The organism is Pantanalinema sp. (assembly GCA_036704125.1).
Lineage (GTDB): Bacteria > Cyanobacteriota > Sericytochromatia > S15B-MN24 > UBA4093 > JAGIBK01.
The window spans coordinates 1-57191 of record DATNQI010000090.1; the positions used below are offsets into that span (position 1 = coordinate 1).

51 protein-coding genes (1 of these 51 running past the window's edge) are annotated in these 57191 nt (G+C 67.4%); 27 read left to right on the plus strand and 24 right to left on the minus strand.

All coding sequences use genetic code 11. The annotated features are described in order from the left end of the window. From V6D00_14165 to V6D00_14175, 3 genes are all read right to left on the minus strand, one after another. Positions 1-1070 (minus strand): putative glycoside hydrolase (locus tag V6D00_14165; protein ID HEY9900315.1); only part of this gene is annotated, 1070 nt, incomplete at its 3' end. A 176-nt stretch (positions 1071-1246) separates the two neighbouring features. Beyond that, positions 1247-2833 (minus strand): DEAD/DEAH box helicase, encoded by a 1587-nt coding sequence (locus V6D00_14170; protein ID HEY9900316.1) that lies wholly within the window; start codon positions 2831-2833, stop codon positions 1247-1249. Between the two features lie 173 nt (positions 2834-3006). Then, positions 3007-3300, minus strand: a complete 294-nt coding sequence (locus V6D00_14175; GenBank protein ID HEY9900317.1) for a Dabb family protein — start codon at positions 3298-3300, stop codon at positions 3007-3009. Between the two features lie 161 nt (positions 3301-3461). On the opposite strand from V6D00_14175, the gene V6D00_14180 reads away from it, so the two are divergent. Both V6D00_14180 and V6D00_14185 read left to right on the plus strand, forming a co-directional pair. After that, complete coding sequence (locus tag V6D00_14180; GenBank protein ID HEY9900318.1) at positions 3462-4034, plus strand: tRNA-(ms[2]io[6]A)-hydroxylase; 573 nt, start codon at positions 3462-3464, stop codon at positions 4032-4034. Between the two features lie 22 nt (positions 4035-4056). Further along, positions 4057-4464 (plus strand): hypothetical protein, encoded by a 408-nt coding sequence (locus V6D00_14185; protein HEY9900319.1) that lies wholly within the window; start codon positions 4057-4059, stop codon positions 4462-4464. A 60-nt stretch (positions 4465-4524) separates the two neighbouring features. Here V6D00_14185 and V6D00_14190 read toward each other — a convergent pair whose 3' ends face one another. Continuing rightward, positions 4525-4899, minus strand: coding sequence for a hypothetical protein (locus V6D00_14190; protein ID HEY9900320.1), 375 nt, complete (start codon positions 4897-4899; stop codon positions 4525-4527). 633 nt (positions 4900-5532) lie between these two features. On the opposite strand from V6D00_14190, the gene V6D00_14195 reads away from it, so the two are divergent. Continuing rightward, the gene (locus V6D00_14195) at positions 5533-6195 is read left to right on the plus strand and encodes a hypothetical protein (GenBank protein ID HEY9900321.1); all 663 of its coding nucleotides are present in this window, start codon (positions 5533-5535) and stop codon (positions 6193-6195) included. A 110-nt stretch (positions 6196-6305) separates the two neighbouring features. On the opposite strand, the gene V6D00_14200 is transcribed toward V6D00_14195, so the two are convergent. The 3 genes from V6D00_14200 to V6D00_14210 all read right to left on the minus strand — a co-directional run bounded on the left by V6D00_14200 (position 6306) and on the right by V6D00_14210 (position 11646). Continuing rightward, the gene (locus V6D00_14200; protein ID HEY9900322.1) at positions 6306-9761 is read right to left on the minus strand and encodes a DNA polymerase III subunit alpha; all 3456 of its coding nucleotides are present in this window, start codon (positions 9759-9761) and stop codon (positions 6306-6308) included. A 180-nt stretch (positions 9762-9941) separates the two neighbouring features. Beyond that, positions 9942-10904, minus strand: coding sequence for a cation diffusion facilitator family transporter (locus V6D00_14205; GenBank protein HEY9900323.1), 963 nt, complete (start codon positions 10902-10904; stop codon positions 9942-9944). Positions 10905-11013: 109 nt separating this feature from the next. Beyond that, positions 11014-11646, minus strand: coding sequence for a flavin reductase family protein (locus V6D00_14210; protein ID HEY9900324.1), 633 nt, complete (start codon positions 11644-11646; stop codon positions 11014-11016). 192 nt (positions 11647-11838) lie between these two features. On the opposite strand from V6D00_14210, the gene V6D00_14215 reads away from it, so the two are divergent. The 3 genes from V6D00_14215 to V6D00_14225 all read left to right on the plus strand — a co-directional run bounded on the left by V6D00_14215 (position 11839) and on the right by V6D00_14225 (position 15043). After that, positions 11839-13668, plus strand: coding sequence for a tetratricopeptide repeat protein (locus tag V6D00_14215; GenBank protein ID HEY9900325.1), 1830 nt, complete (start codon positions 11839-11841; stop codon positions 13666-13668). 106 nt (positions 13669-13774) lie between these two features. After that, on the plus strand, positions 13775-14074 hold the full coding sequence (rpsT, locus tag V6D00_14220; protein ID HEY9900326.1) for a 30S ribosomal protein S20: 300 nt from the start codon (positions 13775-13777) through the stop codon (positions 14072-14074). Between the two features lie 192 nt (positions 14075-14266). Then, a complete protein-coding gene (locus tag V6D00_14225; GenBank protein HEY9900327.1) occupies positions 14267-15043 on the plus strand; it encodes a carboxypeptidase-like regulatory domain-containing protein in 777 nt (258 codons plus the stop codon). An 89-nt stretch (positions 15044-15132) separates the two neighbouring features. Here the strand turns inward: V6D00_14225 and holA are convergent, their stop codons facing one another. The 5 genes from holA to lysA are packed head-to-tail and all read right to left on the minus strand — an operon-like array spanning position 15133 to position 19500. Beyond that, a complete protein-coding gene (holA, locus tag V6D00_14230; GenBank protein ID HEY9900328.1) occupies positions 15133-16125 on the minus strand; it encodes a DNA polymerase III subunit delta in 993 nt (330 codons plus the stop codon). A gap of 4 nt (positions 16126-16129) precedes the next feature. After that, a complete protein-coding gene (uppS, locus tag V6D00_14235; GenBank protein ID HEY9900329.1) occupies positions 16130-16888 on the minus strand; it encodes a polyprenyl diphosphate synthase in 759 nt (252 codons plus the stop codon). Between the two features lie 46 nt (positions 16889-16934). Then, on the minus strand, positions 16935-17312 hold the full coding sequence (locus V6D00_14240; GenBank protein HEY9900330.1) for a CdaR family protein: 378 nt from the start codon (positions 17310-17312) through the stop codon (positions 16935-16937). Next, positions 17312-18154 carry a diadenylate cyclase CdaA gene (cdaA, locus tag V6D00_14245; GenBank protein ID HEY9900331.1) on the minus strand — a complete coding sequence of 281 codons (843 nt, stop codon included), beginning with the start codon at positions 18152-18154 and terminating at the stop codon, positions 17312-17314. The genes V6D00_14240 and cdaA overlap by 1 nt, the downstream gene beginning before the upstream one ends. Continuing rightward, positions 18154-19500, minus strand: coding sequence for a diaminopimelate decarboxylase (gene lysA, locus V6D00_14250; protein ID HEY9900332.1), 1347 nt, complete (start codon positions 19498-19500; stop codon positions 18154-18156). Before lysA ends, cdaA begins: the two co-directional genes overlap by 1 nt. A gap of 155 nt (positions 19501-19655) precedes the next feature. On the opposite strand from lysA, the gene V6D00_14255 reads away from it, so the two are divergent. Genes V6D00_14255 through rsmA form a run of 4 tightly spaced genes read left to right on the plus strand, consistent with a single transcriptional unit; the run spans position 19656 to position 23525 of the window. Beyond that, on the plus strand, positions 19656-20756 hold the full coding sequence (locus V6D00_14255; GenBank protein HEY9900333.1) for a Nif3-like dinuclear metal center hexameric protein: 1101 nt from the start codon (positions 19656-19658) through the stop codon (positions 20754-20756). After that, positions 20753-22078 (plus strand): ribosome biogenesis GTPase Der, encoded by a 1326-nt coding sequence (gene der / locus V6D00_14260; protein ID HEY9900334.1) that lies wholly within the window; start codon positions 20753-20755, stop codon positions 22076-22078. Before V6D00_14255 ends, der begins: the two co-directional genes overlap by 4 nt. Then, positions 22078-22686, plus strand: coding sequence for a glycerol-3-phosphate 1-O-acyltransferase PlsY (plsY, locus tag V6D00_14265; GenBank protein HEY9900335.1), 609 nt, complete (start codon positions 22078-22080; stop codon positions 22684-22686). Before der ends, plsY begins: the two co-directional genes overlap by 1 nt. Then, entirely contained in the window at positions 22683-23525 is an 843-nt protein-coding gene (rsmA, locus tag V6D00_14270; GenBank protein HEY9900336.1) for a 16S rRNA (adenine(1518)-N(6)/adenine(1519)-N(6))-dimethyltransferase RsmA, read from the plus strand. The genes plsY and rsmA overlap by 4 nt, the downstream gene beginning before the upstream one ends. A gap of 9 nt (positions 23526-23534) precedes the next feature. On the opposite strand, the gene V6D00_14275 is transcribed toward rsmA, so the two are convergent. Next, positions 23535-24329: a biotin transporter BioY gene (locus V6D00_14275; GenBank protein HEY9900337.1), complete on the minus strand. Its 795-nt coding sequence runs from the start codon at positions 24327-24329 to the stop codon at positions 23535-23537. Positions 24330-24397: 68 nt separating this feature from the next. On the opposite strand from V6D00_14275, the gene V6D00_14280 reads away from it, so the two are divergent. From V6D00_14280 to V6D00_14315, 8 genes are all read left to right on the plus strand, one after another. Then, positions 24398-24919, plus strand: coding sequence for a metal-binding protein (locus tag V6D00_14280; GenBank protein HEY9900338.1), 522 nt, complete (start codon positions 24398-24400; stop codon positions 24917-24919). 184 nt (positions 24920-25103) lie between these two features. Beyond that, positions 25104-26393 carry a protein translocase subunit SecD gene (gene secD, locus V6D00_14285; protein HEY9900339.1) on the plus strand — a complete coding sequence of 430 codons (1290 nt, stop codon included), beginning with the start codon at positions 25104-25106 and terminating at the stop codon, positions 26391-26393. A gap of 8 nt (positions 26394-26401) precedes the next feature. Next, positions 26402-27361, plus strand: coding sequence for a protein translocase subunit SecF (gene secF, locus V6D00_14290; GenBank protein HEY9900340.1), 960 nt, complete (start codon positions 26402-26404; stop codon positions 27359-27361). Positions 27362-27478: 117 nt separating this feature from the next. Beyond that, positions 27479-28549 (plus strand): Mrp/NBP35 family ATP-binding protein, encoded by a 1071-nt coding sequence (locus V6D00_14295; GenBank protein ID HEY9900341.1) that lies wholly within the window; start codon positions 27479-27481, stop codon positions 28547-28549. 18 nt (positions 28550-28567) lie between these two features. After that, a complete protein-coding gene (locus tag V6D00_14300; GenBank protein ID HEY9900342.1) occupies positions 28568-29122 on the plus strand; it encodes a MarR family transcriptional regulator in 555 nt (184 codons plus the stop codon). Between the two features lie 93 nt (positions 29123-29215). After that, positions 29216-30526, plus strand: a complete 1311-nt coding sequence (locus tag V6D00_14305) for a hypothetical protein (protein ID HEY9900343.1) — start codon at positions 29216-29218, stop codon at positions 30524-30526. Beyond that, positions 30523-32262, plus strand: a complete 1740-nt coding sequence (locus V6D00_14310; GenBank protein HEY9900344.1) for an ABC transporter ATP-binding protein — start codon at positions 30523-30525, stop codon at positions 32260-32262. Before V6D00_14305 ends, V6D00_14310 begins: the two co-directional genes overlap by 4 nt. After that, complete coding sequence (locus V6D00_14315; GenBank protein HEY9900345.1) at positions 32237-33079, plus strand: CPBP family intramembrane glutamic endopeptidase; 843 nt, start codon at positions 32237-32239, stop codon at positions 33077-33079. The genes V6D00_14310 and V6D00_14315 overlap by 26 nt, the downstream gene beginning before the upstream one ends. 18 nt (positions 33080-33097) lie before the next feature. Here V6D00_14315 and V6D00_14320 read toward each other — a convergent pair whose 3' ends face one another. Beyond that, positions 33098-34483, minus strand: coding sequence for a DUF2079 domain-containing protein (locus V6D00_14320; protein ID HEY9900346.1), 1386 nt, complete (start codon positions 34481-34483; stop codon positions 33098-33100). Positions 34484-34607: 124 nt separating this feature from the next. After that, positions 34608-34808, minus strand: a complete 201-nt coding sequence (locus V6D00_14325; GenBank protein ID HEY9900347.1) for a hypothetical protein — start codon at positions 34806-34808, stop codon at positions 34608-34610. A gap of 147 nt (positions 34809-34955) precedes the next feature. Between V6D00_14325 and V6D00_14330 the strand changes: the two genes are divergently transcribed. Further along, complete coding sequence (locus tag V6D00_14330; GenBank protein HEY9900348.1) at positions 34956-36515, plus strand: glycosyltransferase family 39 protein; 1560 nt, start codon at positions 34956-34958, stop codon at positions 36513-36515. Here V6D00_14330 and V6D00_14335 read toward each other — a convergent pair. Next, entirely contained in the window at positions 36512-38905 is a 2394-nt protein-coding gene (locus V6D00_14335; GenBank protein HEY9900349.1) for a lipid-A-disaccharide synthase-related protein, read from the minus strand. The genes V6D00_14330 and V6D00_14335 overlap by 4 nt on opposite strands. Further along, entirely contained in the window at positions 38902-39756 is an 855-nt protein-coding gene (locus tag V6D00_14340; protein ID HEY9900350.1) for a glycosyltransferase family 2 protein, read from the minus strand. Before V6D00_14340 ends, V6D00_14335 begins: the two co-directional genes overlap by 4 nt. A gap of 108 nt (positions 39757-39864) precedes the next feature. On the opposite strand from V6D00_14340, the gene dnaX reads away from it, so the two are divergent. The 6 genes from dnaX to V6D00_14370 all read left to right on the plus strand — a co-directional run bounded on the left by dnaX (position 39865) and on the right by V6D00_14370 (position 47431). Further along, positions 39865-41802 (plus strand): DNA polymerase III subunit gamma/tau, encoded by a 1938-nt coding sequence (gene dnaX / locus V6D00_14345; protein ID HEY9900351.1) that lies wholly within the window; start codon positions 39865-39867, stop codon positions 41800-41802. A 9-nt stretch (positions 41803-41811) separates the two neighbouring features. After that, a complete protein-coding gene (gene mltG, locus V6D00_14350) occupies positions 41812-42846 on the plus strand; it encodes an endolytic transglycosylase MltG (GenBank protein HEY9900352.1) in 1035 nt (344 codons plus the stop codon). A gap of 65 nt (positions 42847-42911) precedes the next feature. Next, a complete protein-coding gene (locus tag V6D00_14355) occupies positions 42912-43454 on the plus strand; it encodes a YqeG family HAD IIIA-type phosphatase (protein ID HEY9900353.1) in 543 nt (180 codons plus the stop codon). After that, on the plus strand, positions 43451-44257 hold the full coding sequence (locus V6D00_14360) for a purine-nucleoside phosphorylase (GenBank protein ID HEY9900354.1): 807 nt from the start codon (positions 43451-43453) through the stop codon (positions 44255-44257). The genes V6D00_14355 and V6D00_14360 overlap by 4 nt, the downstream gene beginning before the upstream one ends. Positions 44258-44377: 120 nt before the next feature. Beyond that, positions 44378-46399: a penicillin-binding protein 1A gene (locus tag V6D00_14365; protein ID HEY9900355.1), complete on the plus strand. Its 2022-nt coding sequence runs from the start codon at positions 44378-44380 to the stop codon at positions 46397-46399. 24 nt (positions 46400-46423) lie between these two features. After that, on the plus strand, positions 46424-47431 hold the full coding sequence (locus V6D00_14370; GenBank protein ID HEY9900356.1) for an aromatic ring-hydroxylating dioxygenase subunit alpha: 1008 nt from the start codon (positions 46424-46426) through the stop codon (positions 47429-47431). Here V6D00_14370 and V6D00_14375 read toward each other — a convergent pair. The 7 genes from V6D00_14375 to typA all read right to left on the minus strand — a co-directional run bounded on the left by V6D00_14375 (position 47426) and on the right by typA (position 53420). After that, positions 47426-48409, minus strand: coding sequence for an amidohydrolase family protein (locus V6D00_14375; GenBank protein HEY9900357.1), 984 nt, complete (start codon positions 48407-48409; stop codon positions 47426-47428). The two genes, V6D00_14370 and V6D00_14375, sit on opposite strands and share 6 nt — an antisense overlap. A gap of 66 nt (positions 48410-48475) precedes the next feature. Then, positions 48476-48880 carry a hypothetical protein gene (locus V6D00_14380; GenBank protein HEY9900358.1) on the minus strand — a complete coding sequence of 135 codons (405 nt, stop codon included), beginning with the start codon at positions 48878-48880 and terminating at the stop codon, positions 48476-48478. Positions 48881-48980: 100 nt separating this feature from the next. Further along, a complete protein-coding gene (locus V6D00_14385) occupies positions 48981-49664 on the minus strand; it encodes a hypothetical protein (GenBank protein ID HEY9900359.1) in 684 nt (227 codons plus the stop codon). Then, positions 49661-50521 carry a nitrilase-related carbon-nitrogen hydrolase gene (locus tag V6D00_14390; GenBank protein HEY9900360.1) on the minus strand — a complete coding sequence of 287 codons (861 nt, stop codon included), beginning with the start codon at positions 50519-50521 and terminating at the stop codon, positions 49661-49663. The genes V6D00_14385 and V6D00_14390 overlap by 4 nt, the downstream gene beginning before the upstream one ends. 2 nt (positions 50522-50523) lie before the next feature. Next, on the minus strand, positions 50524-51027 hold the full coding sequence (locus V6D00_14395; protein HEY9900361.1) for a hypothetical protein: 504 nt from the start codon (positions 51025-51027) through the stop codon (positions 50524-50526). Then, a complete protein-coding gene (coaD, locus tag V6D00_14400) occupies positions 50958-51479 on the minus strand; it encodes a pantetheine-phosphate adenylyltransferase (GenBank protein HEY9900362.1) in 522 nt (173 codons plus the stop codon). Before coaD ends, V6D00_14395 begins: the two co-directional genes overlap by 70 nt. A gap of 162 nt (positions 51480-51641) precedes the next feature. Further along, positions 51642-53420 carry a translational GTPase TypA gene (typA, locus tag V6D00_14405; protein ID HEY9900363.1) on the minus strand — a complete coding sequence of 593 codons (1779 nt, stop codon included), beginning with the start codon at positions 53418-53420 and terminating at the stop codon, positions 51642-51644. Between the two features lie 179 nt (positions 53421-53599). Here typA and V6D00_14410 point away from each other — a divergent pair, with 179 nt between their 5' ends. Next, entirely contained in the window at positions 53600-56866 is a 3267-nt protein-coding gene (locus tag V6D00_14410) for a diguanylate cyclase (GenBank protein HEY9900364.1), read from the plus strand. 68 nt (positions 56867-56934) lie between these two features. Then, on the plus strand, positions 56935-57191 hold the start of the coding sequence (locus tag V6D00_14415) for a hypothetical protein (protein ID HEY9900365.1). It continues 289 nt past the right edge of the window; only the first 257 of its 546 coding nucleotides appear in the window; its start codon is at positions 56935-56937; the stop codon falls past the right edge of the window.

Here is a 57191-nt window from a genome sequence, read left to right on the forward strand (position 1 = left end):
ATGCCGGAGTAGGCAGCATCGTACTTGTTGCCGGCGTTCCACATCAGCCAGCCGACGGCTTTCTCGTCGCGCGCCGCCTTGAGCTGGGTGGTGACGTAGGCGGGGCCGAAGCTCGAGACGCGCCAGGGGAAGGCCTGGAGCCAGGGGCGGATGGTCACGCCGGTCCCCTCGGTGAGCTTGGCGAGCTTGGAGACGCCCTTGCTCACGAAGTAGTAGGGCTGATCACCCGGCTTGCTGTACTTGTCGAAGCCGGGGCCGAAGTGGGAGGGATAGACCATGGGGCAGATGGCGTCGGTGTACTTCGCCAGGTCCTGCACGCGCTGGCCGGTGATCCGCTCGTCGATGCTCTGCTGCCAGGCGATCACGCCGTACACGTCGATGCTGACGAGCTTGCCCGCGCGCTGCATCTCGTCGTGGGCCTTCTTGAGGAAGCCCGTGATGACGGTGTGCTTGGGCGTCTTGGCGGGATCGAAGCCGTAGTTGATCTCCTTGATCTTGCCCTGAGCCGGATAGCGGATGTAGTCGAACTGGACCTCGTCCACTCCCTGAGCGACGAGCTCCTTGGCCAGGTCGAGGTTGTACTGCTGGACTGCGGGCAGGTAGGGATCCGACCACGCGGGCTTGCCCTTCTCGGGAAAGGCCTTGCCGGCGAAAGTCTTGAGCGCCAGATCGGGGCGCTTCTTGGCGAGGATGGGGTCGTGGAAGAGGCAGATGCGCCCCACGACGTGGATACCCTTGGAGTGCAGGTAGTCCACGCGCTTCTTGAGGTCGCGGATGGGGCCCTCGTTGGAGGCGCCGATCTCCTTGGCGAGCGGCACGTTCGACTTGTAGGAGACGATGCCGTCCTCGTCCTTGGCGTCGAAGACGACGGTGTTGCCGCCGGCCTTCTGCAGGCCGTCGATCAGCTTGTAGAAGCGATCGATCTGCATGGAGGTCGCGGTCATGTAGATGCCCCTGGCCTCGAAGTTCTTGGGCTTGACCGTCTGGGTGGCGTTCGCGGCCAGCGGCGTGGCGACCACGGAAGCGGCGACGAGCAGTGCGGCGAAGGCGGCGTGAATCTTGGGTTTCATCGGGCTCCTCTTCAAGAAGGGGGATGTGAGCTGGAACCAAAGCATCCCTTATACCGCATGGGGAACAGGGCTTCAAGCGTGTGGAGCGACCGTACCACAGGAAGATTGCATGAAGATGAAGTGGTTCCGAAAAACCTCTCGCCCCCCGAGGACGGGGGGCGAGAGGGGGCGTTGGGTTACTCGCCGTAGACGACCTGGGATGGCTTGCGGGTGAGGCGCCCGCCGCTGTGGGAGGTCGAGCGCGACCTGCGGCGCGAGGGCTCGCGGTTCGAGTCCTGCTTCTCCTCGCGCGGGACGCTCTTCTCGAGCATTCGCTTGCCGGCGCTGGTCTGGCTGAGCAGGGCGGCCACGAGGCGCTCGGCGTCGGTCTGACGGAGCAGCTCCTGGGCGATGGTCCGGTAGGCCTCCGCCTGGCCGTTCACTTCCCGGTAGATGGTCTCCACCGAGAAGCGCGGCCGGGCAGGCTCGATCGCTCGGCTCTCGACCCGGCTCTCGACCCGGCGCTCCGCCTCGCGAGCGGGGCGAGCGGGCTCGATCTCCTGGCGTACCGTCTGCCGCTCGCGAGGGGCCGCGGGCGCGAGCTCCTGGGCTCGGGGCTCGGGCGCAGGCCTGCGGGCGGGGGCCGCCTGAGCGGGCACCGCCGCCTCGGCCGCGGCCATCTGCTTGCGGGCGGTCTCGGTCAGGTCCTGCTGGATCTTGGTGAAGTTTCGCTCGTCCTCGGGGGTCACCAGGGTGATGCAGGTGCCCTTCTTCCCGGCGCGGCCGGTGCGGCCCGACCGGTGGACGTAGGTCTCGGTGTCCTGGGGGACCGAGATGTTGTAGACGTGGGTGATGCCGTTGATGTCGAGACCGCGGGCGGCCACGTCGGTGGCGACCAGGATGTTGATCTCGCCGCGCTTGAACTGGGCCAGGGTGGCCTCGCGCTGAGACTGGTCCATGTCCCCGTTGAGGTAGCCCGAGGGGATCCCGGCGGCGCGCAGCTTGCGCGAGACCTGGGTGGTCTCGCTCTTGCGCTTGCAGAAGACGATCCCGAGGTTCGGGGGCTCCTTGCGGATCAGGGTCGCCAGGGCCTGGACCCGGTTCGACTCCGTCACCTTGAGGAAGCGGTGGGTGATGTCCGTCGGGGTGGTGAGGCCCGAGCTCACCGCGATCTTCTCGATGTTGGTCATGTACTTGCGGGCGATCGCCTCGATGGCCTTGGCGAACGTCGCGGAGAAGAGCAGGGTGGTCCGGGGCTTGGGAAGGCTCGAAAGGATGAACTCGAGGTCGTCCTTGAAGCCCATGTCGAGCATCTCGTCGGCCTCGTCGAGGATGACGGTGGTGCACTTGGTGAGGTTCATGTTGCCGCGGGTCAGATGGTCCCGCAGGCGGCCGGGGGTCCCCACGATGATGGACGCCCAGGCCAGGTCGGTCATTTGCTTGTCCATCCGGGTGCCGCCGTAGATGGCGGCGACCAGGACGCCCAGGTGCCCGCCGACCTTGTTCAGCTCTTCGGCCACCTGGATGGCCAGCTCGCGGGTCGGGGTGATCACCAGCACCTGGGTGTTGGGGCTGGTGGGATCGAGGCGGGCGAGGACGGGGAGGCCGAAGGCGAGGGTCTTTCCGGAACCGGTCTTGGCCTGGACCACCAGGTCCTTGCCCTTCATGACTTCAGGGATCGCCGCTGCTTGAACCGGGGTCGCGTAGGTGAAGCCCATCTGGCTGAGGCCCCGGAGAATCTCAGGCGGCAGGCCGAGATCCTCGAAACGGATGTTGTCTGGCAAAAGTCGCTGCCACTCCTTTGTGTTGGCTCTGGTGAAGGCTTGAAACGGTCACCAGGGTGGGCATGGCGGGGAAAGGGGGCGCAAATGGCGCACGGCTCCTACTTCCCGATGCCATTACTATATCATGCTCCCCCACATCGGCGAAGCGGCGAGCATCGAGGGGTTCGGCCGAGCTATTCCTCGACGTCCATGATGACCCGCTGCTCGAGGATCGGGGAAAGGTGCTTGGCGAGGGCGTCGACGTGGGCGGGGTGAACCAGGTAGCGGCCCACGGCCTCCATGTCGTCGAAGCTCGCCGACAGGACGTAAGGGCACGTCGCGTCGCGGTCCGTCAGGTTGGGCCCGACGCTCAGGCTGCGAAGCTCGGGGATCTCGCCCAAGAGGGCGCGGAAGGCGGCGAGGAACTGGGTGATCTGGCTGGGAGTGGTGTCCGGCTTGAAGCGGAACCCGACGACGTGACGGATCATGAAGTGCCTCCACAGTAAGGGCCATTTTACGGATGCTACACGCTAGCACGGTTGCGTGAAGATGTGAAGTTTCGCAATCGACGCACAGTCCAGGCCCCGCATGCCCTATAATGAGAGTAGGAGTAGCAACGATGACCCTCGCAGCGCAAACGTGCCCCCCCATGACCTGTCTCAAGGAGGCCTCCGACAAGGCCTGGCTCGAGCTGGTGGTCCGTCACACGGACCTCCTCCTGGCGGATCACGCGCACTGCGAGAAGAAGGCTGCGGCCACGGCCATGAGCCTCATCGCCAAATACCCGAACGACCGGGCGCTCGTCACCAGCATGCTGCACCTCGCCCAGGAAGAACTCGAACACTTCGCCCGACTGTATGCCGTGCTCGTTGAGCGCGGCATTCCTCTTGGGAGGATCGACTCCGATCCCTACGTGAAGGAGCTTCTCAGGCTCAACCGCCCGCACGGTGTCGAGAATCTGGTCGATCGGCTACTCATCATGAGCCTGGTCGAGGCCCGTAGCTGCGAACGCTTCGTGCTGCTCGCCCAACACCTGCCCGATCTCGAGCTGCGATCGCTTTACCATTCGCTTTCGTTCTCGGAGGCCGGACACCATCAACTCTTCGTTTCCCTCGCCGGCCACCACCTTCCGAAGGCGGTGGTGGCACAACGGCTCGAGGAGCTGGCCGTGCAGGAGGCGGAGATTCTCCGTCGCTTGCCGATCAGCCCTCGCATGCACTGACCAACGCCCCCAGGAGGTGCGGATGAATCAACGAGCGCTCGCCAAATTCCAAGACGCCGGCGTCAAGGAGCAATACCTTGAGAAGTACGGAGACCCCCTCGAGGAGGTCTCCCCCCAGGATCTCATCGACCTGATGGAGAACCTGTGGCTCTCCCGTCGCGGCACGTACGCCACGCTGCGCGACTCCTTGACGCGGAAGGGAATGGACCCCTGGACCTGCCGCCAGGAGCTGGCTCAGGCCTACTTCCTTGCCATGTACGTCCGGGAGAACGACCTGGACGAGGAAGCCGACAAGAGCAAGATCGATGATGTCACCGACTTCATCGGCTGCCGGATCATGGACCAGATTCGCGAGTTCCAGGCCCGTGAGGCCGAGCAGGACAAGGGCGCTCGCGACAAGTTCGGCATCCGGATGCCCCGCGGCTACTAAACCCTGCCCCATCAAAAAGCGACAGGCCTCCCGTTTGCGGGAGGCCTGTCGCTTTCGATATCAGTCGGTGACCGCGATGGTCTCTTGGCGGGTGTCCTGGCGTTGCTTGTCGTCGGTGACCCGGACCGACACGGTGACGTAGGTGTCCTGGCCAAAGGCGCTGTCGGGGGCTCGCCACTGGGGGTGAGCCGCTCGAGGGTCCGAGATCATGCCCTGGGTCGTGCTCCAGTAATAGCTGAGCTTGGAGTCGTCTGGGCTCTGCGCCGTCACCAGCAGATCCACGATGCCGCCCCGCGAGACCCGGTTGGTCGAGACCTGGAGCGCCGTGATGCGCGGCCCCTTCGTCGGGTCGGCGGGCTGGTCGCCCGGCTGGGCGCACGCGACGAGCGCGATGCCCGCGATCGCGACAAGACACAAACGACGGATGACGGCCATCGTCTCCTCCTCTGAGATTGGGCACAGCCTTGCTAGCATCCTAACCGCTTCGACTGACCCTCGCAAGGTGATGAGGACGAAATAATCGCCCGCGCTGCGGGCTCGAGGGGATAAGCGGCCAGCCAGGGGGCGGTTCGACCTTCCGGTTCGAGCCGAGAGCCGATGACGGCTCTATCACCCACCAGTAGACATTGTGATGCGTGCGGCGCCAAAAAACACCTCAACCAGGGCCTCTTGGGCGTCGGTCACGTCAACTCAGATGTCTACTGGTGCGTCGTATAATATATCTTATGTAGACCTCGGTTGCCGTGCCCGCCGTTATGTAAGGTGCAGGCCACAGGCGATCGCCGGAGCTCAGCGGGATTTCAGGGGAAAAAGCACCGGTTTACCGGTACGGCATTATCCGACTTGTCGACCATGGTGCAGGCGCGTTCGCTCCGGATTCAGGAGTGAACGACCAAAAGATGCATTATGTAACTCAACGGGTGCGTTCGCTGCAGGTAATAATAGACCCGCCCGGAACTTTGCCATGGGTAACCGTAACAACATTATCCGACATAGCTCAAGGGTGATTCATTGACGAGCGGGGGTATGTTCATTATCAGGCAAGTCGCCACGAACGAGGAAGGCACCTTGAGCAAAATCAACTCTCTTCTGCTGGCTGGAGCGATCGCATCGATGCCTTTGCCGGCATTTGCCCAGCTTCCGCAGATCCCAGGCCTTCCCGCCGAGAGCCTCGGTGCTCTCGCCAGCGGGCAGGGGTTCACCACGAGCATCGAAATGACCGCCACCGGCAAGATGCCGGTATCGCGCATGACCCTCTATTATTCACCTCATCCGGAGCGGGTTCGCATGGAGCTACGCTTGCCCGATCTCGACCGCTCGATGAGCACCATCGCGCTCCTGGATGAGGGCGTCACCTATCAGGAGTTCGGATCCGGCACCTGGATGAGGATGCCCCTGCCCCGGGAAGCCCTGGACAAGATGCGCAGGGCCATGAAGCAAGCCAATTCGGAAGTGAAGCGCGAGATCCTGACGCCGACCACGATCGACGGTCGCCTGTGCGAAGTCACGCGTATCACCCAGGCGGGCGGGGGCCAAACTACGCTGTACAGCTCGAAAGGAATCCCCGTCAGGGTCGTCCAGCAGACTGCTCAAGGCAACGTCACCCTTCGGTTCGTGAACTTCCGGCAAGGCGAGCCGCAGAGCGGGATCTTCGCCCCGCCCCCGACTACATCGGTTCTTGATATGGGTGAAATGATGAAGGGCGAGCTCGGCGACTTGCTGGCGGAATAGGCCGACCCCTTCAGATCCTTGGGTTAACCATAACAACATTATCCGCCAGATCGACTTGCTCCGTGATGGATCGAAGTGGCCCCGAGCGATCGCTCGGGGCCACTTCGATTCTAGACCAGTGAGAGCTGCGGCTCGGGGTCGAGCCACTCGATGCGGTCCTCGCTCAGGAGTCCGCCCAGCGCCGCCTCCAGCTCGGGCGTGCGCTGAACCCAGAACGAGTCGCTCGCCACCACCTGCTGGCTCGTGTGATCGAAGTGGAAGATGACCGGGATGGCTCCCTTCTCCCCCTGGTGATTGCGCAGCAGCTGAGAGATGAGCACCAGCTGCTGGGGAGTCGCGAACTCCGACAGATGCAGGTGCAGGGACGGCATGGCGCCAAGGTTGAAGACCTGGCTGATGATCACCTGCTGCCGATCGTCCTGGTTGGAGTACTTGCCCTTGATGAGCAGCTTGGCATCGTCGTGCAAGAGGGCCGAGCAGGTCTCGTAGGTCTTGGGGAAGGCGACCACGTCGATCTGGTCGGTGAAGTCCTCCAGCTTCCCTGCGAGCATGAAGTCGCCGTTCTTGGTGATCATGCGGCGGGTCTGCATCAGCAAGCCCCCGATGACGACCTGCTTGCCGTCGCCCAGCGTGGGCAGCTGGGAGATGGTGTGGCTGGTGTGCCACTCGATCTTGACCGGCACCGTCTGGAGGGGGTGGCCCGAGACGTAGAAGCCGATGAGCTCCTTCTCCATGGCGAGCTGCTCTTCGGCTTCGAAGGCCGGGACGTCGGGCATGGTCGGGCTCTCGAGGGTCACGGCCGCCTCGTGCCCCCCGCCGAAGAGCGAGATCTGACCGACGGCGGCGTCGCGCTGCTTGCGGCTCGCGCGATCGACGGCGTCGTCGAGGGCCGCGAGGTACTGGGCCCGGTGGCCGCCCAGGGTGTCCAGGGCTCCGCAGCGGATGAGGCTTTCGATGCAGCGCTTGTTGACCTGCTTGAGATCGACCTCGGAGCAGAACTGGTAGAAATCGGTGAAGCGCTGCTCGGGCTGTCGGCTGCGCGCCTCGACGATGGCGTCGATGGCGCCGAAGCCCACGTTCTTGATGGCCCCCAGGCCGAAGCGGATCCCCTCGTCGGTGGGCGTGAAGTCCGCGCCGCTCGAGTTGACGTCCGGGGGCAGGACCGGGATGCCCATGCGTCGGCAGTCGTTGATGCACAGCAGGATCTTGTCCTGGGCGCCCAGGAGGCTGCTCATCAGAGCCGCCATGTACTCGGAGGGATAGTGGGCCTTGAGGTAGGCGGTGTGGTAGGTGACGACGGCGTAGGCGGCCGTGTGGGCGCGGTTGAAGCAGTACTCGGAGAACTTGGTCATCTTGTCGAAGAGGTCGTTCGCGACCTCGTCGGAGACGCCGTGCGTCTGAGTGCCCTGGAGGAAGATCTCGCGCTGCTTGTCCATCTCCTCCTTCTTCTTCTTGCCCATGGCGCGGCGAAGGAGGTCGGCCTGTCCCAGCGAGTAGCCCGCGAGCACCTGCGCGATCTGCATGATCTGCTCCTGGAACACCATGGTGCCGTAGGTGTCCTTGAGGATCGGGACGAGATCGGGGTGGGCGTACTCGACGGGCTTCTTGCCGTGCTTGCGGTCCACGTACTCGTCGACGTAGCCGCTCTGGAGCGGGCCGGGGCGATACAGCGCGAGGATCGCCGAGATGTCTTCGAAGTTGGTCGGCTGGAGGCGCTTGACCAGCTTGGTCATCCCCTCGGACTCGACCTGGAAGATGCCCACGGTGCCGCCTGCCTGCAGCAGCTCGTACACCTTGGGATCGGTGAAGTCCTGGGAGTTGAGGTCGTAATCGACCCCGTGGCGGGCCTTGATGTTGACCAGGGCCTTCGCGATCATCGTGAGGTTGCGAAGCCCCAGGAAGTCCATCTTGAGCAGGCCCATCATCTCGCAGTACTTGTACTCGTACTGGGTCGCGATGCCCTCCTCGTCGTCCTTCCCGACCCGCTGGAGCGGGACCGTCTCGGTGAGGGGATCGCGCGCGATGATGACGCCCGCCGCATGAAGGCTCGTGTTGCGGACGATGCCCTCGAGCTTCTTGCCGAGCTCGAGGATTTCCGCGACCTTGGGGTCCTTCTGGGACTCGGCGAAGAGCTCGGATCCGTCCTTGGAGGCGTCATCGAGGCTGATGCCGAGCTCCTCGGGGACCATCTTGGTCAGGCGGTTGGTGTCGTTGAAGTTGAGCTCGAGCACCCGCCCCACGTCCTTGATGGCGGCCTTGGCGCCGAGGGTGCCGAAGGTGACGATCTGCGCGACCTTGTCGCGGCCGTACTTCTGGGCCACGTACTCGATGACCTCGCCCCGGCGCTCGATGCAGAAGTCGATATCCATATCCGGCATGCTGACTCGCTCGGGGTTGAGGAAGCGCTCGAACAGCAGGAAGTACTTGACCGGGTCGATGTTGGTGATCTTGAGGCAGTAGGCGACGAGGCTGCCTGCCGCCGAGCCGCGTCCGGGCCCCACCTGGATGCCGCTGGTCTTGGCGAAGTTGATGAAGTCCCAGACGATGAGGAAGTAAGCCGAGAAGCCCATCTGCTGGATGATCTGGAGCTCGAAGCGCAGGCGCTCCTCCAGGTCGGGGGTGAGCGTCTCGTAGCGCTCCTTCAGGCCGTCCCAGGCGAGCTTGGTGAGGAAGGTGTCGACGTCGTGGCCCTGCGGCACGTCGTAGCGTGGCAGGAGCGATCGCCCGAAGTCCAGGATCAGGTTGCACTTCTGGGCGATCTCGAGGGTATGGTGGAGCGCCTGGGGCATGTCGTGGAAGACCTGGGCCATCTCCTGGGCGGTCTTGAGGTAGAAGTCGGGACCGTAGTGCATCTTGCGGGTCGGGTCGAGCAGGCTCTTGCCGGTCTGGATGCAGAGCAGCGCCTCGTGCGAGCGCTGGTCGCCCGGGTTGGTGTAGTGGCTGTCGTTGGTGCCCGCGATCTTGATGCCGGTGCGATCCGAGAGCTCGAGCAGGGCCTTGTTGACCCGCTGCTGCTCGGCCAGGCCGTGGTTCTGGACCTCGAGATAGAAGTCGTCGCCGAAGGTCTGCTGGTACCAGCGCGCGCTGGCCTCGGCCTCCTCGAAGCGCCCGTGCATGATGTGCTGCGGGATCTCGCCGCCAAGGCAGGCCGTGAGGGCGATCAGGCCCTCGGAGTGCGCGGCGAGGGCATCCTTGTCGATGCGCGGCTTGTGGTAGAAGCCCTCGAGGTGGCCCAGCGAGTTGAGCTTGACCAGGTTCTTGTAGCCGGTGCGGTTCTTGGCGAGCAGGACCAGGTGGCCGTAGTTCTTGCCGCCGGAGCGGTTCGGAGTCTTGTCGAAGCGCGATCCGGGGGCGATGTAGGCCTCCATGCCGATCAGGGGCTTGATGCCGGCCTCCTTGGCCTTGCGGTAGAACTCGATCGCCCCGTACATGACGCCGTGGTCCGTGAGCGCAAGCGCGGGCATCTCGTACTTCGCCGCGCGCTTGACCAACTCGCCGATGCGGCTGGCGCCGTCCAGCAGGGAATACTCGGAGTGGACGTGGCAGTGGACGAACTTTGCTGGCATCAATCGGACCCTTTCGAACTGAAGGCTTTCATCTTAGCACAGCCAAGGGGGTGGATCGCCCGTGTTGACGTGGGTTTTCAGCGCATGCGCCGGCTACGCCGCTCCCCTCTCGCACGCGCTATTTTAAAACATTTGTTCGAATGAGAGGCAAGAGGCAGATCGTCCGATCGATCCCCCGACTCACCAGTGGAGCTTCTGACAGGCCTCGTAGTCTCTGGCTTCGACCTGGACCGTGGCATGGTCGATGTCGAAGCGCTCGTGGAGCAGCCGCCTCAGCTCGGCGAGCACCTCCATGCTGCGCTGGAGCTCGTCGATGACGATGTGGCACGTCAGGGAGACCATCCCCGAGGTCACCGTCCAGATGTGCAGGTCGTGCGAGGCGACCACCCCGTCGATCCGCTCGATCGTGTGGACCACCTCGGCGGGATCGATGTGCAGCGGGGTGCTCTGGAGCAGGATGTCCACCGAACTGGTGACCAGGCCCCAGGCGCTGCGCAACACCAGCAGGCCCACCAGCCCCGAGATGAGGGGATCCGCCAGGTACCAGCCGAAACGCCACATCAGGAGGCCCGCGGCGATCGCGCCGACCGAGCCCAGCGCGTCCCCGATGACGTGCGCGAGCGCCCCCTTGACGTTGAGGTTCTCCTTGGCGGACTTCATGAGGATCCACGCCCCGACCAGGTTGACCAGCAGGCCGCCCGACGCGATCCCCATCATGGGCAAGGCATTGACGAGCGGAGGATGAGCCACCCGCGTCACCATCTCGTAAAGGATCCCGCCCGCGACGACGATGAGCAGCGCCCCGTTCATCAGCGCGGCGAGAATCTCGAGGCGGTAGTACCCGAAGGAGCGCTTGGGCGTCGGGGGCCGGCTCGCGAACCACATGGCCCCGAAGCTCAGCGCCAGCGCCGCCACGTCGGTGAACATGTGGCCCGCGTCCGCGAGCAGCGCCAGGCTGTTCGTCAGGTAGCCCCCGACAACCTCGACGACAAGATAGCCCAGGGAGAGGACCATGACCACCAGCAGGGCCTGCTTCGAGGCTTCGCGGTGATGGTGGTGGTCGTGGCCATGCCCGTGCCCATCGCACGCGCCGGCGTCGCGCGCGATGGGCGGCTGAGGAAGCGTATGATCGTGATCCTTCATCGGGTGCTCCGTTCTCCGCGCCCCTTGTCACGATCGCACAACGGGCAAATCGGCCTCAATGTTCCCTGGTTAAACAATAACCGCATTAAATAATTACTGCGTTAACAATCTAGCTGCCGACGCTGAAACCCTTCGAGATGTCGATCGTCGGCTTGTACTCCCCCTGGCTGATCATCGGCTGGCCATCCCGGAGCACGCCGCCATCGAGCAGGTCGCCGATGAAGAGGGTGTGATCCCCCGTGTCGAGGGCCGACGAGACGCGGCATTCGAGAAAGGCGAGCGCACCGCGAAGGATCGGGGCCCCGCTCGAGACGCCCTGATCGTATTCTACCCCGGCGAACTGGCTCGCTCCCGCCGGCGGAGGGGCCGTGAAGCACTCCTCGAGCCCCCCTTGCGCGCGCTCCAGCAGGTTCACGGCGAAGAAGCCGCTCTCTTTGATCAGGTCGTGGACCGGGTGCTGCCGCCGGACCGCGACGGAGATGCGCGGCGGATGCTGGCTCGCCGTCGCGATGGTGGCCACGACGATTCCCATTGAACGCCCGTCGTGATGGGCCGTCAGCACGGCGACGCTCGAGACGACGGCATCCAGGGCCTTGTCTGCCCGGTCGAGGCGCGCGGCCTCGCCGATCTCCTTGACGATGTCGACGTACTCGAGGATCCCCCCTCGCTGCGGCATCTCGGCCGAAAACTCGAGCGCCTGCTCGCTGAAAGAGCCGGTCTTCGCCTTGCGATGCTCCGCCATGGTCCCCTCCTTGAATCAAGCCTCACCCGGCGCCATCTTAGGCGCTGAAAACGCTTCGATACAATGCTTGCAGGTTCCTTAGCGGGGCGATAGGTAACGTGATTCTTATTTAACCACTGCAAGCATTGACCAGGAGACTTGGCTGCCGGGTATGATGCCCGGAGTATCGTTCCAGAGAAGGCGCAGCCGTCCATGCCCATCGATTCCTCAGCGCTCGTCGAGGCCCTCGTCAACGCGGGCACCATCTCCACAGCCGATCGCGATCGCGCCGCCGAGGCGCTGCGCGAGCGCGAGACGCTGCTGAACGCGCTGCTGCGCGTGAGCCCCCTGCGCTTCGCGGACCTCGTCACCCTTCACTTCGGTCCGAACGGCTTGCCCAGCCATGGCGAACGCTCCTTGAACGATCGCCTCGGCGCTCGCTTGATCGCAGCCAAGGCGCTCACCCAGTTCCAGCTCAAGCAAGCGCTAATGGCCCAGGTGCACCAGCCTCAGCCCCTGGGACGCCTGCTGCAGGAAGGGCATGGCGTCTCGGCATCTGCCATCCAGGCGGCCCTCGGCAGCCAGGAAGTTCTCAAGCCGCGCCTTTCCGACGCCGATCAGCTCGGGCCTCTCTTGATCCGGTGGGGCATCCTCAGCCCCGAGCAGTGGCGCGCCGTGCTTGCCGCCGGTCGCAACCCGGCGCAGACCCTCCTGGCGCAGCACCTGTGCAACAAAGAGCACCTTCAGCGCGCCCACCTCTACCTTCAGGAGAAGCGAGCGCTCTTTCTGCGTCGCCGTCACAGGCTCGGGGAGGTCCTGGTCGCGACGCGAGTGCTGGATCGCGAGACGCTCGCAAAAGCGCTTGCATGCCAGGTCGATCAACCCTTCATGCTGGGCGAGCTGCTCGTCATGCAGCGCTACTGCAGCCCCGAGGCGGTCCTCGAAGGCCTCGCCGAGCAGCAGCGCCGCTACGACGCCGACGCCGAGGCACTCCTTCCCCCTTTGACGCCGGTGCTGCCGCCCGAGCTCCCGGCCCCCGAGCCCGAACCGGAGGAGGCGCCGAGGCCCGATCGCCGGCGTGCGATCGCCCTCGCGCTCGCCGTCACCGTCATCATCGGATCGGCGACCTGGTACGGCATGCGCTTCCAGAAGGGCGATTTCGGATGGCTCGGGATGTTCGCTCGCCCCGGGCAAGCCGGAAAATCTCCGGGCCGCTCGGCACCGGGCGACGTCCTGAGCGGTAGCGCGAGCGCCCCGCAGGACCAGGGGCCGGCGTCGCGCTACGACGACCTGAGCATCCCGGGCGCCGAGGCGACGCTCCAGGGGAGTTCCGCCAGCCTGCTCGCCGACCTGGGCCTGCGCGACGATCCCTTCGCGAAGGACGGCGCACCCAGCACCCCCAACACGATGCCCCCCATGAGCGAGCTTCCTAGCCAGGGAGTTCGTGGCGAAGGGGTCTTCGCTGCGCCCGAGGGGGCTGGCCCCCCCCGGGCCACCCAGGCCAATCCGATGAGCGGTCCGGCAGGCGCCCCCAGTAGCCGCTACCCGATGAGCCACGACCCCGTCCCCGCCCCGCAGCCAGCTGGGCAGGGCGTGAGCGCCCCGTCCCCGTTCTCCTCGTCGCAGCCCAGCTTGAACGCGCGCCTCACCCTGGATCCCATGCGCGGCCGAGAGGGCGACGCCGCGTTCACTCCTCCCGCCAACGTCCCCCCGCCGCCGGTAGAGCCTTCGCGAAGGAAGCTGACCACCGCCCCCAGCGACCTCGACGAGCGAACCATCAACCGCTCCGGGGCCGTGTTCCACTATCGGCTGGGGCAGGCCAACTTCGCCCAGGGCAGGACCGCTGCAGCACGCCAGGAGTTCCTGGCCGCCCTCGCGACGGACCCCGACAACCCGCTGCCGCTTTACTACCTGGGGCGCCTCGAGGAAGCCGCCGGCCGAGGTGCCGAGGCGCGAAAGGCCTACGAGCGATACCTCGCCCGCCTCCCGAACGGTGAATTTCGCGCAGAGGTGGCGATCCGGATCCAGCGCCTGAAAAACTAATACGGATGAAGAACGGGTAAAAACCTGGCTAAAAGGGCTTTTTTCCCATGCCTGATTCGTGCTAGAATGACGGCTCATGTCGGCGCAGTCCCGAAGGATTGCAATGATGGCCGACGAGAAGGAGGTGAATATCGTGGCTAAGCGAATCAAATCCGGCATCAAGCGTGTGGAGATCGCCGAGCGCAATCGCATGCGCAACGTGGCGGTCAAGTCGGCGGTCAAGACGCGTTTCAAGCGCGTTCACGAGGCGATGAACAATGCCGAAGACCAGGCTCGCACCTCTGAGCTTCTCAAGGTGGCGATCAGCACGATCGATCGTGCGGCTCGCAAGGGGATCATCCATCCCAACACCGCCGCTCGCCGCAAGTCGCGGTTGGTCAAGGCCCTCAACGCCAAGACCGTCTAAACTCCGCGCGAAGCTTTCGACGAACTGAAAAGAACCTGCGTCCTCTCAGGCAGGTTCTTTTTTGTTGTCCGGGCAACCCAGACTTAATGTAATCTTAGAGCAACTTTCAGCTGCGCTTTACCGGCTTCTTGGCCGCGCCCCCGATAACCCTCTCAACAGACGTGTTAGTAAACCGTCACCAAGGAGGCAGGGATGAAGTACAATCAAATCGCGCTGGCGCTGCTGGTCGCAATCGGTCTGACGGGCTGCGGCATGCCCAGCACGGGCACCACCGCTCGCTCCATCGCCGCGAGCTCGCCGAGCGCCGACATCTCCCGCGCCGAGTCGGTCCAGCTCCAGTCGCTCAACGACAACGGCGAGCTCGACGAGCTCGACGACGAGGCCCTCCAGGAGCTCGACGCCGAGGAAGTCGGCGAGGTCCAGGCAAGCGGCCTCTTCTCGCGCGGTTCGAGCAAGATCGGCTACGTTCGCTCGACCGAGGACGGCAAGTTCTACCTTCAGACCAAGCAAGGTATCTGGAAGAAGAAGGACATCAGCATCCCGCTGGTCACCGCGACGGACACCGTCTCCCTCAAGCTCTCGAAGTACCTGAACGCCAAGGTCCTGGTCCGCGGCGCCACCGCCAGCGGTACCATGACGGTCAAGAAGGCTTACCGCGTGCCTGACCTCTCGATCGTGATCGACCTGCTTCGCACCGGCACCGTCAGCGGCAAGCTCTACAACGCCAAGACCCTGGTCGCTCTCGAGGACGCGGCGGTCACCGTCCGCTCGGTCAACACCGGCAACATCTACCGCGCCACCACCTCGTCGAGCGGCAAGTACCGCGTCGGTCGACTGACCGCCGGCGACTACACCGTCGAAGCGACCCTCGGCGGCTTCAGCAAGGGCGTGCTCGCCAAGGTGACCATCGCCAAGCGCAAGACCACTTCGGCCAACCTTCCCCTCGCCCCGATCGAAACGGCCTTCTAACCGGCGAATCCCTTCCTTCCGCACCGCGGGCGGCCTGAACTTCAGGCCGCCCGCGGTGTTTTCGTGGCAGTGAGATCCGAAAGAAGGGGCTACAGGCGCGAGAGCTGAACGAGGAGCTTCTCCAGTTGAAGGGCCTCCAGGCCGCGGCCGGAGCCGGTCTTGAGGGCCACGTCGGCCTCGAGGAGCAGGGCGAGCGCCCCCCGCAGCTGGCCTGACGACCAGGCCCGGCACTGATCCAGGTCCTTCTTGATCTTGTAGCTGGACTTGGCGCCGAGGGCCTGGGCGATCGCGTCCGCGTTCATGCCGCGCTCGGCGAGCAGCTTGGCGCTCAGCCAGCCGCGCATCATGGTGGCCATGGTGGCGAGCAGCTTGAGGGCGGCCTCGGTGACCAGGAGCTTGCGCAGGCGCGCGATCGCAGCGACCGGCTTGCGATCGGCGATGGCCTGAAGCATCGCGAACACGTCGGTCTCGCCGGGCGGCGAGAGAAGCTGCACCATCTCGAGCGAGATGGGGGCGCCCGCGGCATAGGTGGCGAGCTTGGAGAGCTCGCTTCGCAGGCGCCAGCGATCGCTCCCCAGCGCCGAGACCAGGGCCTGGGCAACGTCGTTCCCCAGCTTGACCCCGTCGGTGCGCGCCTCGTTCATCAGCCACTCGATGGCGGGCCGGTCGTCCCAGCTCTTGCCCAGGGAGAACTCACGCACCTCGGCCTTGGCCACGATCGCCTTGGTCTGCGAGAGGCGCTTGTCGATCCCGCGCGGCACCGAGAGGACGAGGTGGCAGCCCGGGGGGAGGCCCCGCTCGACGGCTTCGGCCAGGACCTCGACCTCGTCGTCGCCCGTGAACTTGCCCGCCGAGAAGTAGGGGCAGTCCCGGACGATCACGAGGCGCCCGCCGGGCCCGAAGGGCATGGTCCCCGCCGCCGCCACGGCCTGGCTCGGGGCGGTGTAAGGGCCTTCGAGCAGGTTGAGGTTGAGCGAGGCGAAAGCAGGATCGACGATCCGCGCGATGAGGTCCTCTTCGGCGGCCTTGAGGGCGTAGGTGTCGTCCCCCCACAGGAGGACGACGGGGCTGGGCGAGGCCATGACCCTAGGGCCGCGCCCCGAAGCGGCGATCGCGCGACTGGAAGTCCAGCAGGGCCAGTCGGAAATCATCGCGGCGGAAGTCGGGCCAGAGGGTGTCGGTGATGTAGATCTCGGTGTAAGCCAGCTGCCACAGCAGGTAGTTGCTGATCCGGTACTCGCCGCTGGTGCGGATCAAGAGGTCGGGATCGGGCTGGCCCGCGGTGTAGAAGAAGCCGGAAAGCCGCGCCTCGTCGAGCGCGTCGGCGTCGATCTGGCCGGCCTTGGCCGCGCGCGACACCGCCTTGACCACCTCGAGGATCTCTCGGCGGCCGCCGTAGTTCATGGCGATGTTCAGCGTCAGCTTGGCGTTGGATCCGGTGCGCGACTCGGCCTGCTGGATCGAGGCGCGGATCTTGGGGTTCAGCTCGTCGATCTCGCCGATGAAGCGCATCCGGACGCCGTACTCGTCGAGCCCCTCGACCTCCTTGAGCAGGGACTCCTCGAACAGGGCCCAGAGGTAGCCGACCTCGTCCGAGGACCGGTTCCAGTTCTCGGTGGAGAAGGCATAGACGCTCAGGTAGCTGATGCCGAGGTCGAGGCACGCCTTGACGAGCTCGCGCAGCGTCTCGACCCCCGCCTTGTGGCCGTGCTTGCCGGGCAGCAGACGATTGAGAGCCCAGCGACGGTTCCCGTCCATGATCACGGCGACGTGCTGCGGGAGACGCTTGGGGTCGAGCCCCTCCCATGCCTTCGCCGGATCGATCTTGCTTGCTTTGGATGACATCGTGTTTCCGTCCTCTTGGGGAACCATGCGGCAGATTGGTGGTGGACTAGTGCGGCTGGACGATCCGGACCTCGGGGGGGCTCAGCTCCCAGCTGACCCCGGGGGGCCCCGAGATGTTGAGCGGCACATTCGTCGTGCGGCCCTGCCAGCGATGCTTGAGGTCGACGAAGACCTCCAGGTCCTCGTCGTTCAGCTTGTAGATCGCGGTCTTGGGACCCACGACCGTGACCTCGGCCACGGGAGGATCGGTCCGCAGGGCGAGGGCCTCCGGCGCGTTCCTGACCTTGACCCCGACGGTCATCTTGCGCTTGTCGCTGTCGATCCGGGGGATCAGCCCGACGAACAGCCACAGCGTGATCGCCATCAGGACGGCGATCACCTGCAACCCGCGGTTGCTCTCTTCCTTGGCCCAGAGCGAGAGCATCAGCTTGACTTCCGGAACATGGGCAGCGAGAGGTTCATGGTGCCCGAGCGCGGGGCCTGGTACAGCCCGGAGAGCATCCCGCGCAGGTCGTCCTCGGTCAGGTGCCGCTGCAGCTGGCCCATCTGGGCGACCGAGATGACGCCCGTCTCCTCGGAGACGACCACCGCGAAGGCGTCCGTCGTCTCCGAGAGCCCCAGCGCCGCGCGGTGCCGCGTACCGATGGGGCGCTTCTGGGCGCGCCGGAAGTTCTCGGAAAGGGGCAGCAGGGCGCCCGCCGCGACGATGCGCTCGCCGCGGATGATGACCGCGCCGTCGTGCAGCGGCGAGTTGGGGAAGAAGATCGAGGTCAAGAGGTCCGCCGAGATCAGGCCCTGGATGGTGGTGCCCGTCTCGATGAACTCGTTGAGGCCCGTCTGGCGCTCCAGGATGATGAGGGCGCCGATCTTTCGGGCGCTCAGCATCCGGACCGCCATGACCACCTCATCGACCACCCGGCTGGTGTCGGTCGAGGTCTTGCCGAACAGCTCGGATCGGAAAAGCTCGCCCTGGCCGAGGAGCGACAGGGCGCGGCGCAGCTCGGGCTGGAACACCACCGGGATCGCCACGATGATCATGGTGGCGGCGCTCTGGACGAGCCAGGTGATGGTGTTGAGCTGCAGCGCCCGGCTGAGCAGGTAGGCGACCAAAAGCAGCAAGACGCCGCGCAGCAGCTGGACCGCTCGAGTGCCCTTGATCAGCAGGAAGAGGCGGTACAGGACCGCGCTGACCAGGAGGATGTCGAGCAGGTCCTGCCAGCGGAGGTTGGTGGCGAACTGCTGGAGGATCGCGAGCCAGTAGGCCATCAGCGGCTGCCCCCGAGGCGCGGCGGCAGGCGATCGCGCGCCACCAGGTCTGCGAGCGTCTCGCGCTCGGCCACCACGTCGGCCCGACCGTCGCTGACGAGCACCATGGCGGGCCTGGCCAGGCGGTTGTAGTTGGAGGCCATCGAGTAGCAGTAGGCGCCGGTGCCCCACAGCACGACCAGCTCGCCGGCGGCCATCCTGGGGAGCTTCAGCGAGTCGATCAGGATGTCGCCCGACTCGCAGCACTTGCCCGCGAGGGTGACCGTCTCGTAGCACTCGCCGGTCTGGACGGGATCCGCCGCGTAGCGCGCCCCGTAGGTGATGGGGCGAGGGTTGTCGGGCATGCCGCCGTCCACCGAGAGGTAGGTGCGCACCCCGGGGATGTCCTTGCGGGTGCCCACGGTGTAGACCGTGGCCCCCGCGGTGCCGACGATCGACCGGCCCGGCTCGACCAGGAGCTTGGGCAGCTTGAGGCCCCGCTCGGCGCAGCCCGTCTGGACCCGCTCGGCGATGGCCGCGACTAGCGCCGGGATGGAGGGCGGGTCGTCCTCGCCGGTGTAGGCGATCCCCAGGCCGCCTCCCACGTCGAGCTCCTCGACGCGCAGGCCGTAGGTCTGCTCGACGCGCAAGGCCCAGTCGAGCAGGACGTCCACGTTGAGCAAGAAGGGCTCGATGTCGAAGATCTGCGAGCCGATGTGGGCCTGGAACCCCATGAACTGGAGGTGGTCGCTCGCGACCACGTGGCGCATGGCCTCGTCGAGCTGGTGGGGCAGGTCGAAGCCGAACTTGGTGTCCACGTGCCCGGTGCGAACGTACTCGTGGGTGTGCGCCTCGATGCCGGGCGTCAGGCGCAAGAGCAGCTGGGGGCGCACCCCCATCTCCCTGGAGATGGCGCTGAGCTGGTGGAGCTCGTCCAGGTTGTCGACCATGAAGCGGCCGATCCCCTCTTCGAGGGCGAGGCGCATCTCCTCGGGGCTCTTGTTGCTGCCCTGGAAGTGGATCCGCTCGGGCGGGATCCCCGCCCTGAGGGCGGTGAAGAGCTCGCCGCCCGAGACCACTTCGGTGGCGAGCCCCTCGTCGTGCAGGAGGCGGTTGATCGCCATGTTGCACAGGGCCTTGCTCGCGAACAGGACCTCGAAAGGCCCCGGGTAGTGAGCCTTCAGGGCGTCGAGGTAGGTCCGTGCCGCCGTGCGCAGCGTGTCCTCGTCCATGACGTAGAGGGGGGTCCCGTAGGTGCGCGCCAGCTCGACGAGGTCGCACCCTCCGATCTCCCAGCGACCGTGCGCATTGACGTGCGCGGTCACGGGCCGGATGCGCTGGTTGCAGGCCTGCTCGGCTAGGGGCATGGACCGTCCTTGTTGGGGAGCAATGTGAGCGGGGTCCGATGATTATAACATGCCGCCCCCCCGGAAATCAGCCTCATGCGGGCTTGTGGTATCATGGGGCCTTGCCCGAATCCAGGCGCGCCTCGCGGCCGCTGCCACGCCGAAATCGAAAGCCCATGCGCATCCGAGACATCCTTGCCCACCTCGAAGCCCTGGCCCCGCTCTCATACGCGGCCGGCTGGGACAACTGCGGCATGCAGTTCGGGGACCCCGATCGCCCCTGCACCGGCGTGCTGGTGACGGTGAACCCTTCGCTGGCCGCGGTGGAAGCCGCCGAGCGCGCGGGGGCGAACCTCGTCGTGGCCCACCACCCCCTGCTCTTCAAGGCGACCAAGAACCTCGACACGCGCAGGGAGCCCGGTCGCACCGTCGAGGCCCTCGCGAAGGCCGGCATCGCCTGCTACGCGGCCCACACCAACCTGGACGCCACCGCCTGCAACCATCACCTGGCGACCCTGTTCGGCCTGCCCCTGGACCGCATCCTCCAGGTCGAGGGCACAGAGGCCTGGTACAAGCTCGTCGCATGGGTCCCCACCGAGGCGGCGCCTGCACTGCTCGAGGCCCTCTGGGCGGCGGGCGCCGGCCGGATCGGCCCCTACGATCAGGCGTCCTTCCGCAGCGAGGGGACCGCGACCTTCCGTCCCCTCTCGGGCGCCAAGCCCGCCGTGGGGAGCGTCGGGGAGCGCCACCAGGGCCCCGAGACCCGGGTCGAGGTGCTGGTTCCCGCCAGGGTCCGAGGCGCCGTCCTGCGCGCCCTTCACGAGGCGCACCCCTACGAGGTTCCGGCCTACGACGTGGTGAGGCTCGAGAACGGAGGGGAGCCCTACGGCATCGGCCTCTGGGGCGAGCTTCCGGAGCCCATGACCGTCCAGGCCATCGCCGAGCGGGTCCAGGCTGCAATCAACCCGCGTAGCCTTCGCCTGGTGGGCGATCGCGCGCGCCTCGTGCGCCGGGTCGGAGTCTGCTCGGGCGCCGGCGGGGACCTCTTCGGAGCGGCCCTCGCCCAGGGCGTCGAGCTGTTCATCACCGGCGAGGTCCGCTACCACGCTGCCCTGGAGGCCGAGGCCCAGGGCCTCGCCATGCTCGAGGCGGGACACCAGGCGACCGAACAGCCGGTCGTCGCCTTCGTCGTCGATCACCTTAAGGCCCTCGTGCCAAACACCGTTCCCATCACCGGCTTCGCCGAACCGGAGCCCTTCGAGGTACTGACCAAATGAACTCCCTGCCCGTCGTCGCCATCGTCGGCCGCCCCAACGTGGGCAAATCGACGTTCATAAACCGCCTGGTCGGTAGCCGCGAGGCCATCGTTCACGACATGCCCGGCGTCACCCGCGATCGCCTCTACCTGCGCGCAGACTGGAACGGCCGCGACTTCGTCGTGGTCGACACCGGCGGCATCGTCCCCGGCACGGACGAGGAGCTGCTCCAGTCCGTCGAGAAGCAGGCCATGCTCGCCGTCGAAGAGGCCGACGTCATCGTCTTCGTCGTCGACGGAGAGGTGGGCGTCACCCCGGTCGACGAGGACATCGCCAACCTGCTTCGCACCTCCAAGAAGCCCCTGATCCTCGCGGTCAACAAGCTCGACAACGTCTCCGAGGATCCCAAGGCCAACGAGTTCTACGAGCTCGGCCTGGGCGAGCCGCGCCCCATGTCGTCGATGCACGGCCTGGGCATCGGCGACATGCTCGACGAGATCGTCAACGCCTTCCCCCCCGAGAGCGAGGAGCCGCCCCCCGAGGAGCTGCGCATCGCGCTGATCGGCAAGCCCAACGCCGGCAAGTCCTCCTTGACCAACGCGCTGCTGGGTCACGAGCGCATGATCGTCTCGCCGGTCGCCGGCACCACCCGCGACGCCATCGACACGCGCCTCGAGATCGACGGCAAGCACTACACCCTGGTCGACACCGCAGGCATCCGCAAGAAGGCCAAGGTCGACTACGGCGTCGAGGCGTTCTCGGTCGTGCGCGCCCTCAAGGCCATCGAGCGTGCGGACGTGATCGTCATGATGATCGATGGGGCCGAGGGCGTCTCCGAGCAGGATCAGCGGATCGCGGGCATCGCCGAGGACTCGGGCAAGGGCCTGGTCATCGCGGTCAACAAGTGGGACCTGGTCCCCAAGGACACCCACACCATGCCCGCCTACCGCAAGAAGCTCGAGGAGGAGCTGCGCCACGTCAAGTGGGCCCATGTCATCTTCATCTCGGCGCTCACCGGCCAGCGCGTGCCCCAGGTGCTCGAGGCCGCCGAGGCCGCCGCGGCCGAGAACACCCGCCGCATCACCACCGGCGTCATCAACGAGGTCATGGCCGAGGCGACCGCGATGAACCCGCCGCCGGCGAGCCACGGGCGCCGTCTGCGCATCTACTACGTAACCCAGGTCGCCTCGGCGCCTCCGACCTTCATCAACTACTGCAACGAGCCGAAGCTGGTCACCGAGCACTACAAGCGCTACCTCGAGAACAAGATCCGCGAGGCCTTCGGCTTCGCGGGCACCCCGATCCGCCTGATCTTCCGCCCGCGCCGCGAGAAGCAGGGCTGATGAACGCGCCTGTGGTCGTGGTCGCGAGTGGGGCGCTTGCGACCTTCGTCTTCGGGTCGATCCCCTTCGCCCTGATCATCGGCCGCATCTTCTACGGGATCGACATCCGCGCCCACGGCTCAGGCAACGTGGGCGCGACCAACGTGGTGCGCGTGCTCGGCCGCGCGCCGGGCATCGCCTGCTTCGTGCTGGACTTCCTCAAAGGCTGCCTGCCCGTAGCCATCGCGAGCGCCGCTCACCTGGACTGGTGGGTGCCCCTGCTGTTCGGGGTGCTCGCCATCCTCGGCCACAGCCGCTCGGTCTTCCTCGGCCTCAAGGGGGGCAAGTCGGTGGCCACCGGCGCCGGGGTCATCTTCGCCCTCTCGCCCTGGGTGGGGCTCGCGGTGCTCGGGGTCTGGGCGTCGGTCTTTTTTGCCGGCCGCATCGTCTCGCTGGCCTCGATCGTGGCCGCGGCCTCGCTGCCCCTGTGGATGCTGATCTTCCGGCAAGCCTTGCCCTCCGTCCTCTTCGGCGTCGCGGCCGCCCTCTACATCGTCATCCGTCACCGCTCGAACATCGATCGCCTCCGCAAGGGCCAGGAGCCCCGGATGGCCGCAAGGAAACCATGACCACTTCTTCGACCCCGGGCTTCCGTACCAAGAAGCGCTTCGGCCAGAACTTCCTCAAGGATCCCGCCGTCCCGGCGGCGATCGTCGAGGCCGCCGAGCTCACAAAGGCGGACAAGGTGCTCGAGATCGGCCCGGGCCAGGGTGCCTTGACCCGGGGGCTGCTCGAGGAGGCCGGCGAGGTGGTCGCCGTCGAGATCGACACGCGCCTGACGTCCACCCTGGAAGCCCTACAGGCCGAGCAACCTCACCTTCGCGTGGTGTGGGGGGACTTCCTGGCGACCAGCTTCGCCGAGCTCGGGCTGAGCGAGGCGGGCACCAAGGTCGTCGCCAACATCCCCTACTACATCACCTCGCCCATTCTGCTCAAGCTGCTCCACAGCGAAACCATCGAGCGCGAGCCGCTCGAGTCGGTCGCGGAGTGGCCCGAGCGCATCATCCTGATGGTGCAGGAGGAAGTGGCGCGCCGCCTTCTGGCCAGACCCGGGACCAAGGACTACGGCTCGCTCTCCGTCATCTGCCAGTACGCCGCTGAGATCACGCCGGTGATCCGCGTCCCGCGCAGCTCGTTCGTCCCGCGGCCGCAGGTCGACTCGATGGTCGTCATGCTCAAGCCCCGCAAGGTCGCTCCCATCGACGTGCCGGATCCCCGGCGGTTCTTCCAGGTGGTGCGCGGAGCCTTCGGGCTGCGTCGCAAGACCCTCGTGAACGCTCTCAAGGGGGCGGGATTCGAGCAGGCGAGACTGGAAGCGGCGTTCGCGGCGACGGGGATCGATCCGGCGCGACGCGGTGAGACGCTCAGCCTCGAGGAGTTCGCCGCGCTCTCGCGCGCCCTGCTGTAAGGAAATTCGCTAGGATTCGGGGGGCTGCTTGGGCAAGGAAACGCGCTCGGGCGGCCCCTCGATCGCTTTCTGGCGCTTGGGAGCTTCGCCCAGCTTGATGCGATCGGGCGGTCCGGGCAGCTGGCGCTGGACGGGGATGGGCATGGTCGGCACCCGCTCCGGGGCGGGGGCGGGCAGGCTCTCGCGCACGGGCGGGGTCGCAATCGGCGCCGGGGTGAAGAGCGCGGTGAAGAAGTCTCCGACCGCTCCGCCCACGGCGAAGGGCAGCATGGCGAGCATCAGCCCGATGAGGGTCTGGGAGGCAGGCCAGGCGTGCGCCCCCCAGGCCGCCGGAACCGCGAGGTGGCCAGCGCCGATGATCTCGAACAGGGTCCCCACCCCGAGCACCAGCAGTTGCCCAGCCATCAACGCCTTCCAGCGACGCTTCAGCCCCCCGTGCGGCGCGAGCCGGGCGATCAGCCAGGCTGCGAACGGAAAGGTGATGAGGAAGGGGAAGCTCGGCGAACGCAGGTAGGCGAGGCCTCCCCCGTCGGCGAAGACCGGGACGCCGGCGAGGCCCAGAAGCAGGTAGGCCCCCTGGGCCGCGAACGCTCCGACGGGACCCAGGAAGGTACCAGCAGCCCCCAGCGCCATGGCCTGGGCGGATGTGGTATACAGACCGATGCTGAGGGCGCCAAAGGACCACGCCCTCATCGCGTTCGGCAGGTGCACCTCGCCGAACACCGCGTACGGCAAGGGAACCGCGACGTAGGTGCCGAGGGCGGTCAGGCTTGCGAATAAGGCCGTGCGGAGCAGCTTGAGCAACAGGCATCCCCTGCGGTGTAGGCAGCGATCACCGCAATTGTAGCCCATCGAGAGAGGGTTGGAAACCAATGCCGTCCGGACGGACCCACGATCGCATCACCTACCTCTTCGCCTTGCCCGCCGCATGGGCCGCCTACGCCTACGCCGGATCCCTGGTCCATGCGCTGCTCGCGGCGGCCGGGGTGCTGTTCGGCGGGCTCATGTTCGGGCCCGACCTGGACGTGAAGAGCGTCCAGTACTACCGCTGGGGGCCCCTGCGCTGGATCTGGTGGCCCTACCAGCGCATGTTCCGCCACCGATCCGTCTGGACCCACGGCGTGATCGCGAGCCTTGCCGTGCGGCTCGCCTACTTCACCCTGGTGGTGGCCGTGGCCGGAGCGATCGCCTACGCGCTCTTCGCCACCTACGTCCCGGGGCTCGACCTGCAGGGGATCCTCCCCCGGGATCTCTCGGGCGTAAGGCGCACGGATCCCGTCGGCCTCGGCGTGGCGCTCGCGGGGATCTGGCTCGGCGGGGCCCTTCACACCTGGGCGGACGTCAGCGTCTCGCTAGCGCGGCGCGCGTTCGGAAGGCGCCGAAGGCGGCGCTGAAGCCGCCCATCCGGTACCGCGGCGATCGGCTCGTAAGTTTGACATTGCCTAGGTCGCTGCCTATACTGCTAAAGACTTTTTAGGCTCGTTTTCGAGCGTTCTTAGTCCACTTCATCCCGGTCGGTCGCAGCCTGTACCCACCCGTCACCGGCGTGAGGCCTGACATCCTTTAGGAGGCGAATCGTTGAGCCCTAGGAAACTCCTGCTCCTGGTCGTGGTGCTCCTCACCCTCGGGGCGCTCTACGTGATCCAGGACGAGAAGCAATTCCCGACCAAGTACGGCCTGGACATCCAGGGCGGCATGCACCTTGTCCTCGAGGCAAAGGACACCGAGAAGATCAAGGTCACCCCCGAGGTCATGCAGAGCGTGATCGCCGTCGTGCGCAATCGGGTGGACGCCACCGGCGTCAACGAGCCCGTCATCCAGCGCAAGGGCGATCGCCAGGTCGTCGTCGAGCTCGCCGGCGTCAAGGACCCCGACGCGGCCCGCGAGCTGCTGGGCAAGACGGCCCACCTCACGTTCTGGGAGCTGCCCGCCGGCGTCCAGGCGCCCATGACGGCCAGCGGCAGCCAGCCTGCCTGGGTCAAGACCCCGCTGGACGGCGCGATGCTCACCGAGGCCAAGGCCGAGCCCAGCCCGCAGGGCGGCTGGCAGATCGCCATCAAGTTCAACAGCGAGGGTGCCAAGCTCTTCGGCGAGATCTCGAGCCGCAACGTCGGCAAGCCCGTCGCCATCCGGCTCGACGACACCGAGGTCTCGGCCCCGCGCATCGAGGGCCCCATCCTCGGCGGCTCGGCCCAGATCACCGGCAGCTTCGACGCCAAGTCGGCGCAGATGCTCGCCGTCCAGCTCAAGGCGGGCTCGCTGCCCGTGCCCCTCGAGGAGGTCGAGACCCGCACCGTCGGCCCGACCCTCGGCCAGGACACCGTCAAGGCCTCGGTGACCGCCGGCATCATCGGCTTCGCTCTGGTCGCCCTGTTCATGCTCGCCTACTATCGCCTGCCCGGCCTGGTCGCGGACATCAGCCTCGCGATCTACGCGGTGCTGGTCTTCGCCATCTTCAAGCTGATCCCCGTCACCCTGACGGTGCCCGGCATCGCGGGCTTCATCCTCTCGATCGGCATGGCGGTCGACGCCAACGTGCTCATCTTCGAGCGCACCAAGGAGGAGCTCAAGAACGGCCGCGGCCTCTACTCGGCCATCGAGATCGGCTTCAAGCGAGCCTTCACCTCGATCTTCGACTCCAACTCGACCACCCTGCTCACCTGCGCCATCCTCTACTACTTCGGAAGCGGCCTGGTTCGCGGCTTCGCGCTCACGCTCGCCATCGGCGTCATCGTGTCGCTCTTCACCGCGATCACCGTCAGCCGCGCCCTCCTGCACGCCCTGCTCGAAGGCGGCGGCAAGGGGCTGAAGTCGCCGGTCTACTTCGGCGTCAAGCTGCCTGAGACCGCCACGAAGAAGGCTAGCTAGGAGGAACCATGGCAACCAACGAGAACATCCAGACGGAAAAGCACGCCCTCGACGTCATGGGCCACAAGGGCCTCTGGTTCGGCGTCTCCATCGCCATCCTGATCCCCTGCATCATCGCGATCGCCATCTGCTTCCAGCGCTTCGGAGCGCCGGTCAAGCTCGGCATCGACTTCACCGGCGGCACGCTCATGGAGGTCACCTTCGACCAGCCCGAGAAGATCGAGGCCGTGCGCGGGGTCTTCGAGAAGCAGGCCATCGAGCCGCACATCACCGCCGCGACCGACGAGAAGACGTTCAGCATCCGCACCCCCTACCTCGACAAGGACAAGTCCCTGTCGCTGAAGGAAGACCTTCGCAAGGTCGGTAGCTTCAACGAGCCGCACTTCCGGCTCGAGTCGGTCGGTCCCACCATCGGCAAGGAGCTGCTGCGCAACGCCGCCATGGCGCTTGGCTTCGGCATCCTCGGCATCCTGCTGTACATCACCTTCCGCTACCAGTTCGACTTCGCCCTCTCGGCCATCATCGCCATGGTCCACGACGGCGTCATCATGCTCGGCACCTTCGCCATCTTCAGCCTGGTGCTCGGCGCCGAGGCCGACGGTCTTTTGGTGGTCGCGATCCTGACGATCATGGGCTTCTCGGTCCACGACACCATCGTCATCTTCGACCGCTTCCGGGAGAACCTCAAGTTTGCCAAGAAGGGCGACACCTTCGGCCAGATCGCCAACGCCAGCGTCAACCAGACCCTGGCGCGCTCCATCAACACCTCGCTGACCCTGGTGCTGACGCTGCTGCCCCTGGTGATCCTCGGCGGCCACACCATCTTCTTCTTCACCCTGACCATGCTGATCGGCGTGGTGATCGGCGCCTACTCGTCGATCTTCAACGCCGGCCCCATCCTCGTGCTCCTGCGCGAGCGGGGCAACAAGCCCAACGGCGCCCAGACCGCGGCCAAGACCACGGCCTAGCCACCGTCGCTTTTCAGCCCCTCGCCCCTCCGGGCGAGGGGCTTTCGCTTGCCGATATCGCTTAACCGCGTTAATATTTATCCATTGGAATCACCGACATAGGAGGCCTCTCCCGCCATGGCAACGGCAGAACAAGTCATCAAAGCCCTCTCGACGGTCAACGACCCCGAGCTTCACAAGGACCTCGTCACGCTCAAGATGATCGACGAGGTGGAGGTCGAGGGCGGCGTCGCGCGCTTCAAGGTCATCCTCACCACCCCGGCATGCCCGCTCAAGGGCAAGATCGAGGCCGACTGCGTCGAGGCGGTCAAGCGCCTGGTCCCTGGCATCACCGACGTGGAGATCACATGGGGCGCGAGCGTGCCCGTCTCCCTCCAGCCCTCGGCCGTGCCCGGCATCAAGCATGCGATCGCCATCGGCTCGGGCAAGGGGGGGGTCGGCAAGTCGACCGTGACCCTCAACCTCGCCCTGGCCCTCGCCGAGACCGGCGCCAAGGTCGGCGTGCTGGATGCGGACATCTACGGCCCGTCGATCCCCCTGATGATGGGCGTCAACGAGAAGCCCTACATCTTGGACGGCAAGATCCTGCCCCTCGAGAAGTACGGCATCAAGCTGATGTCAATGGGCTTCTTGCTCAAGAGCCCCGAGGACCCCGTGATCTGGCGCGGGCCCATGCTCGCGGGGGTGCTCCAGCAGTTCGTGCGCGACGTCAGCTGGGGCGACCTCGACTACCTCCTGATCGACCTGCCCCCCGGCACCGGCGACGTGCCCCTGAGCCTCAGCCAGCAGATCCCGCTGTCCGGGGTGGCCATCGTCATCACCCCCCAGCCGGTGGCCCAGCAGATCGGCATGAAGAGCCTCAGGATGTTCCAGCAGCTGCCCGCGCAGGTGCCCATCCTCGGGATCATCGAGAACATGAGCACCTTCGTCTGCCCCAACTGCGACCATTCGACCCCCATCTTCTCGACCGGCGGCGGCGCCCGGACCAGCGAGCTCACGAGCCTGCCCCTGCTCGGCGAGATCCCGCTCGATCCCAAGATCCGCGCGGGCGGGGACGAGGGCAAGCCGGTGTTCGTCGCCGAGCCCCAGTCGCCCCAGGCCGAGGCCTTCCGTACGATCGCCCGCCACATGGCCGGCCAGGTCTCGGTCCGCCACTTCGCGCGGCTCGAGCTGCCGGTGCTCGGCTAGCCTCGAGGATCGACGCCCATGAAAGACCTGCTGCTGCGTGACGCCGAGACGCTTTTCGCCCTGTTCGGCGATCTGGTCCACCAGGTGCTCGTGACCGAGCGCCTGGGCGAGGTCTCCGACCACGACATCACGCACGCGCAGGTCGAGGCGATCCAGTTCCTGTCGCGCCACGACCCCAACTGCGTGGGGGATCTGGCCTCGGGCCTCGGCATCAGCTACCCGGCCGCCACCAAGGCCGTGGACAGGCTGGTGCTCAAGGGCCTCGTCACCCGGCGCGAGGGCGAGCGCGATCGCCGCCAGTCGGAGCTCGCCCTCACCCCCGAGGGCAAGGAGCTGGTCGAGGCCCTCAAGGTCGCGCGCCGCGAGCGCCTCGAGGCGATCCTTTCGCGCATGTCCGCCGAGGACCAGAAGGCCATGCTGCGCGGCCTCAAGGGCTTCATCACGGCGACCTTCATGACCGACAAGGCCCTCATCGCCGGGACCTGCCAGCGCTGCGGGGACGATTGCTTCAAGGACTGCGTCGTCAACCAGTCCCATCTCGCCTTTCTGGGGACCGAGATCGAGCGCACTTGACTTTACGCTGCTTGCTCGGCAGGGTACAATCGACCCGGAACCAAGGGCCATCGGTCGTTTCAGCCGATTCTTGCCCGCTGCAGGGAAGGGACGATGCAGCCAGACCTCATCATCATCAGCAACGGCCCTGGCGAGGTCTCGACCTGGGTCAGGCCCGTCGCGCGCCAGCTTCGCGGCGCCATGCCCGAGGCGCGCATCACCGTCGCCCTGGTGCCCTGCCCCCACGCGAGCGGTGAAGAGCGCCGCACCATCGAGGGCTGGGGCCTCGGGATCCGCGTCTGGGATCCCACCGAGTCCGTGCGTTACCTGCTCGGCGGTCGTCTGCCTTCCACCGAGCCGCTGCGCGAGAAGGGCGTCGTCCTGTTCCTTGGCGGCGACCAGGCCTTCGGGGTCATGATGAGCGGCCGCACCGGTTTTCCGCTCATCACCTACACCGAGACGACCGGCCGCTGGGCGCCCTGGGTGGCGCGCTTCCTGGTGAGCGATCGCGACGTGTACCTCGCCATGCGCGCCAAGCGGATCGATCCGCGAAAGATCACCCTGGCCGGCAACCTGATGGTCGACGCGGTGCGTCCCCAGTACGACCCCCACGAGATCCGCGCCAGGCTGGACCTCTCGGCGGACGCCCCGGTCGTGGGCCTCTTGCCCGGCAGCAAGCCCTTCAAGGTCAAGTACATCACCCCTCTGCTGCTCAAGGCGGCGGATCTGCTCTACGAGAACGATCCCTCGATCCAGTTCGTGCTGCACCAGTCCCCTTTCACGCCGCTCTCGCAGCTCCAGGAGGCGCTCGACGACGAGCGGCTCCACCGGGTCACGAGCGGGTGCGGCGGACGCCTGGTTCAAACGAGCGAGGGCCCGACGATCCTCACCCCCGGCGGGGCGAGCGTCCGGATCATCGGCCCCGAGCACCACTACTCGGGCATGGCAGTGGCGGACCTCGCCCTGACGGTGCCCGGCACCAACACCGCAGAGCTTGCGATCCTCGGGGTTCCGATGATCGTGCTCTTGCCCCTCAACAAGCCCGAGGAGATCCCGCTCGACGGCCTCGCCGGCCAGATCGGCAACCTGCCGCTCGTCGGCAAGCCGCTCAAGCGCGCCGTGGTGCTCGCGCTCGCCAAGGGCCTCAAGTTCGCGGCCCTTCCCAACCAGCGGGCCGGAAGCGCCATCACCCCGGAGCTCGTGGGCGTCATCGCCCCCGAGGAGGTGGCCGCCCTCGCCGAGGCCATCCTGACCGATCCCGAGCGCAGCCGTGCCATCCGCCTGGCCCTTCACCAGGCCATGGGAGAGCCCGGGGCTGCCGCCCAGACGGTGGAGGCCATCCGGGAGGTGCTGGCCCGAGCCGATCACGACCTCGCAGGCGCGATCCCCCCTGCCGTCCCGACGCGACCGGACGCCGAGGCATGACGCGCCGCGCCTTCCCCGGCCTCTGGGGCCGCCTGATTCCGTACGTCCGGCCCTACTGGCCCCTCATCCTGGGAGGGATCGCGGCCATCGTCCTGACCTCGCTCTCGACGCTCGCGAGCATCTCGGTGGCGCGCCAGGCGGCCGAGACCTTCGCCGCTCTCAGCCTCGACAAGCTCAACGCGCTGGTCCTCGCCCTGATCGCGGTCTACACCGGCAAGAGCCTCTTCACCTGGCTGGCCAACCTCGCCTCGGCATCCATGGCCCTGCATGCGATCGCGGATCTGCGCACGGCCCTGTTCGAGCGGCTTCAGGCGCAGAGCCTCGCCTACTTCGAGCGGCGGGCCTCGGGGGACCTCGCGGCGCGGCTGGTCAGCGACGTGAATCTCCTGAAGGACGCCCTGGTGGTCGCCACGGCCGAGCTGGTGCCCAGCCTGATCATCGTGGTCTGCGCCATCTCCTACCTCTTCGTCCTCAACTGGCACCTTGCGGCGCTCGCGGTCCTCGGCATGCCCCTGGTGGGCTGGGCGATCGGCATGTTCTCCCACCGGCTGCGCGACTGGTCCGCGACCGCCCAGGGCCGGGTCGGCGACATGCTCGCCTACCTGAACGAGCGCCTCTCCAACGTGCTCCTGGTCAAGAGCTTCGGCCAGGAGGGGCACGAGGCGGCGCGCTTCGCGTCGTTCAACCGCGACCACCTGCTCGCCACCCTGCGCGGCGCCCAGGTGCAGGCCCTCCAGACCCCGGTGGTCGGCTTCCTCCAGATCCTGGCCATCGGCGCGGTGTTCTGGATGGGCGGCTGGGAGATCCTCAACCACCAGCTCACCGTCCCAGACCTGCTCGCCTTCGCGGCGGCGGTCGGGGTCTGCATCGACCCGGTGCTGGTGGTCTCCAACGCGGTCGGCAAGATCCAGCAGGCCGCGGGCGCCCTCGATCGCATCTTCGAGGTGATGGACGCGCCCGCGGCCCTCGAGGACGGTCCCGGCGCGCGCACCCTGCCTCACCTTCACGGCGACATCGTCTTCGACCGGGTCGTCTTCGCCTACGACGGCATGTTGCCGGTGCTCTCGGGCCTCGAGCTCAGGGTGGAGGCCGGTTCGGTGGTCGCCCTGGTGGGCCCCAGCGGCAGCGGCAAGACGACGGTCACCAAGCTGCTGCAGCGCTTCTACGATCCGCAGGCGGGCAGCGTCACCCTCGATGGCGTCGATCTGCGCGAGCTGCGCAGCGGCTGGCTAAGGCAGCAAGTGGGCTACGTCTCCCAGGAGTCGGCCCTCTTCTCGGGGAGCATCGCCGACAACATCCGATACGGCAAGCTTGACGCCACCGACGCCGAGATCGCGGCCGCGGCCCGCGCCGCCAACGCCCACGCCTTCATCTCCGCCTTCCCCGACGGCTACGAGACCCGGGTAGGGGAGCGCGGAGCGTCGCTCTCGGGCGGCCAGCGCCAGCGCATCGCCATCGCGCGCGCGCTCTTGAGGGATCCGCGCCTCTTGATCCTCGACGAGGCGACCTCGGCGCTCGACACCGAGTCCGAGGCCCAGGTCCAGGAAGCCCTCGAGCGCCTCATGCAGGGGCGCACGACCCTGATCGTCGCGCACCGCCTCTCGACCATCCAGAAGGCGGACCGCATCGTGACCCTCGCCGAGGGGCGGGTCCTGGAGCAGGGCTCCCACGCCGATCTGCTCGCCCAAGGCGGCCTTTACTCCAAGTGGTATGACCATCAGACCAGCGCCCGGTAAGCGCTTCCCCTCGTGGGGATCGCTCTTGCTGCTGCTCGCTGCGATCATGGGCTTCATGGTCCTGTGGGGCCTGCTGCTGAAGGGAGTTTTCCACCTCGAGTGGGCGGCCCTGGCGCAGCTGGATGGCCTGCCCCAGCAGGTGAAGGACACCTATTCCATCGGCCTCTACCTGGCGCTGCTCGTCCTGACCGCTTGCTTTTGGCTGGTCTGGGAAGGCCGCCTGCCCCTAGATCTGGGGCTTCGCTTCTCTCGCAGGGCCTTTCTGGAAGGCCTGCTGCTGGGAGGCGGCGGGATCGCCGCGGTTTACGCCCTCGGCCTCGTCCTCGGCTGGACGCATTACCGGCCGCCCGCCCAGTGGCCCCCTTCGATCATCGCGTCGGCGCTGATTGCCGGGGCGGGCTTCGCGGTCGTCGAGGAGATCGTCTTTCGCGGCGTGCTGCTGCAGACCCTGCTCAGGGACCGACGCCCGGCCACCGCTCTTGCGCTGAGCGCGGCGGTGTTCGCGAGCGTGCACTTCATCAGGCCGGGGCTGCGCCCGGTCGATAGCATCGTGCCGTTTTTCGGCCTCTTCATGACCGGGCTCATCCTGGCTTACACCGCCTACCGCCGCAGGACCCTGGTGACGGGCATCGTGATGCACGGGCTCTGGGTCTGTTTCATCACCCTCTCGAGCCGCCTGAACCTCTGGGACTACGCCGCGAACCGGCTCGTCTGGACGGGCTACGGACACCCCATCTCGGGACTGTTGATGAGCCTTGTCTTGCTCAGCTTCCTCGCCGCGATGATCTACATGGACAGGCGCCAGACGAGCCGCTGAGCGGATCCCGAGCCGACCTCAGTTGGCGGAGTCGCTGCGCGCGAAGAGCTGAATACCTTGCTCGCTGAAGACGCGACGGAAGCGCCGATCAGCCTCCAGGCGCTGCAGCAGGGCGCGGCTGTACTCGAGAGAGTTGCACCAGGCGGGATTCGTGGTGTCCATCAGGACGTAAGCGTAACGCCCCAGGTACTCCGGGGTCGGCTCGGTCGTGGTGTTGATCATCTCGATCCGCTCGCGGTGAGACAGGTGCGAGGCGAACGCCGACTCGCTCAGGACGCCGCCCGGGCCGGTGATCTGGCGCATGGCCTGCTGGGCAGCAGGCCGGTTGGAAAGCCGCGTGGTGTAGAGCGAGAAGAAGTAGCCGAACTTGGCGAGCGCCAGGAAGCTGATGAGCATCCAAACCCCGAGCAGGCGGGGCGTGAGCCATCGGCGCGTTCCGCTGAGCTCGAAGTGTCTAAGCGACTGGAGCTGCCAGAGGATGAGAAAGGGGAAGATCGGCAACGAATACTGGTGCACCAGATCCCGTTGCGCCGACACGTCCGACAGGACATTCATCAGGAGCATCGCGAGCGCCGGGACCATGACCGTCGCCTTGCGCCAGTGGATGCCGAGCGCGACCGGAACGAGCAGGCCGATGTAGTAGACCAGGGCATCCGGACCGAAGACGCGTCCCAGCACGAGCCCTGGCTGAGTGAGGACGTTCCAGGCGATCTCGGCGAGGGAATGCCCAAGGTAGCTGTAGCGGCCTACCGCCACGGGCGGCCCCCCCGCGAACGCCGGGATGACGACGTTCGTCGAGAGGTAGAACCACCCGAAACCCGCAGCGCTCACGCAGACGCCTGCGAGGCGCTCGCGCTTCAGGAAGAGCCAGACGCCGAGCATCACGACCGTCAAGCTCATCACGGCCTTGCTCGCCAGGACGATCGCGACCGCGACGGCGAGCTGGGCGTAGCGACGCGAGAGGCCTGCCCACACGGCCCAAAGCAGGGCCGGCAAGCCCACCACCTCGGTATGGAAGTCGAAGAGGTTGATGTTGAACAGGGCGGGATAGGCCAGGTAGGCGATCGTCGCGATCCTGCTCCATTCGGGGGAGAGGCCCTCTTTGCGGGCGATCAGGAAAACCGGAACCGCACCCAGCGCAAGGGCCAGCGCCTGAACGAGGAAGAGCCAGTACACGTGCGGCAAGAGCGCGTACAGGAGCGCGAGGGGATAGAGGACGAGAGCCGCATGATCCCCCATGATGTGAAAACCAAGGGTCGTCACGTACGGGGTGGCCCCGCGGCTGATCAGGTAGACGGCCTGATCGAAGATCCCCAGATCGAACAGGTTGGACTGCAGCATCGCGTGGCGAAAAACGCTGGCGAGCAGGAGGACGAGCACAGTCGCCCCGATGGCTACGATCAAGAAGCGATGACGATTGTAGAAGTCGATAAGCATACAAGTATGGTATCAGAAGACTTCGCGACTTCAAGACCGGCATCCTCGAATTCGGCGCGCCATCGGGGCCTTGTTGATCGCCCCCCACGGGTCAGGGCGTGCTGTGCTTGGTCGGCTCGCGGAAATCGACGACCTGGTAGTGCAGCTCGGGCTCTTCGGTCTCCAAGAGCTTGCCCGGAACGGACTGGTTCGGATCCAGCTCGAGCTCCTGGATCATGTTCTCCGGGTCGTGCCGGTTGGCCGCTTCGCCACCGAGCACCGGGCGCTCCTTGCGTTCCATCACCTTCTTCATGACGCTCTCTCCTCTTCGGGCGGATGGTGCCCCACCCTACTCCTTTCGCCAGGTGGTCGCAACCACCGTCAGGGCGCGTCATGCGCCTGGCGATTCCTCGTCGAGATCGAGTATCATCACGGTGCTAACCACCGATCGAAGGTTCCGATGCCCACCCCACGCCAAACCCTCAGGCTCTCCCTTTTCCTCTTCGCGCTGGCGCTCTTGATGTTCGGCCTCCAGCTCGGCCTTGACTCCCTCTATGACTGGGACGAGGCCTGGTACGGGCAGGTCGCCAAGGAGATGATCCGCTCGGGCGACTGGGTCACCCTGCAGTGGCGCGGCGCCCCCTTCTTCGACAAGCCCCCGCTCGCCATCTGGGCGATCGCCCTGAGCTTCAAGGTCTTCGGCGCGAGCGAGTGGGCCGCCCGCCTCCCATCCGCGCTCTGTTCCGCGGCCTGCGTTGCGGTCCTCTTCTGGATCGGGCGGATGGTCTTCGAACGGCAAGGGGCCGCCTTTCTCTCGGCGCTCGTCCTGCTGACGACCCTCCCCTTCGTCAAGGCGGGCCGGATGGCCATGCTCGACGGCCCGCTCACGCTGGCGTTCACCTTCGGCATCGCGACCTTCCTCGCCTCACGGCGCGACGGCCGCTGGGGCATCGGCTTCGGCCTCGCGCTCGCCGCGGTCTGGATGATCAAGGGGCCGCTCGCCATCCTGCTCGCGCTCGTGTGCCTCGCCTTCGCCATCCTGGAGCGCAGGGCCTACGCATGGGGGTCCCCATGGCTGCTGCTGGGCTTGCTCCTCGGCGGGACCTGCCTTGCCCCGTGGTATGCCGCTCAGTGGGGCCGGTACGGGATGGAGTTCGTGCAGAGCCACCTGGGGATCCATGTCCTCGGCCGCGCTGCAAGCGCCATGGACGGCCACCAGGGGGGGCCCTGGTTCTACCTGATCCAGCTCGCCGCGCAGAATCACCCCTGGTTTCTCGTGCTGGTGGCGGCCATCCCCTACGCCTGGCGTCACCGGGAGGCGCGCGCCATCCGCCTTTCGGCCTGCTGGGGCGGGGGCGTCCTGGTGGCCTTCTCCATGGCCGCCACCAAGCTTCCGTGGTACGTGGTGCCGATGTACCCCGGCTTGGCGCTGATGGTCGGCGCCTACCTCGACCACCTCATGGCCCGCAAGGCGCCGGCTGTTGGCCTCGGCAGGGCCTGGCAGGTCCTCGGCGCCCTCCTCCTGGTCGGGGGCATCCCTTACCTCATCCTCTCGCCGACGCCGGGAGACCGGGGCTACGTCATCGGCGTCGCCGTGCTTGGACTGGGGGTGATCCTAGGGGGCCGGCTGCTCTCAGGCCCCCGTCACCGGCAAGGCCCCTGGGTGGTCGCGGCGAGCGCCTATCTCGGCCTGCTTGGGCTCATTCCGGCCAACATCCAGTGGGAGACCCGCTTCTCGCCGGACCTGCGTCCGTTCGCCGCGGTGGCCGCCGAGCAGGTCCCTGCCGCGCGCGGGATCAATTACCTGGGCGCCACGACGCGCCCCTCGTTCGTCTACTACCTGGATCGGCCCGAGCGGCTCGTGACGGCCGACGTGCTGGCCGCCGCCTGGGGCCCAGGCGAGACGGCCTTGCTGAGCGCGGAGGAGTGGGCGGCGATCGGGCCTCGGCTCGCTGGCGCGCGGCTCAGCGCCTCTGCGAGCGGCATGGTGTTCGTCACCGCCCCGCTCCGGCTTCATTAACCGACGAAGCTTGAAGCGTGCTCGGCGATTCGCGCCGAGGCCCCCGGCGTGCCCATTCTGATTCGGCCGTTCTCGCGGATCCGCGCGAGCCGGTCGGGATCCCCCAGGACCTCCCATAGCATGCCTGCGATCGCCCCGGGATCCGCCGGACACAGCACCACCGACTCCCCGAGCAGGCGGGTCTGGGCCTCGGCGAAGGCCGGGTTGAACTGAGGCCCGTTCCCCGGGAAGGTGAGGACCGGCAGCCCCATTCCGACGCACTGCTCGTTGGCGGTGCCCGCCATCCCGATGACCGCCTCGACCCGGTGGATCCAGTCCCCGAAACGATTACGGCAGAGCTGGATCCGGACGCCGTCCGGGCCGGCTATCGCTTCCACGTCGCCCTCGAGGACCCATCCCTGGTCGGCGAGTTCGACGGCCAGCCGAACCACGTCGAGGCTCTCGGCGATCGCCGCGAAGAAGTCGACCTTGCGCCCTTCGGGTGCCGAGCGCGCCACGGCCCGACAGGCCAGGGCCAGGGCGCCCATGTTGGCGTACGCCTCGTCACGGCTGCCCGGCAGGATGCCGATGGCCACGGCTCCAGGCCGCAGCGGGAGGGGGCGCGACGTGGGTTGCAGCTCGTCCATCATGGGGTTGCCCAGGTCGTGAGCGAGGAAGCCGCGCGCGACGAGGTTGCTCGCAGTCACCCCGTCGCGCGCATAGACGGCGCGACAGCGCGGGTGACGGATGAACCAGCGCTCGAAGAGACCGTAGCTGCCGAAGCGGCCCCCGAGGTAGTGATCGGACTTGGCGCAGCCGACGAAGACAAAGGGCGCACCGGTGAGCCAGGCGAAGTAAAGGGGCACCACGTCGCCCACGGCGACGACCAGATCCACCTCCGAGCGCAGGGCGCGCACGGCGAGGATCTGGCGGATCGTCAGGCCCGCGAGTCCGTGATAGAGGTCCCTGAATAGGGCCCGGGGGCTGCGGAGGATGAACCCCCCGGACGGCATGGACCGCGTGGGGCCGACGATGGCGGCTCCTGCGGCGCGCAGGGCGCTCCCCTCGCCCACGATCGGCATGGCCCAGAGCTCGGCCTTGGCCCTCGGCCAGCGCCTGGCGATGGTGCTCGCGATGCGATCCTCGCCGAAACCGTTGCTCACGAAGAGGATCCGCTTGATCTCGCGCCGGGGCTCGGGCTTGAAGCGGCGCATGGCCACGAGCATCCCGAGCATGCCGAAGAAGAGGATGCTGTTGCGGCCCTCGGTGAAGATGAAGTCGAAGAAGCCGACCACCAGGTAACCGACGATGCTGCAGCCCAGGATGGCCACGTGAGCGTGCCACGGGGTCTTTCGGGTATCGATCGTCGCCTTGACGGCCAGCGAGATGAAGACGCCCAGCAGAACGACCAGCACGACCAGGCCGAACTCGGCCCCGATCATGAGGTACATGTTGTGAGCGTGCGGCATCTTCTCGAGGATCGACGGATCCTCGAACTTCGGGTAGACCAGGGGCCACGTGCCGGGGCCCCAGCCGGTCAGCGGCCGCTCGCGGATCATGGCCAGCGCGCTCTTCCAGACCAGGACCCGGTGGTGGTTGCTTGCGAAGTCCGTCTGGGCGAGCGTCTGAAGGCGCGGCATCACCATCGGCCAGAAGGCCATCATGGCCGCCGAGACCCCGCCCACCAGCGTGACGAGTATCCGCCGATCGACCAGGATGCCGATCAAGAAGAAGGTCGCCACCGTCCCGATCCAGCCCGATCGGGAGCTGGTCAGCACCTGGCAGACCATGATGACGAGGAGGCCGAGCCCCACGACGATGCGCTCCTTGCGACGGCGCTGGAACATGAGCATCATCCCGATCCCGCTGGCCAGGATCAGGTAAGCCGAGAGGATGTTCGGGTGGTAGAAGATGGAGGCGGCGCGGTGGTCCCAGGTGCCGAGCTGGATGTTGAGCAGCGGCGACTGGTAGGTGAAGAAGACCTTGGAGTAGACCAGGCCGATCCCGACGAGCGCCCAGAAGACCGTCGTCCAGAAGATGTTGCGGCAGAGGCTCCAGACCCGCTGCGGGGAGTCGAGCATGAGCCCCACGACCCAGATGAGGGTGAAGTAGGCCCCGAAGAGCAGGATCGCAACGGCGCTCATGCCCGGCGAGACGCTGGTGGCCGCCGATATGGCCACCAGCGCCATGAGCAGCGACCAGCTCTTGGCAGGGATCGGAACCTCGATGCGAACCTTGCGCCAGCCGAAGTAGGTGCCCAGACCCAGCACGATGAGCGCGCTCAGGACAGAGGCGAGCGGGAGCAGGAAGAAGGCCGCTTGCAAGAGGACCCAGGCCGCCCTGGGTACCGCGGAAGGCCCCCGGGTGTCACGAAGCGGGATCCGCCGCTCGGCGACGCGCTCGATGCTCACCTCGTCGCACTCAGGGCGGCGCGGGCCGCAGGCAGGCACATCAGGAAGGCGCGCTCGCGATCGCTGAGGATCAGACCCCGGCGCTCCTTGCGGGCAAGGGTTCTCGCGCGCCAGCCGATCTCGAGCCGCAAGGCGAAGCGCACCGGGCCGACGGCCCATGGGTAGTGCTTTCGCGCGAGGGTGAGGGACCCGCGGTAGCCCTCGGCCATGGCCCGGGCCCGCACCGAGAGGTCGGTTCTCGTCGAGACGCCCTCGTGGTGCTGGACCCGAACACCGCGCAGGCAGATAATGCCCCAGCCCGCCTTCGCCAGGCGCCAGGAGAGGTCCAGGTCCTCGTTGTAGAAGAAGAAGCCCTCGTCCAGCCAGCCGATGCCGTCGAGGGCGTCTCGCCGCAAGAGCAGGCAGGTGCCGGGCGCGAAGGAAAGCCGGACCGCCTCCTCGCCTAGCAGGCCCCGCCACCCGAGGCGAGGTCCCTGGGCGCGGCCGTCCGGCCAGCACATGACCGGCGTGACGGCGCCCACGCGCGGGTGCGCGTCGGCGTAGGCCACCATGGCCTCGAGGCTAGAGGCAGAGAGGGTCACGTCGTTGTTGAGCAGCAGCACGTAGCGGCTCTCGACGGCCCGTCCTCCACGGTTGCACGCCTTGGCGAACCCCTGGTTCTCCTCGTTCTCGATGACCAGGGCGTCGGGGAAGGCGCGTCGGACCAGCTCCACGCTTCGATCGCCCGAAGCGTTGTCCACCATGATGGGCCGCGTGCTCAGGGGGCCCGCCGCGGCGCCAAGGGCCGACAGGCAGGACTCGAGCACGCCCTCCCCGTTGAGGTTGGGAATCACGACGGCAACGTCAAGCATAAGTGCTTCCAGTCTACTGCATTCGAGGTCGCACGCTCAAGGGACAAAGGGCCGCAGCGCGGAAGTTTCGAGCAGGCCCCGGGCCGCAGCGTGGTATACTCGTTTGCCATGAGCACCTACCTCGCCCTCTATCGCAAGTGGCGCCCCAGGAATTTCGCCGGCCTGGTAGGCCAGGAGCATGTCGCTCGCACGCTTTCCAACGCCATCACCGGCAACAAGCTCGCCCACGCCTACCTCTTCACCGGGCCGCGCGGGACGGGCAAGACCTCGAGCGCCCGCATCTTCGCCAAGAGCCTCAACTGCGCCGAGGGGCCGACCGTCACCCCGTGCGAGCGCTGCGCGGCGTGCGAGGGCATCTCCCGGGGCAACTTCCCCGACGTCATCGAGATCGACGCGGCCTCCAACCGCGGCGTCGACGACGCCCGCGACCTGCGGGACCGGGTGCGCTTCGCCCCGACCCAGGGGCGCTACAAGGTCTTCATCATCGACGAAGTCCACATGCTCACCAACGAGGCGTTCAACGCCTTGCTCAAGACCATCGAGGAGCCCCCCCCCAACCTGGTCTTCGTGCTCGCGACCACCGACGTCCACAAGGTCCTGCCCACCATCATCAGCCGGTGCCAGCGCTTCGACTTCCAGCGGATCGCCTTCAAGCCGCTGGTCGACCACCTCGGCTACGTCGCCCTCGAGGAGGGCCTCCAGGTGGATCCCGCCGGAATCGCCGCGATCGCCAAGCGCGCCGACGGCGGCCTGCGCGACGCGCTGAGCATGCTCGACCAGGTCCGGGCCTGCGCGCCGGGGACCGCGATCAGCGCCGAGGACGTCTTCAACGCGCTCGGCCTCGTCTCGAACGAGGCGCTCACCGAGGTGGCGCGCGCGATCGCGGAAACCCGGGTGGTCGATGCCATCGCGGGCGTTCATGCCCTGCTCGCCAAGGGCTACGACCACCACGCGGTCCTCCGGGAGCTGGTCGAGACCTTCCGCCACCTGATGCTCGTCGGCCTCGCGCCCGATCGCGCCGGGGCCTTCGAGCTGCCCGAGACCCAGCTCGAGGCGCTCGGGGCGATCGCCGCCCGCTTCTCTAGTCCCGAGCTGCTGTACGCCCTCGAGGTCCTGCGCGAGACCGAGGACCTCCTCAAGGGCTCCAACCAGATGACCATCTGGCTCGAGATGGCGATGATGCGCCTGTGCGAGCGGGCCGACATCCCCTCGTTCGCGAACCTGACCCGCCGGATCGAGGCCCTCGAGGAGCGCCTCGCCAACGCGCCCGCCTCCCAGGGCAGGCCCGGTCCAGCGCGATCACCCTACGCGGCGCCCGTTCAGGCCGCCCCTGTCCAGAGCGCACCTCCTCCGGCACCGATAGCGCCGGCGGCGCCTCCGGCCGAAGCACCTGCTGCTCCGGCCGGACCGGCACCGGGCGCGGGCCTTCCCTTTCCGAGCGCGCAGCCGGGCGCGGACGACGTGCACGCGGCGTTCCTCGCGGCCCTCGCGCGGGTGCACCGCAGCACCCACAGCCTGCTCGAGCAGCACGCGCTCCACGTGAGACGCGACGCGGACGTTGTCGCGATCGCCATCAAGGCCACCATGCGCACCTTCTTCGACAAGGCCGACCGCAAGGCCTATCTCGACAAGGCCGCCGCCCAGGCATTCGGGGATACGGTTCGAACGGCGCTGTCGTTCGAGCAGGGGGATAGCCCCCGCCCTAGTTCGGCCGGCGCCCCGCAAGCGCCGGCCACCCTCTCACCCCCGGAAACGCCCCCCGTCTCGCCTGCGCCCACCCTCGAACAGCCACCGGAGGCCGGGCCTCCGGTGGCCACACCGGCCCCCGACGAGGCCCCTCCCGTCGCGCTCACCGAGGACGTGGCGCCCCCTCTTGCGAAGCCTCAGGATCCCAGCCCGGCGGCGGCCCCCGCGCAGGAGCCGCCCGCCCCGAAGGCGGAGCCGCGAGGCGCCGGATCGAGCGGTCCTTCGCCGGAAAGGGCGAGCGATCTCGTGAGCCGCACCGCGGACATCTTCAACGGCAAGGTCATCGAACCGACGATCTAGAGGTGCACGATGCGTGACCGCATATCCGAGCTCATCGCGTGGGCGCGGCGCCACCAGAGGCGCCTTGTGCCGCTGGCTGCTTCCGGCCTGGCAGCTGCGCTCGTCGTCGTCCAGTTCAGCCCCCCAAGCAAGCCGGGCTCACCCCCGCGCCAGGTCACCATTCCGAGCGGCAGCTCGCTGGCTGGCGCCGGCGAGGCCCTCGAAGCAAAGCGCATCGTGCGCAATCGCTTCGCCCTCTCGCTGCTCGGGCGCCTGACGGGCACCAGCGACAAGATCCAGCCGGGAACCTATGCCCTCTCGCCCGGCCTGAGCCCCTTCCAGGTGCTCGAGTGCCTGGTCGAGGGACGCGGGCGCCAGGAGCGCCTCACCGTCCCGGAGGGCTTCTCCGCAGGGCGCATCGCCAGGCTGATCGATCAGCGCTCGGCCGGTGACAGCCGGCGCTTCTTGGCCCTGGTCGCCAAGCCCGAGGCTTTCGAGGCGAAGTACCCCTGGCTGAAAGACGTCGGCACCTCCCTCGAAGGCTACCTCTTTCCCGACACCTACCTCTACGAAGGGGACCGCCTCGACGAGCGCCGCCTGATCGACCAGATGCTGGCACGCTTCGAGGCCGTGATCCTCGCGGACTACCGCACCGAAGCGCACCCGATCCTGCCGCTCACCGAGGCGCTGACCCTGGCCTCGATCGTCGAGCTCGAGGCCGCGCGCCCCGAGGAGCGAGCGCTCATCTCGGGGGTCTTCCACAACCGCCTCGCGCGAAGGATGCGCCTGGGCTCGGATCCCACCGTCGAGTACGCGCTCGGTCGGCACCAGGGGAACCGCGGCCTCAGCTTCAAGGACGTGAGGATCGACAGCCCCTACAACACCTACCGGTACGCCGGCCTGCCGCCCGGGCCCATCGCCAACCCGGGGCGCGAGAGCTTTCGCGCCGCGCTGCATCCCGAGAAGACGCCATACCTCTACTTCGTCGCCAAGGGCGACCGCGGCCATGCCTTCACGCGATCCTACGCGGATCACCTTGCGGCTCAGCGCCGCTACAGGCCATGAGCGAGGCACCGGGGCGCGCCACCGATGCTTTGCGCGGGCTCGCCGGAATGGTAGAATCTACGCTCATGAGCACCCGTACGAACTTACTTCGACCGGACCTGTGGGTCGGATCCGTCACCGAGATCTCGGCGACGGATCTCAAGGACCGCGGGATCCGAGGCCTGATTCTCGATCTCGACGAGACGCTGGTCTCGGCCTTCGAGCATACCCCCCCGCCCGAGATTCACGCCTGGGTCCAGGAGATGAAGGCCTCCTTCTCCCTGTACATCCTCTCAAACAACCCGAGCGCCAAGCGCGTGCAGGTCGTCGCCGATCGGCTCGAGATCCCATGCGCATGCCGGGCCGCAAAGCCACGCCGCAAGGGCTTCCGGGCGGCCCTGGCCGAAATGGGCATCCGAGCGGATCAGGCCGCCATCATCGGCGACCAGCTCTTCACCGACATCCTCGGCGGCAACCGCCTTGGCGCCATGACCATCCTCGCCACCCCCATCGCCCCCGAGCACAAGCCCTTGCGCAAGCTCATGCGCCTGGTCGAGGGGATGTTCATCCGCGAGGCCGACACCATCCGTGAGAAGTTGCACCCCGACCACCTGAAGGAGACCCCGTGACCGAAACGCTGATTGCCGCCCCCAAGTTGCCCGCCGTCGACCTGGGCGCGCCGCCCGAGCTCGGTATCGTCCTGGGGTCCGGCATCGTGGTCCTCGAGGACCTCGAGGACCAGATCGACATCCCCTACGACCGGATCGAGGGCCTCCCCGAGATCACCGTCGCCGGCCACGCGGGCGTGCTCACCATCGGCACCATCCCCGGCGGGGCGCGCGTGGCCATCGCCCGCGGCCGCTTCCACCTCTACGAGGGGCACTCCGTCGATGCCGCGACCAGCATCGTGCGCCTGTACGAGGCCATGGGGATCCGCAAGATCATCCTCACCAACGCCGCGGGCGGCCTCTGCGGCGACTGGCTGCCCGGCGATCTCATGCTGATCAGGGACCAGGTGAGCCTGCTCGACGGCTTCCAGGCCGGAATGAGCGCCCGTACCGTCCCCTCGTTCGGCGCCACCCCGGCCTACGACCCCGAGTGGACGGCCAAGATGGCCGCCTGGGGCAAGACGCAGGCCTTCAACCTGCGCGAGGGGGTCTACGCGGGCCTTCTGGGCCCCAACTACGAGACCCCGGCGGAGATCCTCTGGCTGCAGCGCATCGGCACCCAGGCCGTCGGCATGTCCACCGTGCTCGAGGCCGCCTACGCCAGCTCGCGCGGCATCCGGGTGCTCGGGATCTCCTGCATCACCAACATCGCCGTGACGGCCGAGGCCCAGGCGGCCACCTCGCACGGCGAGGTCGTCGACGTCGCCAAGATGGCCTCCGAGGCGATGAACCTCGCGCTGCGGGCGGCCTGCACCCTCGCCTAGATGAGCGACCGACCACGTCCTCGCCCCGGTCGGCCCTCTCAAACCGGGCCGACCGGGGGTGACCCGCGCAGCGCGCTCTCCAAGCGTCGAGCCCCCGAGGCGAAGCGTCACAAGCGCCCCTTGACCTGGAAGGACCGCGCCGCCTTCGTCGGCTGGCAGGTCCTCTTCCTCGCGCTGGGCTCGGGGGTGGGGCTGGGGCTGAGCATGTCTCGCCTGCCGGACGTGAAGTCGCTCGAGGGCTGGGTCCCCACCGAGTCGACCCGGATCTACGACGCCAAGGGGCACCTGCTCGCCAACGTCCACGGCGAGGAGAACCGGGAGGTCGTCCCCCTCGGCGACATCCCCCGCCACCTTCAGGAGGCGGTCATCGCGGTCGAGGACGACCACTTCTACCGCCACCACGGCGTCAACCTCAAGGGGATCGCCCGCGCGGCCCTCACCGACCTGGCCGAAGGGCGCAAGGCGGAGGGCGCGAGCACCATCACCCAGCAGCTCGCCAAGAACCTCTTCCTCACCAACAACAAGAGCTGGTCCCGCAAGATCGCCGACGCCTGGCTCGCCATCCAGATCGAGCACCGCTACTCGAAGCCGCAGATCCTGGAGATGTACCTCAACCAGGTCTACTGGGGCCACAACTGCTACGGCATCCAGGCAGCCGCCCAGAACTACTTCGGCAAGAAGACCAAGGATCTCACGCTCGCTGAGAGCGCGCAGCTCGCGTTCCTGCTGCGCGGGCCCGAGCGCTTCTCGCCCTACAAGGACGCCGCACTCGCCAAGCGCGGCCAGCGGGTGGCCCTGCTGCGCATGGTCCGCGCCGGCTTCATCACCCAGGCCCAGGCCGACGCCGCCACGTCGGTCCCGCTCAAGTACCCCGGGGCGCAGAACTTCGCCTACAAGGCCCCCTACTTCACCAGCTACCTGCTCAACCAGCTCATCAACCGCTACGGCAGCGACGTGGTCATGCGCGGCGGGCTGCGGATCCGCGCGACCATCGACTGGGAAATCCAGCAGAAGGCCGAGCAATTGCTGGCCCAGACCGTCGCCACCCATGGCAAGCGAATGAACTTCAGCCAGGGCGCGATCGTCGCCATCGATCCCCGGACGGGCTACATCCGGGCCATGGTCGGGGGGGTCAGTTACGCCAGGTCCAAGTTCAACCGCGTGGTCCAGGCCCATCGGCAGCCGGGCTCCTCCTTCAAGCCCTTCGTCTACCTCACGGCCTTCGAGCGCAACTACTCGCCCGCGACCCCGTTCAACGACGCCAAGGTCTCGTACGACGCCGGCAACGGCAAGCTCTGGACCCCGGAGAACTACGGCAACGCCAGCGGCGGCACCATGACCCTTCGCAAGGCGCTGGAGCAGTCCAACAACGTCATCGCCGTCAAACTGCTCGACCGGATCGGGATCGACCCGGTGATCGAGAACGCACACCGGCTCGGCATCCAGAGCCCGCTCGGCGCGAACCTCTCGCTTGCGCTCGGCAGCTCCGAGGTCACCCCCCTGGAGCTCGCGAGCGCCTTTTCGGTCTTCGCCGCCGACGGGATGAGGTGCGAGCCCCAGGCCTACAGCATCGTCGAGGACCGAGCAGGCACGGTGGTCGAGCGCAACGACCCGAAGCCGCGCCGGGTCTTCGAGGCGGATCCCATCCGGGTGCTCAACGACGTCATGATGGGGGTCGTGCGCTACGGCACGGGGGCCGCCGCCAACATCGACCGGCCGGCCGCCGGCAAGACCGGCACCACCTCGGACCACCGCGACGCGTGGTTCGTGGGCTACACCCCGGACCTGGTGACGCTGGTCTGGCTAGGCAACGACGACAATGCCCGGATGAACGGCACCACGGGAGGCGCGGTCTGCGCGCCGCTCTGGAAGCAGCTGATGCAGGTGGCGCTCGCCAAGACGCCCGCGACCCCCTTCCCCTTGCTCGAGAAGCACCAGGTCGCCTCCACACGCTCGCTCAGCGCGGCCCCCGCGAGCCCCTCCAGCGCGTTCTTCATCCCGGGCAGCGACGCCGATCCCGCCAAGAGGCGTGCCACCCCCCGGCCCTCCCCCACCCCCGACCCCGATAGCTTGCCGGCATTCGAGGCGACGGAGAGCGCTCCTGGCGATGGCGACCATGGCCAGGACTCGCTGGGGCTGTAATACTCCGAAGCACGAGGAGGAGCCGTGAAGAACTACTGGTACATCGCCACGCCTTCCGACGCGCTCAAGAAGCAGCCCATCGCCCGGATGATCGACGGGGTGCCCCTCGTGGTCTTCCGGGCCGAGGACGGTCGCGCGGCCGCCCTGGCCGATCGCTGCTCCCACCGCAACGTTCAGCTCTCCCGCGGCAGGATCGAGGATGGCTGCCTGAGCTGCCCCTATCACGGCTGGGCGTTCGACGCAGCGGGGCAGTGCGTCAAGATCCCCTCGCTGTGCGAGGGCGACCCCATCCCCGCGAAGAGCGCCATTCGCGCCTTCCCGGTCATCGAGCAGCAGGGCTACGTCTGGGTCTTCGTTGGCGACGGGGACCCCGAAGCGGCGCGCCCTTTCCACCTTCCCCACATGGAGGAGGCCGGCTGGGCCTGGACGCGCCTGGAGGCGACGATCGCCAACAGCGCGGCCAACCTCGTCGAGAACTTCATCGACTGCCCCCACACCGGCTTCATCCATCGCGGCCTCTTCCGCACCGCGCCGGACCATGCGGCCGAGACCGTGGTCCGCACCCGCGCCGACGGGGTGGACATCGACATCGACGAGGAGGCCAAGTCCAGAAGCCTGCTCGGGCGCCTGGTGCTGAAAGCCGGCGAGAAGGTCGCCCACGTGGACTCCTTCCACATGCCCTTCATCGTCTCGGTGCGCTACGCCTTCGGCGATCGCCGGGAGGTCGTCGGCTACCAGATCTGCACCCCGGTCTCGGACCTCGAGACGCGGGTCCACGTCCACGTCACCTGGCGCCTGGGCGCCTGGGCCCCTCTCATCGCGCCGATCGTGAGGGTCATGGGCCGCAAGGTGCTCGCCCAGGACCGCTGGATCCTCGAGAACCAGGGCCAGCAGATCCGGCGCTTCGGCGAGGACTTCTGCTCGTCGCAGGCGGACACCGCCAACCTCTGGATCCGCAACCTCCGCAACCGGGTGCTGCGCGGCGAGGATCCGATGAGCGATCGGGAGAAGCGGGTACGCTTCAGGCTATGACGATCGGCGGTAGCGCTTGATCCCCGCCGATAGCAGCTCGCCGGCGGCGGTGAACGTCGCGTCGGGCATCCCCATCGCACGCTTGGTGAGCACGTCGCGATCGAGCACGCTGCTCACCCCCTGCAGGCGCGCCACCCCCGAGAAGCCCAGATCCCGCAGGAAGTAGACGGCGCTCGAGGGGATGGGGAAGTCCGAGCCGTGCAGCAGGCGCCCCTCGTAGCGATCCACCCTGAAGCGCCGGACCTGCTTGTAGCGCACCAGCGAGCAGAAGGCCGACGTGTCGCCGTACGCGTGGTCGTAGCGCTCGAGAAGGCGCAGGAACTCGCGCGAGTAATCGTAGCCGGGATGGACGAAGGACCCGGTCCCGCAGTGGCTGAAGACGACGGGGATCCCCCGCTGGAGAAGGGGCTCGTAGAGCGCCGGATCGCCGAGGCGCTGCTCCATCTCGGGAAAAGTGTGCTCGCATCCCGTGTGGACGATGACGGGCAGCTCGAGCTCCTTGATGAGGTCCATCACGCGCGCGTGGCGCACGGGGCTCAGCGTGAACTTCTGAAGGGGCCCCAGCCACTTGATCGCGACGGCCCGGGGGCCCCAGCGCTCGAGCTCGGCGACGGCGTCGTGCCGGTCGGGGTTGACCGAGATGACCGGGAGCAGCTTGGGACTCAGGCGGCAGGCCTCGAAGAGGTGGGAGTTGGGGACCACCAGGTGGCTGCGGCGCTGATCCAGCGCGCCGTGGGCGTCATACACCCCGTCCATCGCAAAGAGGCAGGCGTAATCGAGCTCGCGCGACTGATCGATCGCGCAGGCCATGAATTCCGCGTAGGCGGCATCCTCGCGCCCCGAAGCAGCGCTCGCGCGCATCCCGGTCAGGACCATCATCGCCTGGAAGGTGAGCGAGCGGCGCATGCGCGCGGAGACGGCGCAGCCGGTGTGGCCCGCTCCCAGCCCCGCGAGGTGGGTGTGAATGTCGATCCGCATGACCATTGCCCCATGCTAGCAGAACACCGCCCGGGCCTGGGGCCCGGGCGGTGCGAAAGGAATCGATCAGCGCTGCTTCAGCTCGTCGATGAGCTTGCTCTGGTTCTCGACGGTCTGCTGGAGATGGCTCAGCACCCCGACCACCTGGTTGAGGCGGGTCTCCAGGGCGTCCTTCTCGTCGCGCAGGGCCAGGTAGGAATCGAGGAGCTTGGTCAGGTCGTTGGTCGGCGGGGCGCTCGTGACCTCGGGCTCCTCCTCGGCGATGGCATCGAGGGAGGGGACGTTGTCCAGGTCCATGGTCCGGCGGATCGAGCGCAGCGAGCGCTCGGCCTCGCGAAGGTTCTTGATCTGCTGGAAGATCGCGGCGATCTCGGGGGTATCCTCGGGGATGCCGCCGTTCTTGAAGGCGTCGCGAACCCCCGCCCAGGGCGAGGTGGCGTCGTGGGACGAGGACTCCGTATCAAAGGCCATGATGATCCCTCCGGGAAACGCATGGGTAGGGTGCGGGCGATCCTATCCTACACGAGCCCCGCGAGTCGAAATGTGACGGGCGCACATGTCGACCACGGGGCTAGGGAGCGATGAGCGAGTAATCCACGTCCTCCACGACCGCATCGCCGGGGCTGACCCTGATGCCGCGCTGACGGCTGGTGAGCTCGGCGGTCGAAAACCACGAGTCGGCGGTGATGATCCTGAGCTGGCCCAGCTGCGCGCCGCGCGCCATGCTCGGCCGGCTGACGGCGAAGTAGGTGCCGGGCTCGACCCCGTCCTCGAAGCCGAGGTTGATGAGGACCCGGTTGTCCCGCATCCCGGTGATCTCGCCCCGCAAGGGGGAGCGGGCGCGCATGTAGCGCACGATCTCGCGGGCGAGGGCCGTGGTGTCGTTGCGCGTCCCCGAGAAGCGAATCTGCTTGGACACGTCTCCGACGCCCATGTCGTAGATGCGGCCGCTCAGCTCGAGGTCCCCGTCCTGGCCGACCGCGACGGTGCCGCCGAAGACGAGGTCGGCTCGGGTCAGCCGGCGCAGGCCAGGGATCGCGGCCTGCGGGTTGGACTCGGCGCCCTGGAGGGCGATCGGCCTGGTGAGGACGAAGCGTCGCGAGCTCTTGAACTCCTTCTCGAGCGCGTCCTGGAGCGGCTTGGCCTGCTCCTTGGGGCCGAGTGCGAGCGCGACCAGCTGAGGCTTGCTCGGCAGGGCCGCGGCGCTCGAGGCCGCCGCCAGGCACAGGACCATGGCGACAAGGAATGCTCTCATCGATCCCCCCCGCTGCGGCTGCTTGCGATCCGGCTCAGCTCGGCGATGGTCACGTCCATGCGCTCGTCGCGCCCGAGGGGCGTGGCGAGTCTCGCGCGACGCGCATCACCCGGGTCGATCGTCGCCGAGACCAGGGCGTCGTCGAAGTAGGGCGCCTTGACGAGCGCTTCTCCGGATGGAGCGATCGCCTCGGACCCTCCCCAGAAGCCGACCCCGTCCTCGAAGCCGACCCGGTTGGAGAAGACCACGTTCATGCCGTACAGCTGGGCGTATACCCGGTTCATCTGCTCGTATATCCGGGCGGAGTCGGGGCGATCGCCTCCGAACCCCCGCGCGGGCGAGGCCGCCACGCCGATCAGCAGATCGGCCCCGTCGGCGGCCATCACCCCCACCGTGGAGGGGTGCCAGAGGTCCTCGCAGATGAGGACGGCCGTGCGGCCCAGGGGACCGTCGAAGGCCCTCAGCCTCCGGCCGGGAGCGATGAAGCGCCCCTCCTCGAACATGCCGTAGGTGGGCAGGTAGACCTTGCGGTGCAGGTGGATCAGCTCGCCGTTCGAGAAGTAGCCCGAGGCGATGTGGTAACGGTCGCCCTGGGCGCGTTCGATGAAGCCGCACACCAGGTCGATCCGCTTGGAGGCGCGCCGGATGGCGTCGAGCTCGGGTGCGTCGGACGAGAGGGCGACCTCAGCGACCAGGTCCTTGACGAAGTAGCCGGTCAGCGACAGCTCGGGAAAGACGACGAGGCGCGAGCCGCTCTCGATCGCCCGCTCGCAGAGGTGCAGGTGGGCGTCGAGATTGGCCGATACCCCGCCGAGGACCGGGGCGAACTGGGCGATGGAAACCTGGTACGAGGGCATGGTCACTCCGCGCCGAGGTGCTGGCGGCCGTTCTGGATGGTCGAGAGGGCGCGGGCGATCTTGGCCTCGAGCTCCCCGAGGACTTCGTCCGCGTAGCGATCGGCGCCCGCCTGCTGGGCCTGGATGTCGCGGGCGCTCTCGGCCTTCACGCGCTCGGCCTCGGCCTCGGCCGCAGCGACGATCTCGCTCTGGTCGAGCAGGGTTGAGGCGGTCTGGCGCGCCTCGACCATGATTTCCTCGGCCCGGCGATGCGCCTCGCTGAGCAGCTCGTCGCGCTGGCTCAGGAGGGCCTCCGCCTGCTCGATCTCCTTGGGCAGGGCGGCGCGCAGCTCGACCAGCAGATCGAGCAGGCGCTCCTCATCGACGACGGCGCGCGAGGAGAAGGGGACCTTGATGCTCTTGATGACGAGCTCTTCGATGGAGAAGAGCAGGTTCTCTAGCTGGGAGATAGGACATTCCTCCTCGTGGCGTCCCCGGTGACGGGGACGAACTTGGCGCGCAGGCACGCGGCGACGTGATCAGGCACCATCCCGGTCGTCGGACCGCCCAGAGAGGCGATCTCGCGGACCGTGCTCGACGACAGGAACAGGTACTCGGACGAGGTCATGAGGAAGACGGTCTCGAGCGCGGGGTTGAGCTTCTTGTTGGCCAGGGCGATCCGCAGCTCGGCGTCGAAGTCCGACACGGCCCTCAGCCCGCGAATCAGGATGTTCGCGCCCTTGAGCTTGGCATAGTCGGCCGTCAGGCCGCTGAAGCTCTCGACCTTGACGCGGGGCATGTCGCGGGTGACTTCGCGGATCATCTCGACCCGCTCCTCGAAGGTGAAGATGCAGTTCTTGGTGCTGTTGGCGAGTACCGCCACGATGACCTCGTCGAACATGCGGCTCGCGCGGTCCAGCACGTCCAGGTGACCGTTGGTAATCGGGTCGAAGGACCCGGGATAGATCGCAAGCGACACGTCGCCCTCCGGTGGAACGGCGGTGCATGACCCACGGTAACCGCCTTCGAGAACCGCCCTAATTCTAGCCTGTCTCAATGCGCCTCGCAAGGCGCGGCCCGCGCATGAAGCAAACAAGAGCCCCGATCCGGAAGGGATCGGGGCTCTGAGGGAGAGGAGCGACTAGCGCTTGAGCTTCATCTTGCGCAGGCGGACCGACTGGGGGGTGATCTCCACCAGCTCGTCGTCGCCGATGTACTCCATCGCTCGCTCGAGGCTCATCTCGATGGGCGGGGTGAGGCGCACCAGCTCCTCGCCGCCGGCCGCGCGCATGTTGGTGATCTTCTTGGCCTTGCACACGTTGATCTCGAGGTCGGTGGGGCGGTTGTGCTCGCCGACGATCATGCCGCTGTAGACCTTGGTCTGGGGCTTGATGAAGAAGGCGCCGCGGTCCTCCATGTTCTGGATCGCGTAGTAGGTGGCCTCGCCCTCCTCGTGGGCGATCAGCACGCCGTTGCGCTGGGCGCCCATCTCGCCGACGAAGGGCTGGTAGTCGAAGAACGAGTGGTTCATGATGCCCTCGCCCTTGGTCATGCGGATGAACTCGCTGCGGAAGCCGATCAGGCCGCGCGCCGGCACCAGGAACTCGACGATGGTGCGGCCGCTCTCGTTGGCCATCTTCTGCATCTCGCCGCGCCGCGAGCCGATGGCCTGGATGCAGGCGCCGCCCGCCCATTCGGGGACGTCGAGCACCAGGGTCTCGAAGGGCTCGTAGGTCGCGCCGTCGATCTCGCGCAGGATGACCTTGGGCTTGGAGATCTGGAACTCGTAGCCCTCGCGCCGCATGGTCTCGACCAGGATGCCGAGGTGCAGCTCGCCGCGGCCGCTGACCAGGAAGGCGTCGGTGCTCTCGGTGTCATCGACGCGCAGCGAGACGTTGCTCTCGAGCTCCTTGTCGAGGCGCCCGCGGATCTGGCGGGTGGTGACGTACTTGCCCTCGCGGCCGGCGAACGGGCTGTCGTTGACCGAGAAGGTCATCTGCAGGGTGGGCTCGTCGACGCGGATCAAGGGCAGGGGATTGGGGTTGGCGGCATCCGCCACGGTCTCCCCGATGTTGGCATCGGGGAAGCCTGCGATGGCGACGATGTCACCGGCCGAGGCCTGGTCGACCTCGACACGCTTGAGGCCGCTGAACGTGAAGAGCTTGGAGACCTTGCCCTTGGTCACGGTGCCGTCGGCGCGCATCAGGACGCACTGCTCGCTGGCGTGAATCACGCCGTTGTGGACGCGACCCACGATGATGCGGCCCAGGTACTCCGAGTAGTCCAGGGTGGTCACCTGGAGCTGGAGGGGCTTGGTCGCGTCGCCCAGAGGGGCGGGGATGTGCTTGAGGATGGCGTCGAACAGGGGACGAAGGTCGCTCGATTCGTCCTCGAGGGCGTCCTTGGCGTAGCCACCGATGCCCGAGGCGAAGACCACCGGGAACTCGATCTGGTCGTCGTCGGCGCCCAGGTCGATGAACAGGTCGAGCACCAGGTCGATGACCTCGGTGGGGCGAGCACCGGGGCGGTCGATCTTGTTGATGACGACCACGGGCTTCAGGCCCTGCTCGAGCGCCTTGCGCAGCACGAAGCGGGTCTGGGGCATGGGGCCCTCGAAGGCGTCCACGATGAGCAGACAGCCGTCCACCATGCCGAGGACGCGCTCCACCTCGCCACCGAAGTCGGCGTGGCCAGGGGTGTCGAGGATGTTGATCTTGTAGCCGTGGTACTCGACGGCGGTGTTCTTGGCGAGGATGGTGATGCCACGCTCGCGCTCCAGGTCATTGGAATCCATGACGCAGTCCACCACGACCTCGTGCGCCTTGAAGACGCCGGATTGGCGCAGCAGGCCGTCCACGAGGGTGGTCTTGCCATGGTCGACGTGCGCGATGATGGCGACGTTGCGGATTTTCTCGTTCAAAAAATGCTCCTCAGTGCCCTGAGCATCAAGCGTTAGGGGCATAACATAGTTGGGGAGGTCCATGATACCGAACTTTGGCCCCCCACGTCAAAAGGGGAGCAGGCGTTTGGGGCGTTTACCCCCGGCTGCTCCCATGTTAAGATTTTTAATCCCACGCGTCGTTTCCTGTGAGGGCCTTCGTGAAACGCTGGACGATCGGCAAAGCCTACTTCTTCGCCGTCACCGTGCTCGGGCTCGGCCTCGCGGCCTGGATGCTCGCTGACGCCTCGCAGTACGCGCAGCTCGCGCACCCCATGTTTTTGGCCTTTGCGCTGTTGGGGGTGGCCACCGAGCTTGTGGGCTTCCCGCTGCCCCGCGGCGGCCGGGTGACGGCGAGCTTCGCCTTCCTCTTCGCGTCGCTCTTGATGCAGGGCCTCTTCCCGACCATCGTGGTGATCGCCCTCATCGCGGTGGCCTCCAACCTCGTGGTCCAGCGCCGCCACTGGAGCCTGGCCCTCTTCAACCTCGCCCAGTACACCCTCTCCTACGGAGCCGCCCACCTGGCGCTCGTGCTCGGGGGGTACGAGGCCAGCCGCGACTTGCTCTCGCCGCTGACCTTCGGGGTCCTCTTCGCCGCCACCCTCGCCCAGATCGCGGTCAACATCGCGCTGGTCAACGGCTACATCGCCCTCGAGAAGCAGGTCCCCCTCTGGCAGGTCCTCTGGGAGGACGACCGCTACGAGCTGCTCGCCACCCTGCTCTTGAGCCCGCTCTCGGTCACCATGGTCGTCCTCTACCAGCGCGCCGGCCTCATGGGCGCGGCGCTGCTCGTCGGCCCGTTGCTCGTCACTGCGGTGCTCTGGGTGCTCTACCTCAAGGTCAGGCAATCACGCCGCGCCCTCGAGGTCGCCAACCAGGAGCTCGCCATCCTCAACCAGATCGCCCAGCGCATCAGCTCCCGGATCGACCTGGGGGAGAGCCTGGTGCTCATCGGCAACGAGATCAAGCGGGCGGTCCCGCACGACGCCTGCATGATTTTCCTGCTGGACCCGAGCAACCACCGCCTGGTCCGAGCGCGCACCCAGGCGATCGCCGTCGAGAAGACGCCCGACGCCCAGCTCGGCCAGGGGTTGATCGGCAAGGCCGCGCAGGGGGCTGCGATCGTGCGGCTCGACGCGCTGCAGGACCTGCTTTCGCCCGGCGAGGATCACCTTGCGAGCTACCACTCCGCGCTCATCGCACCCATCCTCGCCGAGGACAAGCGCCTCGGCGTCATCGCCCTTTTCAACCACGACGATCGGGCCTTCGACGCGCGCAGCGAGCGCCTGCTCGGGATCATCGCGAGCTACGCGGCGATCGCGATCCAGAATGCCCAGCTCTACCAGACCACCCAGCAGCTTGCCATCACCGACGGCCTGACGGCGGTCTACAACCGGCGCTACTTCCAGCGCCAGCTCGACAACGAGTTCCGCCGCGCCCCGCGCTTCGGTTACCCGATCGCGCTGATCCTGCTCGACGTCGATCACTTCAAGCAATTCAACGACACGCACGGGCACCTGCTCGGCGACCAGGTGCTGCGCTCGATGGCCCAGATCCTCAAGGAGAGCGTCCGCGAGACCGACGTGGTGGCGCGCTACGGCGGCGAGGAGTTCGCCGTCATCCTGCCCGAGACCACCCGCGACCACGCCCTCGAGGTGGCCGAGCGGATCCGCAAGAACGTGGCCCACCATACCTTCTGGGGCCGGGGCCAGACGCCGGTCCAGGTGACGGTCTCGATCGGGGTCGCCTCTCGCCTGGCCGCCGAGACGAGCGCCGAGGCCATGATCGAGCTCTCGGACCAGGCGCTCTACGAGGCCAAGCGCACGGGCCGCGATCGCATCTGCGTGGCCGGCAGCGCCGAGGACGGCGTCTTCCACCTCGCCCCGCCCCGTCCGGACGAGCAGGGCGCGGCCAAGCGCCGCGCCACGGGCCGTGCCAGGATCCCCCTCGACGCCGAGGCCTGGGGCGCGACGTTCGCCCTTGCTCTTCCCCCCCTCCTGCTGTGCCTGGAGAGCACCCTGAGCGCCCAGGGTCACAGCCTCGAGCCCGACGCCCAGGACCAGTGGCGCGATAGGCTCGGCCAGCTGCTCGAGACCCTTGCGCGTCAGGTCGCTCGCCCCGAGACGGTCGATCCCTCCGCCCTGCCGCAGCTCGGCCTCGAGGCGCCCGTCAGCCATCTCATCCAGCTGGGCATGACCCTGACCCAGAGCGAGCACCTCGTCCTCTCGCTCTGCCAGACGCTGGATCGGCACGTGCAGGAGGCGCCCTACTCCCCGCAGGCGAGGCTCCAGGTCCTCGCAGAGGTCGAGCGCTTCACCCACGCGCTCCAGCTCGAGGTCTCCCAGGTCTGGCATGCCTTCTACCAGCAGACCAACAGCCAGCTGCTGGCGATCCAGGCCCTCGAGGACCGCATCTCGGGCGCCCACGCGCTCGACGAACTGCTGCTCGAGGGGGTGAAGGTCGCCATGGAGGCGCTCGAGGCGCAGGCCGTGCTCCTGTTCATGCCCCAGCCCGGCCAGGACCACCTGCGCATGCGCGCCGCAAGCGGCCTCGACGAGATCGAGCGGGTCCAGTGGCTGATCCCGTGCGCCACCGGGCCGGTGGGCGAGGCAATGGCGACCATGCAACCTCGGATCCTACCGGGGGGGAGCGCGCTCGACGCCGAGGTCCTCACGGCCTTCTGCGCGCGCATCGATGCCCAGCAGGCGGCACTGTTTCCCCTGGTCCACCAGGGGGAGGCCCAGGGCGTCCTGCTGTGCCTCGGGGCATCGCCCGATCGCTTCGGCCCGTCCTCCCTGCGCCTCGGCCGGGGAATCGCCGGCCGCATGGCCGCTGCGATCGCCCGGATCCAGGCCCAGGACAGTCGCCAGGACACCTATCTCCAGGCCATCGTCGACATGGTGGAGGCGCTCGAAGCCAAGGACGGCTTCGCGACGGGCCACTCCGAGAACCTGGTCCGCTGCGCGACGGCCCTGGGCGAGGCCCTCGGCCTGGGGGCCGAGGACCTCGCCGTGCTCCACCAGGCCGCCTACCTCCACGATCTCGGCAAGATCGCCTTTCCCGAGGCCATCCTGGCCAAGCCGGGCCGGCTGACGCCCCAGGAGCGGACCCTGGTCGAGAGCCACCCCGAGATCGGCGCGCGGCTGATCGGCTCGATCGCCTCGCTCAGGTCGGTGGTCCCGATCGTGCGCCACCACCACGAGCACTGGAACGGAACCGGCTACCCGGACGGCCTCGCCGGCGAGGAGATCCCCCTGCTCGCCCGCATCCTGGCCGTGGCGGAGGCCTTCGAGGGCATGACCGCTCCCAAGCCGTACCGCCCTGCCTACGCCCCGCACGAGGCCCTCGCCGAGATGCGAAGCAGCGGTAACTTCGACCCGGCGGTGCTCGACGTCCTCGAACCGCTCGTCTTGCGGCAGACGCACTGAATCCCACCGGCCCCTGGAGCCCGGGGCCCGGGTGTTGTATGATTTGACGCGTTAGGAAGGGAGTGGACGTGCGTCGCCTATTGCTGCTTGGAATGATCCCCCTCGTCGTCGCGGCCCCGCAGCCGGCCGAGGCCGCCCTCGGGGGCCAACGCGCGTCGTTCGAGCGCTTCTTGAAGCGGGTGCCGAAGTCGCAGTGGAAGATCATCCCGGACTCGGCCGAGGGCGGGGTGCTCTACACCGGCCGCGTGGGCTCGCTCGGCACCATCGTGAGGGTGTACTACGACGCCGGCCGCGTCACCCGGCAAAAGGTCGAGGTGGCCCTGCC

Excerpts from the sequence above, each read along its gene's own strand:
- V6D00_14175 (HEY9900317.1), bottom strand. The coding sequence starts at position 3,300 with ATGATCCGTCACGTCGTCGGGTTCCGCTTCAAGCCGGACACCACTCCC.
- V6D00_14180 (HEY9900318.1), top strand. The coding sequence starts at position 3,462 with ATGACCTGTCTCAAGGAGGCCTCCGACAAGGCCTGGCTCGAGCTGGTG.
- V6D00_14185 (HEY9900319.1), top strand. The coding sequence starts at position 4,057 with ATGAATCAACGAGCGCTCGCCAAATTCCAAGACGCCGGCGTCAAGGAG.
- V6D00_14190 (HEY9900320.1), bottom strand. The coding sequence starts at position 4,899 with ATGGCCGTCATCCGTCGTTTGTGTCTTGTCGCGATCGCGGGCATCGCG.
- V6D00_14200 (HEY9900322.1), bottom strand. The coding sequence starts at position 9,761 with ATGCCAGCAAAGTTCGTCCACTGCCACGTCCACTCCGAGTATTCCCTG.
- V6D00_14205 (HEY9900323.1), bottom strand. The coding sequence starts at position 10,904 with ATGAAGGATCACGATCATACGCTTCCTCAGCCGCCCATCGCGCGCGAC.
- V6D00_14210 (HEY9900324.1), bottom strand. The coding sequence starts at position 11,646 with ATGGCGGAGCATCGCAAGGCGAAGACCGGCTCTTTCAGCGAGCAGGCG.
- V6D00_14215 (HEY9900325.1), top strand. The coding sequence starts at position 11,839 with ATGCCCATCGATTCCTCAGCGCTCGTCGAGGCCCTCGTCAACGCGGGC.
- rpsT (HEY9900326.1), top strand. The coding sequence starts at position 13,775 with ATGGCCGACGAGAAGGAGGTGAATATCGTGGCTAAGCGAATCAAATCC.
- V6D00_14225 (HEY9900327.1), top strand. The coding sequence starts at position 14,267 with ATGAAGTACAATCAAATCGCGCTGGCGCTGCTGGTCGCAATCGGTCTG.
- holA (HEY9900328.1), bottom strand. The coding sequence starts at position 16,125 with ATGGCCTCGCCCAGCCCCGTCGTCCTCCTGTGGGGGGACGACACCTAC.
- uppS (HEY9900329.1), bottom strand. The coding sequence starts at position 16,888 with ATGTCATCCAAAGCAAGCAAGATCGATCCGGCGAAGGCATGGGAGGGG.
- V6D00_14240 (HEY9900330.1), bottom strand. The coding sequence starts at position 17,312 with ATGCTCTCGCTCTGGGCCAAGGAAGAGAGCAACCGCGGGTTGCAGGTG.
- cdaA (HEY9900331.1), bottom strand. The coding sequence starts at position 18,154 with ATGGCCTACTGGCTCGCGATCCTCCAGCAGTTCGCCACCAACCTCCGC.
- lysA (HEY9900332.1), bottom strand. The coding sequence starts at position 19,500 with ATGCCCCTAGCCGAGCAGGCCTGCAACCAGCGCATCCGGCCCGTGACC.
- V6D00_14255 (HEY9900333.1), top strand. The coding sequence starts at position 19,656 with ATGCGCATCCGAGACATCCTTGCCCACCTCGAAGCCCTGGCCCCGCTC.
- der (HEY9900334.1), top strand. The coding sequence starts at position 20,753 with ATGAACTCCCTGCCCGTCGTCGCCATCGTCGGCCGCCCCAACGTGGGC.
- plsY (HEY9900335.1), top strand. The coding sequence starts at position 22,078 with ATGAACGCGCCTGTGGTCGTGGTCGCGAGTGGGGCGCTTGCGACCTTC.
- rsmA (HEY9900336.1), top strand. The coding sequence starts at position 22,683 with ATGACCACTTCTTCGACCCCGGGCTTCCGTACCAAGAAGCGCTTCGGC.
- V6D00_14280 (HEY9900338.1), top strand. The coding sequence starts at position 24,398 with ATGCCGTCCGGACGGACCCACGATCGCATCACCTACCTCTTCGCCTTG.
- secF (HEY9900340.1), top strand. The coding sequence starts at position 26,402 with ATGGCAACCAACGAGAACATCCAGACGGAAAAGCACGCCCTCGACGTC.
- V6D00_14295 (HEY9900341.1), top strand. The coding sequence starts at position 27,479 with ATGGCAACGGCAGAACAAGTCATCAAAGCCCTCTCGACGGTCAACGAC.
- V6D00_14300 (HEY9900342.1), top strand. The coding sequence starts at position 28,568 with ATGAAAGACCTGCTGCTGCGTGACGCCGAGACGCTTTTCGCCCTGTTC.
- V6D00_14305 (HEY9900343.1), top strand. The coding sequence starts at position 29,216 with ATGCAGCCAGACCTCATCATCATCAGCAACGGCCCTGGCGAGGTCTCG.
- V6D00_14310 (HEY9900344.1), top strand. The coding sequence starts at position 30,523 with ATGACGCGCCGCGCCTTCCCCGGCCTCTGGGGCCGCCTGATTCCGTAC.
- V6D00_14315 (HEY9900345.1), top strand. The coding sequence starts at position 32,237 with ATGACCATCAGACCAGCGCCCGGTAAGCGCTTCCCCTCGTGGGGATCG.
- V6D00_14325 (HEY9900347.1), bottom strand. The coding sequence starts at position 34,808 with ATGAAGAAGGTGATGGAACGCAAGGAGCGCCCGGTGCTCGGTGGCGAA.
- V6D00_14330 (HEY9900348.1), top strand. The coding sequence starts at position 34,956 with ATGCCCACCCCACGCCAAACCCTCAGGCTCTCCCTTTTCCTCTTCGCG.
- V6D00_14340 (HEY9900350.1), bottom strand. The coding sequence starts at position 39,756 with ATGCTTGACGTTGCCGTCGTGATTCCCAACCTCAACGGGGAGGGCGTG.
- dnaX (HEY9900351.1), top strand. The coding sequence starts at position 39,865 with ATGAGCACCTACCTCGCCCTCTATCGCAAGTGGCGCCCCAGGAATTTC.
- mltG (HEY9900352.1), top strand. The coding sequence starts at position 41,812 with ATGCGTGACCGCATATCCGAGCTCATCGCGTGGGCGCGGCGCCACCAG.
- V6D00_14355 (HEY9900353.1), top strand. The coding sequence starts at position 42,912 with ATGAGCACCCGTACGAACTTACTTCGACCGGACCTGTGGGTCGGATCC.
- V6D00_14375 (HEY9900357.1), bottom strand. The coding sequence starts at position 48,409 with ATGCGGATCGACATTCACACCCACCTCGCGGGGCTGGGAGCGGGCCAC.
- V6D00_14380 (HEY9900358.1), bottom strand. The coding sequence starts at position 48,880 with ATGGCCTTTGATACGGAGTCCTCGTCCCACGACGCCACCTCGCCCTGG.
- V6D00_14385 (HEY9900359.1), bottom strand. The coding sequence starts at position 49,664 with ATGAGAGCATTCCTTGTCGCCATGGTCCTGTGCCTGGCGGCGGCCTCG.
- V6D00_14390 (HEY9900360.1), bottom strand. The coding sequence starts at position 50,521 with ATGCCCTCGTACCAGGTTTCCATCGCCCAGTTCGCCCCGGTCCTCGGC.